59 protein-coding genes and 1 pseudogene are annotated in these 54091 nt (G+C 70.4%); 27 read left to right on the forward strand and 33 right to left on the reverse strand.

Features of this window, described 5'->3' with window-relative positions:
• Positions 1-684, reverse strand: a 684-nt coding sequence (locus B9G49_RS04065; protein WP_143414682.1) for an ABC transporter ATP-binding protein, incomplete at its 3' end; no start/stop codon positions are given.
• Positions 681-2090, reverse strand: coding sequence for a CARDB domain-containing protein (locus B9G49_RS04070; RefSeq protein ID WP_179231122.1), 1410 nt, complete (start codon positions 2088-2090; stop codon positions 681-683). The genes B9G49_RS04065 and B9G49_RS04070, both read right to left, overlap by 4 nt.
• A gap of 227 nt (positions 2091-2317) precedes the next feature.
• On the opposite strand from B9G49_RS04070, the gene psmA reads away from it, so the two are divergent.
• Both psmA and B9G49_RS04080 read left to right on the forward strand, forming a co-directional pair.
• Positions 2318-3094 (forward strand): archaeal proteasome endopeptidase complex subunit alpha, encoded by a 777-nt coding sequence (gene psmA, locus B9G49_RS04075; RefSeq protein ID WP_176450675.1) that lies wholly within the window; start codon positions 2318-2320, stop codon positions 3092-3094.
• Positions 3095-3260: 166 nt separating this feature from the next.
• Complete coding sequence (locus B9G49_RS04080; protein WP_049930620.1) at positions 3261-3659, forward strand: helix-turn-helix domain-containing protein; 399 nt, start codon at positions 3261-3263, stop codon at positions 3657-3659.
• Positions 3660-3741: 82 nt separating this feature from the next.
• Here the strand turns inward: B9G49_RS04080 and B9G49_RS04085 are convergent, their stop codons facing one another.
• From B9G49_RS04085 to B9G49_RS04095, 3 genes are all read right to left on the reverse strand, one after another.
• Positions 3742-3945: a hypothetical protein gene (locus tag B9G49_RS04085; RefSeq protein ID WP_049930618.1), complete on the reverse strand. Its 204-nt coding sequence runs from the start codon at positions 3943-3945 to the stop codon at positions 3742-3744.
• Between the two features lie 219 nt (positions 3946-4164).
• Positions 4165-4548, reverse strand: coding sequence for a DsrE family protein (locus B9G49_RS04090; protein ID WP_049930616.1), 384 nt, complete (start codon positions 4546-4548; stop codon positions 4165-4167).
• 2 nt (positions 4549-4550) lie between these two features.
• The gene (locus tag B9G49_RS04095) at positions 4551-4796 is read right to left on the reverse strand and encodes a sulfurtransferase TusA family protein (protein ID WP_086215512.1); all 246 of its coding nucleotides are present in this window, start codon (positions 4794-4796) and stop codon (positions 4551-4553) included.
• 158 nt (positions 4797-4954) lie between these two features.
• Between B9G49_RS04095 and B9G49_RS04100 the strand changes: the two genes are divergently transcribed.
• The 3 genes from B9G49_RS04100 (at position 4955) to B9G49_RS04110 (ending at position 7155) form a co-directional block, all read left to right on the forward strand.
• Positions 4955-5212, forward strand: coding sequence for a hypothetical protein (locus B9G49_RS04100; RefSeq protein WP_176450674.1), 258 nt, complete (start codon positions 4955-4957; stop codon positions 5210-5212).
• A gap of 133 nt (positions 5213-5345) precedes the next feature.
• A complete protein-coding gene (locus B9G49_RS04105) occupies positions 5346-6191 on the forward strand; it encodes a universal stress protein (RefSeq protein ID WP_086215514.1) in 846 nt (281 codons plus the stop codon).
• A gap of 43 nt (positions 6192-6234) precedes the next feature.
• Positions 6235-7155, forward strand: a complete 921-nt coding sequence (locus B9G49_RS04110; protein ID WP_086215515.1) for an acetamidase/formamidase family protein — start codon at positions 6235-6237, stop codon at positions 7153-7155.
• A 96-nt stretch (positions 7156-7251) separates the two neighbouring features.
• Here the strand turns inward: B9G49_RS04110 and B9G49_RS04115 are convergent, their stop codons facing one another.
• On the reverse strand, positions 7252-9180 hold the full coding sequence (locus B9G49_RS04115; protein WP_086215516.1) for an ATP-binding protein: 1929 nt from the start codon (positions 9178-9180) through the stop codon (positions 7252-7254).
• A gap of 126 nt (positions 9181-9306) precedes the next feature.
• On the opposite strand from B9G49_RS04115, the gene B9G49_RS04120 reads away from it, so the two are divergent.
• The gene (locus B9G49_RS04120) at positions 9307-9669 is read left to right on the forward strand and encodes a DUF5518 domain-containing protein (protein WP_049930606.1); all 363 of its coding nucleotides are present in this window, start codon (positions 9307-9309) and stop codon (positions 9667-9669) included.
• Positions 9670-10086: 417 nt separating this feature from the next.
• On the opposite strand, the gene B9G49_RS04125 is transcribed toward B9G49_RS04120, so the two are convergent.
• Positions 10087-11778, reverse strand: a complete 1692-nt coding sequence (locus B9G49_RS04125) for a tryptophan--tRNA ligase (protein WP_086215517.1) — start codon at positions 11776-11778, stop codon at positions 10087-10089.
• A 125-nt stretch (positions 11779-11903) separates the two neighbouring features.
• Positions 11904-12701, reverse strand: coding sequence for a TOBE domain-containing protein (locus B9G49_RS04130; protein WP_086215518.1), 798 nt, complete (start codon positions 12699-12701; stop codon positions 11904-11906).
• A 116-nt stretch (positions 12702-12817) separates the two neighbouring features.
• Here B9G49_RS04130 and B9G49_RS04135 point away from each other — a divergent pair, with 116 nt between their 5' ends.
• Genes B9G49_RS04135 through B9G49_RS04145 form a run of 3 tightly spaced genes read left to right on the forward strand, consistent with a single transcriptional unit; the run spans position 12818 to position 15336 of the window.
• Positions 12818-13789 carry a substrate-binding domain-containing protein gene (locus tag B9G49_RS04135; protein WP_086215551.1) on the forward strand — a complete coding sequence of 324 codons (972 nt, stop codon included), beginning with the start codon at positions 12818-12820 and terminating at the stop codon, positions 13787-13789.
• Positions 13790-13791: 2 nt separating this feature from the next.
• Positions 13792-14538: an ABC transporter permease gene (locus B9G49_RS04140; protein WP_086215519.1), complete on the forward strand. Its 747-nt coding sequence runs from the start codon at positions 13792-13794 to the stop codon at positions 14536-14538.
• A 45-nt stretch (positions 14539-14583) separates the two neighbouring features.
• The gene (locus B9G49_RS04145; protein ID WP_086215520.1) at positions 14584-15336 is read left to right on the forward strand and encodes an amino acid ABC transporter ATP-binding protein; all 753 of its coding nucleotides are present in this window, start codon (positions 14584-14586) and stop codon (positions 15334-15336) included.
• Positions 15337-15738: 402 nt separating this feature from the next.
• On the opposite strand, the gene B9G49_RS04150 is transcribed toward B9G49_RS04145, so the two are convergent.
• Together B9G49_RS04150 and map are read right to left on the reverse strand one after the other, a co-directional pair.
• Positions 15739-16290, reverse strand: a complete 552-nt coding sequence (locus B9G49_RS04150; protein WP_086215521.1) for an HIT domain-containing protein — start codon at positions 16288-16290, stop codon at positions 15739-15741.
• On the reverse strand, positions 16290-17198 hold the full coding sequence (map, locus tag B9G49_RS04155; RefSeq protein ID WP_086215522.1) for a type II methionyl aminopeptidase: 909 nt from the start codon (positions 17196-17198) through the stop codon (positions 16290-16292). The genes B9G49_RS04150 and map overlap by 1 nt, the downstream gene beginning before the upstream one ends.
• Positions 17199-17484: 286 nt before the next feature.
• Between map and B9G49_RS04160 the strand changes: the two genes are divergently transcribed.
• Positions 17485-17796, forward strand: a complete 312-nt coding sequence (locus tag B9G49_RS04160) for a CGCGG family rSAM-modified RiPP protein (RefSeq protein WP_086215523.1) — start codon at positions 17485-17487, stop codon at positions 17794-17796.
• 24 nt (positions 17797-17820) lie between these two features.
• On the opposite strand, the gene B9G49_RS04165 is transcribed toward B9G49_RS04160, so the two are convergent.
• Positions 17821-19896 carry a histidine kinase N-terminal 7TM domain-containing protein gene (locus B9G49_RS04165; RefSeq protein ID WP_086215524.1) on the reverse strand — a complete coding sequence of 692 codons (2076 nt, stop codon included), beginning with the start codon at positions 19894-19896 and terminating at the stop codon, positions 17821-17823.
• Between the two features lie 74 nt (positions 19897-19970).
• Here B9G49_RS04165 and B9G49_RS04170 point away from each other — a divergent pair, with 74 nt between their 5' ends.
• On the forward strand, positions 19971-20438 hold the full coding sequence (locus B9G49_RS04170) for a peroxiredoxin (RefSeq protein WP_049930591.1): 468 nt from the start codon (positions 19971-19973) through the stop codon (positions 20436-20438).
• A 31-nt stretch (positions 20439-20469) separates the two neighbouring features.
• Here the strand turns inward: B9G49_RS04170 and B9G49_RS04175 are convergent, their stop codons facing one another.
• From B9G49_RS04175 to B9G49_RS04185, 3 genes are all read right to left on the reverse strand, one after another.
• On the reverse strand, positions 20470-21384 hold the full coding sequence (locus tag B9G49_RS04175) for a DMT family transporter (RefSeq protein WP_049930589.1): 915 nt from the start codon (positions 21382-21384) through the stop codon (positions 20470-20472).
• A 132-nt stretch (positions 21385-21516) separates the two neighbouring features.
• Positions 21517-22563: a geranylfarnesyl diphosphate synthase gene (idsA3, locus tag B9G49_RS04180; RefSeq protein WP_086215525.1), complete on the reverse strand. Its 1047-nt coding sequence runs from the start codon at positions 22561-22563 to the stop codon at positions 21517-21519.
• Complete coding sequence (locus B9G49_RS04185) at positions 22560-23912, reverse strand: ribonuclease J (protein ID WP_049930694.1); 1353 nt, start codon at positions 23910-23912, stop codon at positions 22560-22562. The genes idsA3 and B9G49_RS04185 overlap by 4 nt, the downstream gene beginning before the upstream one ends.
• A gap of 256 nt (positions 23913-24168) precedes the next feature.
• Here B9G49_RS04185 and B9G49_RS04190 point away from each other — a divergent pair, with 256 nt between their 5' ends.
• From B9G49_RS04190 to B9G49_RS04220, 7 genes are all read left to right on the forward strand, one after another.
• The gene (locus B9G49_RS04190) at positions 24169-24822 is read left to right on the forward strand and encodes a hypothetical protein (RefSeq protein ID WP_086215526.1); all 654 of its coding nucleotides are present in this window, start codon (positions 24169-24171) and stop codon (positions 24820-24822) included.
• Entirely contained in the window at positions 24819-26147 is a 1329-nt protein-coding gene (locus B9G49_RS04195; RefSeq protein WP_086215527.1) for a hypothetical protein, read from the forward strand. The genes B9G49_RS04190 and B9G49_RS04195 overlap by 4 nt, the downstream gene beginning before the upstream one ends.
• 101 nt (positions 26148-26248) lie before the next feature.
• Positions 26249-26491: an LSM domain-containing protein gene (locus tag B9G49_RS04200; RefSeq protein ID WP_049930582.1), complete on the forward strand. Its 243-nt coding sequence runs from the start codon at positions 26249-26251 to the stop codon at positions 26489-26491.
• On the forward strand, positions 26488-26664 hold the full coding sequence (locus tag B9G49_RS04205) for a 50S ribosomal protein L37e (protein WP_006112801.1): 177 nt from the start codon (positions 26488-26490) through the stop codon (positions 26662-26664). The genes B9G49_RS04200 and B9G49_RS04205 overlap by 4 nt, the downstream gene beginning before the upstream one ends.
• Positions 26665-26818: 154 nt before the next feature.
• A complete protein-coding gene (locus tag B9G49_RS04210; protein WP_086215528.1) occupies positions 26819-27856 on the forward strand; it encodes an MsnO8 family LLM class oxidoreductase in 1038 nt (345 codons plus the stop codon).
• 155 nt (positions 27857-28011) lie between these two features.
• Positions 28012-28635: a hypothetical protein gene (locus B9G49_RS04215; RefSeq protein ID WP_086215529.1), complete on the forward strand. Its 624-nt coding sequence runs from the start codon at positions 28012-28014 to the stop codon at positions 28633-28635.
• Positions 28636-28773: 138 nt separating this feature from the next.
• Positions 28774-30183: a carotenoid oxygenase family protein gene (locus tag B9G49_RS04220; protein ID WP_086215530.1), complete on the forward strand. Its 1410-nt coding sequence runs from the start codon at positions 28774-28776 to the stop codon at positions 30181-30183.
• A 39-nt stretch (positions 30184-30222) separates the two neighbouring features.
• Here B9G49_RS04220 and B9G49_RS04225 read toward each other — a convergent pair whose 3' ends face one another.
• From B9G49_RS04225 to B9G49_RS04250, 6 genes are all read right to left on the reverse strand, one after another.
• Complete coding sequence (locus B9G49_RS04225) at positions 30223-30942, reverse strand: SDR family NAD(P)-dependent oxidoreductase (RefSeq protein ID WP_086215531.1); 720 nt, start codon at positions 30940-30942, stop codon at positions 30223-30225.
• A gap of 109 nt (positions 30943-31051) precedes the next feature.
• On the reverse strand, positions 31052-31525 hold the full coding sequence (locus B9G49_RS04230) for a hypothetical protein (protein WP_086215532.1): 474 nt from the start codon (positions 31523-31525) through the stop codon (positions 31052-31054).
• A gap of 114 nt (positions 31526-31639) precedes the next feature.
• Positions 31640-32755 carry a deoxyhypusine synthase gene (locus B9G49_RS04235; RefSeq protein ID WP_086215533.1) on the reverse strand — a complete coding sequence of 372 codons (1116 nt, stop codon included), beginning with the start codon at positions 32753-32755 and terminating at the stop codon, positions 31640-31642.
• 39 nt (positions 32756-32794) lie between these two features.
• Entirely contained in the window at positions 32795-33079 is a 285-nt protein-coding gene (locus B9G49_RS04240) for a ubiquitin-like small modifier protein 1 (RefSeq protein ID WP_049930569.1), read from the reverse strand.
• Positions 33080-33101: 22 nt separating this feature from the next.
• Positions 33102-34445, reverse strand: a complete 1344-nt coding sequence (locus tag B9G49_RS04245; protein ID WP_086215534.1) for a potassium transporter TrkA — start codon at positions 34443-34445, stop codon at positions 33102-33104.
• Positions 34442-35707 (reverse strand): potassium channel family protein, encoded by a 1266-nt coding sequence (locus B9G49_RS04250; protein WP_086215535.1) that lies wholly within the window; start codon positions 35705-35707, stop codon positions 34442-34444. Before B9G49_RS04250 ends, B9G49_RS04245 begins: the two co-directional genes overlap by 4 nt.
• A 121-nt stretch (positions 35708-35828) precedes the next feature.
• On the opposite strand from B9G49_RS04250, the gene B9G49_RS04255 reads away from it, so the two are divergent.
• Positions 35829-37004: an NAD-binding protein gene (locus B9G49_RS04255; protein WP_049930564.1), complete on the forward strand. Its 1176-nt coding sequence runs from the start codon at positions 35829-35831 to the stop codon at positions 37002-37004.
• A 27-nt stretch (positions 37005-37031) separates the two neighbouring features.
• Here B9G49_RS04255 and B9G49_RS04260 read toward each other — a convergent pair whose 3' ends face one another.
• The 6 genes from B9G49_RS04260 to sdhC all read right to left on the reverse strand — a co-directional run bounded on the left by B9G49_RS04260 (position 37032) and on the right by sdhC (position 41913).
• A complete protein-coding gene (locus tag B9G49_RS04260) occupies positions 37032-37667 on the reverse strand; it encodes a uracil-DNA glycosylase family protein (RefSeq protein WP_049930561.1) in 636 nt (211 codons plus the stop codon).
• Positions 37668-37778: 111 nt separating this feature from the next.
• Positions 37779-38006 (reverse strand): helix-turn-helix domain-containing protein, encoded by a 228-nt coding sequence (locus B9G49_RS04265; protein ID WP_086215536.1) that lies wholly within the window; start codon positions 38004-38006, stop codon positions 37779-37781.
• A gap of 327 nt (positions 38007-38333) precedes the next feature.
• A complete protein-coding gene (locus B9G49_RS04270; RefSeq protein WP_086215537.1) occupies positions 38334-40163 on the reverse strand; it encodes an FAD-binding protein in 1830 nt (609 codons plus the stop codon).
• Between the two features lie 53 nt (positions 40164-40216).
• Positions 40217-41107: a succinate dehydrogenase/fumarate reductase iron-sulfur subunit gene (locus B9G49_RS04275; RefSeq protein ID WP_086215538.1), complete on the reverse strand. Its 891-nt coding sequence runs from the start codon at positions 41105-41107 to the stop codon at positions 40217-40219.
• A 7-nt stretch (positions 41108-41114) separates the two neighbouring features.
• A complete protein-coding gene (locus B9G49_RS04280) occupies positions 41115-41486 on the reverse strand; it encodes a succinate dehydrogenase hydrophobic membrane anchor subunit (RefSeq protein ID WP_049930555.1) in 372 nt (123 codons plus the stop codon).
• A gap of 1 nt (position 41487) precedes the next feature.
• Positions 41488-41913 carry a succinate dehydrogenase, cytochrome b556 subunit gene (gene sdhC / locus B9G49_RS04285; protein ID WP_049930554.1) on the reverse strand — a complete coding sequence of 142 codons (426 nt, stop codon included), beginning with the start codon at positions 41911-41913 and terminating at the stop codon, positions 41488-41490.
• Between the two features lie 244 nt (positions 41914-42157).
• On the opposite strand from sdhC, the gene B9G49_RS04290 reads away from it, so the two are divergent.
• The 5 genes from B9G49_RS04290 to B9G49_RS04310 all read left to right on the forward strand — a co-directional run bounded on the left by B9G49_RS04290 (position 42158) and on the right by B9G49_RS04310 (position 45668).
• On the forward strand, positions 42158-42352 hold the full coding sequence (locus B9G49_RS04290; protein ID WP_004596869.1) for a cold-shock protein: 195 nt from the start codon (positions 42158-42160) through the stop codon (positions 42350-42352).
• A 171-nt stretch (positions 42353-42523) separates the two neighbouring features.
• On the forward strand, positions 42524-43246 hold the full coding sequence (locus B9G49_RS04295) for a TetR/AcrR family transcriptional regulator (RefSeq protein ID WP_086215539.1): 723 nt from the start codon (positions 42524-42526) through the stop codon (positions 43244-43246).
• Positions 43243-44616 carry an MFS transporter gene (locus B9G49_RS04300; RefSeq protein WP_086215540.1) on the forward strand — a complete coding sequence of 458 codons (1374 nt, stop codon included), beginning with the start codon at positions 43243-43245 and terminating at the stop codon, positions 44614-44616. Before B9G49_RS04295 ends, B9G49_RS04300 begins: the two co-directional genes overlap by 4 nt.
• A 132-nt stretch (positions 44617-44748) precedes the next feature.
• Positions 44749-45225 carry a 50S ribosomal protein L11 gene (locus tag B9G49_RS04305; protein ID WP_049930549.1) on the forward strand — a complete coding sequence of 159 codons (477 nt, stop codon included), beginning with the start codon at positions 44749-44751 and terminating at the stop codon, positions 45223-45225.
• A gap of 155 nt (positions 45226-45380) precedes the next feature.
• A complete protein-coding gene (locus B9G49_RS04310; RefSeq protein ID WP_049930547.1) occupies positions 45381-45668 on the forward strand; it encodes a hypothetical protein in 288 nt (95 codons plus the stop codon).
• 27 nt (positions 45669-45695) lie between these two features.
• Here the strand turns inward: B9G49_RS04310 and B9G49_RS04315 are convergent, their stop codons facing one another.
• Together B9G49_RS04315 and B9G49_RS04320 are read right to left on the reverse strand one after the other, a co-directional pair.
• The gene (locus B9G49_RS04315) at positions 45696-46148 is read right to left on the reverse strand and encodes a universal stress protein (RefSeq protein WP_049930546.1); all 453 of its coding nucleotides are present in this window, start codon (positions 46146-46148) and stop codon (positions 45696-45698) included.
• A gap of 138 nt (positions 46149-46286) precedes the next feature.
• Positions 46287-48188, reverse strand: a complete 1902-nt coding sequence (locus B9G49_RS04320) for an ATP-binding protein (RefSeq protein ID WP_086215541.1) — start codon at positions 48186-48188, stop codon at positions 46287-46289.
• Between the two features lie 104 nt (positions 48189-48292).
• Between B9G49_RS04320 and B9G49_RS04325 the strand changes: the two genes are divergently transcribed.
• From B9G49_RS04325 to B9G49_RS04335, 3 genes are all read left to right on the forward strand, one after another.
• The gene (locus tag B9G49_RS04325; RefSeq protein ID WP_086215542.1) at positions 48293-48628 is read left to right on the forward strand and encodes a hypothetical protein; all 336 of its coding nucleotides are present in this window, start codon (positions 48293-48295) and stop codon (positions 48626-48628) included.
• A 43-nt stretch (positions 48629-48671) separates the two neighbouring features.
• Positions 48672-49379: a DUF2270 domain-containing protein gene (locus B9G49_RS04330; protein ID WP_049930541.1), complete on the forward strand. Its 708-nt coding sequence runs from the start codon at positions 48672-48674 to the stop codon at positions 49377-49379.
• Between the two features lie 80 nt (positions 49380-49459).
• Positions 49460-50851 (forward strand): M28 family peptidase, encoded by a 1392-nt coding sequence (locus tag B9G49_RS04335; RefSeq protein WP_086215543.1) that lies wholly within the window; start codon positions 49460-49462, stop codon positions 50849-50851.
• Positions 50852-50914: 63 nt separating this feature from the next.
• Here B9G49_RS04335 and B9G49_RS16660 read toward each other — a convergent pair whose 3' ends face one another.
• The 5 genes and pseudogenes from B9G49_RS16660 to B9G49_RS04355 all read right to left on the reverse strand — a co-directional run bounded on the left by B9G49_RS16660 (position 50915) and on the right by B9G49_RS04355 (position 54062).
• Positions 50915-51715: an alkaline phosphatase family protein gene (locus B9G49_RS16660; protein WP_198943810.1), complete on the reverse strand. Its 801-nt coding sequence runs from the start codon at positions 51713-51715 to the stop codon at positions 50915-50917.
• Positions 51716-51800: 85 nt separating this feature from the next.
• Positions 51801-52148, reverse strand: a pseudogene (locus B9G49_RS17320) (alkaline phosphatase family protein); the annotation flags it as partial.
• Between the two features lie 182 nt (positions 52149-52330).
• The gene (locus B9G49_RS04345) at positions 52331-52522 is read right to left on the reverse strand and encodes a hypothetical protein (RefSeq protein ID WP_049930539.1); all 192 of its coding nucleotides are present in this window, start codon (positions 52520-52522) and stop codon (positions 52331-52333) included.
• A 67-nt stretch (positions 52523-52589) separates the two neighbouring features.
• Complete coding sequence (locus B9G49_RS04350) at positions 52590-53330, reverse strand: helix-turn-helix domain-containing protein (RefSeq protein WP_086215544.1); 741 nt, start codon at positions 53328-53330, stop codon at positions 52590-52592.
• Between the two features lie 159 nt (positions 53331-53489).
• Positions 53490-54062, reverse strand: a complete 573-nt coding sequence (locus B9G49_RS04355; protein ID WP_086215545.1) for a peroxidase-related enzyme — start codon at positions 54060-54062, stop codon at positions 53490-53492.
• Positions 54063-54091 lie beyond the last annotated feature (29 nt).

A 54091-nucleotide genomic window follows, 5' to 3' on the forward strand; every position in this document is an offset into this window, starting at 1 on the left:
CCCCTCGCCGGTGGGCTGGTCGGATCCGTGGAGGTCAGCTCGACAGGTGTCGGGTCGGGGGGTCCCCTGTGGCGCGTCCCCGGGCAGGACCGGGGGCTGGTGTGTCAGCGACCGGGCGATCGCGACGCGCTGTTGCTGCCCGCCGGAGAGCTCGTTCGGTTCGTGGTCGAGCCGGTCGCCGAGCCCGAACCGCGCGAGCAGGTTCGCGGCCCGGTCGCTCGCGTCGCCGGGGTCGAACGCCGTCGGCATCGCGACGTTCTCGACGGCGGTGAGCGTCGGCAGCAGGTGGAAGTCCTGGAACACGAACCCGATCGACTCCTTGCGCGCCCGCGTTCGCTCCGCGACAGAGAGGCTCGTCACGTCGGTGTCGCCGAGCAGCCGTCGGCCGGAAGTGGGGTCGTCAAGGAGCCCGAGGACGTTCAGCAGCGTCGACTTGCCGGAGCCGCTCGGCCCGACTACCGCGACGAACTCGCCGGGCCGGGCCGCGAAGTCGACGTCGTCGAGCGCGACCACCGGCTCGCCGCCCCCGCTCGGATACCGCTTGACGACCCCGCGGAGCGCGACGGCGTAGTCGTCGTCAGCGAGATTGCTGTCGCCGCTCGTCTCCCAGTCGGCCGCAGCGCCGTTCGTCGCCCGACCGGCCGCAAGATCCTCCGCCTCGTCGGTCGTGCGGTTCCGGCTCACGGCGCCGACCCGTCGCGTCGTCGCCCGGTCGGTCCCCCGATTCGTCCGGTCCTGACCGCGACGCCGACCGCCCCGGCGAGGCCGACGAGCGCGAGGCCGCTCGCGACCGTCCCCACGGTCCCCAGCCCGCCGGCGCCGAGTCGGCCGAGGGTGCCGCCGCCGTCGCGATCGTCGGTAGCCGGCTCCGGCGCGGCCACCGAGAACGTCTCCGTGTACCGCACGCCGCGCTCGGTGTACGTGACGCGGATCGGGATCTCCTCGGCGACCGTGACGTTCGCCGCGGTCGTCACGTCGAAGCCGACGAAGTCGCTGGCGCCGAGCGTCCCGACGAAGTACTCACCGCCCGCGGGGGTCGGCGCGACGCCGGGCGCGTCGCCGACCGAGACGACCGCACCGGTCATCTCGCCGCTCCCCGCGTTGCCGAGGTTGGCGTCGACGACGACGCCGTCAGCGGTCTCGCGCACGGTCGCGTCGGTCACGGTCGGCGTCGCCTCGCGGACGGGGTACGTCACCGTCGACTCCGCGCTCCGGTCGGCGCCGCGATCGTTCCGCCGGTCCGTGTCGGCGCGGAAGGCGGCGGTGACCGTCACGTCCGAGCGCCGGTCGAGCGGTCCGAGATCGACGATCACGCGTCGCTCCTCGCCGGGCGCCACGCCCTCGACGACGAACGGGCCGACGTCGACCGTCTCCGCGCCGTCACCGTCGACCGCGGCCCCGACGGCGCGGAGGCTGATCCGGTCGGCGGCCGTCGTACCGGTGTTGACCACGGTCACCTCGACGGGCGAATCGACGGCCGGCGGCGACGCCTCGCCCTGACCGCCGTCGCCGGTATCGAGCCCGCCGCCCCCGCCGAAGACGCCCTGGATGCCGCCGATGCCGAGGTCGCCGGTGGCGCTCTCGCTCTCGTCGTCGCTCCGGAGGTCCTCGGGGTCGAGCGCGCGGGTGCGGAGGTCGAGCGCGACCTCGGTCGGGCGCACCTCGAACACGACGTCGCGGCTGACAGTCACGAACTCGCCGCTCGTCGACTGGTTCGCGACGACCTCGACGGTGAGCCGCTTCTCGCCCGGTTCCCTGAACGTCGTCCACAGCGTCGCGTCCAGCGAGTCGCCCGCCGAGAGCGCCCCGACGCCCGAGGCGCTGTCGAGCACGTCGCCGTCCGCGTCCCGGACGCGGACCGTCGTGAGGTTCGCCGCCGCGTCGCTGCCGCCGGAGTTCGAGACCGTGACGTTCAGGGTCGCGCGCTCGTCGACGGTCGGAGCGCCCGGAGACACGCCGACCTCGGTGAGGGTGATCCGCGCGTCCGGTACCGCCGCCGCGCCGCCGACCGCGAACCCGCCGACGACGACGGACAGCACCGTTAACGCGGCCAGCAGCGCGGCTGTAGTTCGTGTGGGCGTCAATGTCACTATGACTACGCGACCTGCGTGGTTATATCCGTCGGCGACGGAAGCTGACGGCTCCTACCGGCGCTTCGTCGGCGAACTCGACTCCGCCGCTAGGCGGCGAACGCGGCCGGCGGGGACCCGCGGTTTCGACGGCCACCGAGACGTACCGGTTACGGATGCTTTTTCAACGGGCCAACGTAAGTGAGGGTAATGACCGAACGCGACACCGCGCGAGCGGGTGATCGGCGATGATGGGCGGCAACGACCAGCAGGCGTACGACCGCGGCACGTCGCTGTTCTCGCCGGACGGCCGGATATATCAGGTCGAGTACGCCCGCGAGGCGGTCTCGCGCGGCGCGCCGAGCGTCGGCGTCCGGACGACCGACGGCGTCGTCTTCGTCGCGATGTCCCGCCCCTCCTCGTCGCTGATGGAGGCCGAGAGCATCGAGAAGCTCCACAAGCTCGACGACCACGTCGGCACCGCGAGCGCCGGCCACGTCGCCGACGCCCGGCAGCTGATCGACCTCGCGCGCCGCCAGTCGCAGGGGAACCGCCTCCGCTACGGCGAGCCCGTCGGCGTCGAGACGCTGACGAAGTTCATTACCGACCACATCCAAGAGAACACCCAGCGCGGTGGCACGCGCCCGTACGGTGCCGCCCTCCTCATCGGCGGCATCGACGACGGCGAGCCGCGCCTGTTCGCCGCCGACCCCTCGGGTACGCCCAACGAGTGGAAGGCGACCGTCATCGGCGGCGGCCGGCAGGACATTCAGGGACACCTCGAAGACGAGTGGAGCGACGACCTCTCGCTCGAGGACGGCATCGAACTCGCGGTCGCGGCCCTGGCCGCCCACGACGACGAGTTCGAGGCGTCCGACCTCGCGGTCGCGACCGTGACCGAGGCCGACGGCTTCCGGACGGTCCCGACCGACGAGGTCGAGGCCGCCGTCGAGGCCGCCGGGCTCGCGGCGGACGAGGAGGACGCGGAGGAGACGGACGACGACGCGTCCGACGGCGACGAGTAGCGACCGCGTGCGGGAGCCGGGACCGAACCGCTCCGCCGCGCCTCCTCGCGGCGGGAGCGACCGGCGCGGGCAGCGCCGGGAGGAGCGGGAGTCCGGGCTCGGAAGCACGCGATTGTACGACACACACAACACTTTTTGCGGCGGAAACCGTCAGTTACCACGTAAAATGTCCGATTCGATGTCCGAACAGCTCCAACGAGACATGGAGTGCGAGGGGTTACTCGAGTGCTTCCACGGTCTGAAACAGTTGGACAAGGACTGCTACCGAGCGATGGTCTCGGCCGAAGAGGCGCTCACGATCGACGAGGTCGCCGAACGCGTCGACCGCGAGCGCTCGACCGCCTACCGCGCGGTCCAGCGCCTCCTGAACGCCGGCTTCATCCAGAAGGAACAGATTAACTACGACCACGGCGGCTACTACCACGTGTACAGCCCCACGGATCCGTCCCAGATCGCCGACGACATGCAGCGGATGCTCAACGACTGGTACGCGAAGATGGGCCAGCTCATCGGCGAGTTCGAGGAGAAGTACGACGAACCCGAGCGCGCCGCCGTCGAGAGCTGAGCGGAGCACCGAGACCCCTCACGAGGCGGACTCGACGCGAGGGCGGTGGGCGTCGCAGAGTTTCGCGCGCTACTTTCGGTCGCTATTCCGCGTAGATGAGGGTCCGCCGGCACTCGGGGCACACGTACGGGACCGGCGTGAGGATCTCGTCGGCGCTGAGGCCGCCGAGAAACCCGTCGCTCGACCCGTCGGAGACAACGGAGAGCGTCCCGAGAGCGTCGGTTCCCTGTAGCTCCATCTCCTCTAGCGGCTCCTCGCAGTCCGGACAGGTCTTTTCAGAGGGCATGTGTGTGATTTTTCCAGTACTCTCCAAAGTAGTTGTGATCCGTACGCTCCCGATTGAGGACAGATCCGTTCTCACGTCGAGTCGGACACGTCTCGCGGTGGCAAGCTTCGGACGGCGCGGGAGTTCGGACGGTGGGAGAGTTGTTTCGGACGGCGATACGTCTCAGGGGCACACGTACAGCGGCGGGAAGGGTGGAGCGGACCGACGCGACGCCGGCGCTCAGAACGTGAACACGTGGTCGGCCTCCTCGGCGGCCTCGAGGAAGGTGACCGCGCCGGCGAACTGCGTCGTCAGGTCGTCGTCGATGGCCTCCTGCTCCCACTGGAGCATGTCCAGCGTGGTCGTACACGCGACCGAGGTGACCGCCTCCCCGCCGTCGGCGATCAGCTGGTCGAGCATGTCGTAGGGGTTCGGCATCCCCTCGTCGAGCAGCGGCTGGACCGACGAGAGGTCTTTCTCGCCCTCCAGCAGGTGCGTCAGTCCGTCGAAGGTGAAGTAAAGGAACACGTCGGTGTCCATCGTCAGCGCGACGTGGCCGAGGTTGGTCGCCATCGCGAGGCTCTTCGGGTCGTCGCTGGAGACGATGATTCCGATCTCGTCCATGCTCATTCTTCCTTGCGGACGTAGTGCGTGTACACGTCGTCGCCCTCCTCCTGTTCAAGGAGCGTGACGCCGTCGGTGCCCGTCGCCCACCCGTCGATGTCGCTCACGCTTCCGGGATCGGTCGCGACGACCTCCAGCACCTCACCGGGGGCGAGGTCGTCGATCGCGCCCTTCGTCTTCACGATAGGCATCGGGCAGCTCAGTCCTTTCACGTCCAGCGTCTCCGCGATATTGAGTTCGGTGCTCATGGGTTAGTAGCTTGTGCGCAAAAGACAATACTACACACATATGTTTTAATATTGCGTATCTGTTTCAATACAGTCCCGTCCGAGGGAATCCGACGCCGGGGCGATCGGCCCAGTAGCCGATAGCGGCACTTACGGTGGTCGAGACCGAAGAGAGGGCCATGTCGACGACCGTTCGCGTCCGCTGTACCGACTGTGCGTACGACGAGGCGTTCGACTCGCTCCGGCGGGCGCGGACCGCGCTCGACGACCACGAGCGCGCGACGGGGCACGCCGTCGACTGGCAGATCGGCGGACTCACGGCAGGCGTCGAGCGAGCGGGCGACGACGCCGGCGTCTGCGGCCGGGACGAGTGTGCGAACGCGGACTCGCCGCTCCTCGATCACGGACCGTCGGCGGCGGCCGACCCGGACGCCTGAGGCGGGTTGCTCCCCCGGCAGCGACCGACCCCGAACCGGAGTGTGCCGTCACCGACCGACCGCTGTGCCGTCTTTGAAAACTCTTTTATTGTACAACAAAAACAATATTACTCATCAGCACGAACAGTCGCGTATGAGGATCGTATTCGCGACAGACCTCTCGGACGCGAACGAGGCGGCGATCGAGTCTCGGACCTGTCTGGAGTGTCTCGACAACATCGGTGTCAGCGAGGTTCACCTGTTGACGGTCGTCCCGGACAACGTCTCCAGCGGGCTGCCGGGGATGGACGCCGCCAGCGACGCCCGAGAGGCGCTCGCGCCGCAGCGGAGCGTGTTCGAGCGCGCGGGGTTCGACGTGGAGACGCACGTCGCCCGCGGGACGCCGCATCGACGGATCAACGGCTTGGCCGAGCGGCTCGACGCGGACATGATCGTCGTCGGGTCACGCGGACAGGCGCCGCTCCAGAATCGGCTCATCGGCGGCACCGTGCGCAACGTCGCGCGGACGGCCGTCAGGCCGCTGCTCGTCGAGCGGATCGAGGAGACGCCGGACGGACACGCGGTCAAGAAGGAACACCTGTTCCAGGACGTGCTGTACGCCACCGACTTCTCCGAGAACGCGGCGCGCGCCTACGACTACTTCCCGGCGCTGACGGGCGCGACCGAGCGGGCGTACCTGCTCCACGTGGGCGGCGGAGACGCGGAGTCGACGGCGACCGCCGAAGAGCGGCTGGACGAGCTTGCGAGTGACCTCGGCGACCGGACCGGGTTCCACGTCGAGACCAACGTCAGGTCCGGCAACCCCGTCGACGAGATCACGGCCGAAGAGGAGCGCATGGGCGCGACGACGACGCTCATCGGCGCGCGCGGGACGAGCCGACTCCGGCGGCTCCTCCTCGGGAGCACCGCGGAGTCGATCGTCGCGCGCGGGACGAACAACGTCCTGCTCGTCCCGCCCGAGGCGGCGGCGCCGCGCTGACGCCGGCCGGGCTTTTTGTTACCGGGGCGCCCAGGTGGACGTAATGACGCGAGAGACAGTCTCACACCGCGACGGCCACGTCTACGAGTTCGGTCCGGAGATGGACCCCGTCTACGAGGCCGCCGACGGCGAGTCGCTGACGGTCGAGACGATCGACAGTCTGAACGGCGAGATTCAGCGCGACGACGACCTCCTCGACGCGATCCCGGAAGAGGTCAACGCCGCGACGGGACCGATCGCGGTAGCCGGCGCGAGCCCCGGCGACGTCCTCGCGGTGGAGATCGAGGCCGTGCGCGTCGCCGAAGACCGCGGCCGTGTGCTCACCGCACCCGGGTTCGGACTGCTTCAGGACGACCCCGAGATCGACCACCCAGCGACGCGGATCACCGAGGTCGACGCCGACGAGTCGGAGGCCGGGGCGGTCGAGTTCGAGGGGATCGACGTACCGATCGAACCCGTGATCGGAACGATCGGGGTCGCCACCGGCGGCGGGACGGTCTCGACGCTCACGCCCGACGACCACGGCGGTAACCTCGACACGACCGACGTGACCGGGGGGACGACCGTCTACTTCCCGGTGTTTCAGGAGGGCGCCATGTTGGCGCTGGGCGACGCGAAAGCGGCGATGGCGGACGGGGAGATGTGCGGGACCGGCGCGGAGATCGCGGTCGAGGTCGACGCGACGCTCTCCGTGGTCGAGGATCCGGCCGTGCCGCTCGACCGTCCGCTCCTCGACACCGGCGACGCGGTGAAGACGCTCGCGAGCGCCGAGACGCTGGAGGGGGCGGTCGAGCTGGCGAACGCCGACATGCTCGACCTGCTGGCGCACCACCACGGCTTCTCGCGCACCGAGGCGTATCTCTTCTCCAGCCTCGTCGGGGGCTTGGAGATCAGTCAGGTGGTCGACCCGCAGGTGACGGCACGGAACGCGGTGCCGAGCGAGTACCTCTCGGTCCCGTTCTGACCGGGCTACCGAGCGGAGAGTTACCTCGAGAGCCGGCCGCGGGGTTCGCCGACCGCAGCGCTCCGGTCTCAGCGCTCTGGCCCCGGCACTCCGGCCTCAGCGCTCCGATCGCTCGGCGAACCGACGCGCGGCGTCGCTCAGGCCGGCGTCGGTCGGCGCCGAAGGCTCCTCGCCCCCGTCGGCCGCGTCGGTGTCCGTGTTCTCCTCGGCCTCGTCGTCTCCGGCGGGCGCCCGGTCACCGACCTCGGCCGGAGCGGCGTCCGGCGGGTAGTCCAGTTCGGCGGACGGGACGAAGACGCGCTCAACGGCGCGAACGATCTCGTCGACCTGCGCCTCGTCGAGGCGGTCGGCGTACGCCTCCCGGACGAGGTCCGGGACCGCGTAGGCGTAGCTGCCCCGACCGGCGTGGCGGATGAGTCCCGCCCGCCGGATCGGGCGGTGACGGCTGTACGCGTGGCCGGAGTCGCCGTCGCCCCCGGCGTCGATGTGGGCCGCGACCGGGTCGCTCGCGCCCTCGCGTCGATAGTGGCGGAGCATCCCGCGCGAGAGCTCCGGGAGGGACTCGATCCGCGAGCGGAGCTCATCGATGACCGCTTCGCGGGTACCGAGCTCGATCGCCTCGTCGAACCGGAGCGCGCTCTCGGCCACGTCGTCGCGGGTGACCGGGTCGACGTCATCCGGGGGGTTCGGTTCGTCCGCAGAATCGGCGGCCGTCGCGTCGACATCCGCGGCGTCAGCGGTCGCGGCGTCACCGGTCGCGGCGTCGGCGTCGACCTCGGCGCCGCCGTCGGCGGCCGATGGGCCCGGTCCGGGCGCGGCGTCGGTCTCCGCTTCCGCGTCCGCGTCGCTCTCCTCGGTCGCGGCGACCGCCTCGTCGTACGACTTGAGGACGGACTGGCCCTCGTCGCCGTCGTCCGTCCCTCCGAGTCGCTCGTCGCCGGCCGGAGGTCGACCGCCGCCCCGGTACGGGGCCTCCGCCTTACCGAGGAGCGCCTGCGCGAACTGGTCGGCCATGTCGCTCAGGTCGCGGGCCTCCTCCAGCTCGCGTTCGAGGTCGGCGATCCGCCGGTCCTTCTTTTGTAACTCCTGCTTGAGGTCGGCGATCTCGGACTCGCGGCGCTCCTTCTCGTCGGAGATCGACTGGAGCTCGCCGACGAGGTCGCTGGAGACGGACTTCAGTTCGGGGCGCTCGAAGTCGTCGAGCCCGGGGGTCGCGCCCGCGTCGAACGTCTCCTTGCGGTGGAACTGGATCCGGCGGATCGACTCGTCCCAGTCGGTCATCAGGAACGCCTCGCCGTCGCCGAGGTCCTCGACCGCGCTGGCGTACTTCGAGCCGAGGATGCGCCCGACCACCTTCGTGTCGTTGTCCCAGGTGAGCCGGTGCCAGCAGAGCCAGTCGCACTGGGTGATGAAGTCCTTCTTGACGTCGGCCGGGCGCTGGCTGATGCCGACGATGCCGAGCCCGTGCTTCCGGCCGCGCTTCCCCACCTTGATCAGCATCTTCCCCGTCTCGTCCATGCCGCCGCCCTCGGGGATGTACTCGTGGCACTCCTCGATGACGAGCAGGAAGGGCTTCTTCATGCGCTTCTCCTTCGCGAACAGCTGCTTGACGACCTCCAGGAGGAGCTCGTTGGCCGTGTCCTCTTCGAGGTAGCCGGAGACGTCCAAGATGATCGGGACGTTCTGCTCTAAGGCGAGGGTCGCGAGCTTCTCGGCGTGCTCGGGGGAGACGACGATGTCGCACTCGTCGTCGGCGCCGGCGTGAAGAATTTCATATTCTTCCTTTAAACCGTAATATTCACCGTCTGTGTCCACGATCATGACAGGAAATCCGTTAGATAGCAGATTTTCTATCACGACACTTGCGGTGTTGCTCTTCCCGGACCCGCTCTTCCCCGTGATGAAGGACCGGCCGGTGAGCACGTCGACGACCGGGAGTTCGACCGGCGAGCCGGGTTCCGCCGTCGCGTCGCCGCCGATCCCCTCGCTGACGTCCGCGACGTGGATCGCCTCCTCCTCGCTCATACCCGTGAGAGGTGGCGCCCGCCTCATAAACTATCGGCTCGCTCGCCGTCCGGTCGTGCCGAGCGCGGGCCGGCCCGGCCGCCGCGCTTCGCAAAACGTATGCCGCCGCCGGGAGTTCGACCGCGCATGGACACAGAGAACACCCTCCTCAACGCGGTCGTCGGCGCTATCGCGTCGACGGTGCTCTCGTTTACCGGCATCTCACCGCTCCTCGGCGGCGCGGTGGCCGGGTATTTAAATGGAGACGACGGCCTCCGGGTCGGCGCGCTCTCCGGCGCGATCGCCGCGATCCCGATCGTCGGACTGCTGTTGCTCGTGCTGGTTTTCCTCCCGTTCTTGGGGTTCTTCGGGTTCCCGCTCGAAGTCGGCCTCGCGGCCGGCGGAGTCGTCTTCGTCGCCGCCCTCATCGTGTTGGGCGGCGTCGCCTACTCCGTGGTTCTGAGCGCGCTCGGCGGACTGCTGGGCGTGTACGTGAAGAACGAGCTGTAAGGCGGTCGCTGTTAGTTATAGAAATCGATTGCGGATCGGCGGCGAACGCCTCCAAAGCCCCAGTCGCTCGGTCATAAACAGCTACCCGTGAATTGGCGGCGAACGCCTCCAAAGCCCCAGTCGCGAGGACTCGCGCGGCTCGCTGTGCTCCTCACTCGGTCGCTCACTCCGTTCTCCCTCATTGCGGTGCTTACGTCGCCGTGCTTCGTCCTCGCGACTGCCCCGTTGAGTCCCGCCCAGCACAGCACCTCACGCCTCCCCAGCCTCGTCGCTGGCACCCTCCGCTTCGCTCCGGGAGCCAGCGACTCCCTCGCGCGTGCTGCTCGGCCGCAAGGCGGCCTCGCAGGCACGCGCCACCGCACCGTTCGTTTATAAAACAGCTCGTGAGAGTTGCCCTGCGGCCTCAATAGAGACGCCTCAGTGCTCGCCGCCGGTGCCGCGCCGGTCGGAGCCGAGGTCGATGTCGAGGTCGTCGAGGAGTTCCTCGGCCTCCGCGCGCTTCTCCTGGTGGTCCTCGAGGAACTCGCGCATGAGCTCCGCGGCCTGCTCCTTACAGCCGCCGCAGAGGCGCTCGCCGTTGACGCACTCGGAGTACACCTCCTTGGTGAGTTCGTCGTCGTCGCCCGCGAGCAGGTAGGCGTACAGCTCGTAGACCGGGCACTCGTCGGCCTCGCCGCCCAGCTCGCGCTGCTCCTCGGCGGTGTCGCGGCCCCCGGTCGTCGCCGCCTTCACCTTGTCGTAGCCGTCCTCGGGGTCGTCGAGCAGCGAGATGTGGCTCGCCGGGATCGACGAAGACATCTTGCCGCCGGTGAGCCCGGTCATGAAGCGGTGGTAGATCGAGGAGGGCTGCCGGAAGCCGAACCCGTCGTGGTCGATCTCGACCTCGCGCGCGATGGACTCGGCCTCGTCGCGGGTCAGGTCGAACGCGTCGACGTGGCCCTCGAACACGCGTTTTTCCCCTTCCACGGCCTCGATCAGCGCCTCGAACGCCTCGTCGGTGGCGTTGCGGTCGAAGAACCGCACGCGGGGGCGGAGCGGCTCCTTCCCACCGGCGCGGAGCTTGTCGAGTGCGCTCGCCTTCGCGGCCGCGAGGTCGACGCTCTCGCGGTCGCTCTTCGGCGGCTCGTAGTCAGCGAGCCACTCGGCGGCGTCCTCGCAGCGCACGTCGGTCTCGGCGGCGTCGTCCGCGTCTCCGGCGGCGTCGTTCTCTTGGTCGCGGGCCGCGAGCGCGTCGTAGGCGGCTCGCACGAGCCGGCGCTCGTCGTCGTCGAGCTCGAAGGAGGCGAACGCCTCTGTCACCTTGAAGTAGCGCACGCGGGTCGCGAGGTCGCGGGTGAGCCGGACGTGCGGGTCCTGATCGGGACCGACCGGGATCACCGTGGGCTTCGGCTCGTCGACGAGCTGCGGGTAGAGGATGTCCGCGGTCTGGGTGATCACGCTCTGCATGTGCGAGATGTTTGTCTCCCCGTCGAAGCCGTAGATCGCCTCGAACTCCGAGAAGTTCGCCTTCGAGCCGAGCTCGAAGCCGAGGTCCTGGACCTCGCGGTTGTCGGACTGGCGGTAGATCTCGCCGTCCTCGGCGTCGAAGCCGAGCGCGAGGAGGCTCAGGAGGTAGTTCCGCGCGTGCTCGTCGATCTCGTCCCACGACATCCCGCGCGCGGAATGCGCTTCGAGGTCGGCGATGAGCCCGAACGCGTCGCCGCCCATCTCTTGGTGCCAGATGATCTCGTCGAACACGAGCTTGTGACCGATGTGCGGGTCCCCCGTGGGCATGAACCCGGAGAGCGCCGCGAACGGCTCGTCGTTCGCCATCGCCTCCGCGACCGCGTCGTACTCACGGTGCCCGAAGATGACGCCGCGGCGCATCAGGTAGTGCGGGTCCGGCACGTCGTCGTCGACCTCGTCGAACGCCTCGATGCCGAACTCCGCGAAGAGGTCCGCGTAGTCCCCGACCGACGCCGACCCCCACGGGTCGAGCGCGACGTCCTCGGTCGGCTCGTCCGCGTCGGTCCCGCCGTCGGTCCGGGGGGGCGTCGACGGCCCGCGGTCGGCGTCGAACTCGCGCCCGTCACCGCCCGGCGTCGTCCCTTCGGGGGTGTCCTCGTCCATACCACCTCTCCCGTCGGTCGACGCAAAAACCGTTCGCTTGCGCGGGAGCGCTTGGCACGGCCCGCCTGTCCGGAACGCCGGTCCGCCCCCCGGTTCACAACGCTGGTCTACTCCGGTCGGCCGAGTCACTCGACCTGCGCAACGAGTCGCGTCGCGGTCGCCTTCCACCGGAGCGACACCGGGTCGCCGGGCGCGAGGCCGAGCCGGTCGATGCTCTCGGCGGTGATCAGCGCCGCGACCTCGACGGCGGCGTCGTCTGTCCCTCCCCGGTCGACCGGTTCGACGACGATCCGAACCGTCGACACCGTCTCGCCCGAGCCGATGCGCGAGACGCGGCCGGCCAGGCGGTTCCGGGCGCTCGTCGCGTCCGGGTCGACCGCGTTGGCCGCGTCGTTGACGGTGACCGCGTCCGCGCCGATCCGGACTTGAACCGCGTCGCCGACGGCGACCGCGCCGCCGTCGGCCCCGTCGTCTGCGCCTTCGTCGTCCACGGTGCCGCCGTGGAGTCCGGAGAGCTCTCCGACCGGCGTGTCGACGACGGCGAGTTCGCCGTCGACGGCGGCCACGGTCCCGTCGAGGACCGTCTCGGGCACCGACGCGGTCGCCGCGAGGACGGCCTGAAGGCGGTCGTAGCGGTCGAGGAGGCCCCGAGCCGACGCGGCGAGCCGGCTCCCGCCGCCGCCCTCGCCGCCCCGACGGCGCTCGACGAGCGTGCCGTAAGCGTCCTCCAGCGTCTCGATCCGGGTGAGAGCGCGGGCGCGGGAGCGGCCGAGCTCCGAGGCCGCGCCCGCGACCGATCCCGCCGCGTCGACCGCGCGCAACAGGGCCGCGTCGCGGCCGTCGAACTCGACGCCGTCCTCGATCAGCGCGGCCCGTCCGCGCCCCGCGGCCGGGGCGGGACCGGAGTCGGTCGGCTCTCGCATGCTCGGGGGATGCGTCCGGGACGTGTTGGGGGTTTCGACGCGCCCTCGGGCCGCTCCGGGCCGACGTTCCCCACCGTGACGCAACTTATATGTCGTGTCGCCCCGCCGTTGTATCTATACTGATACAACGACGGAAGTTCCTGGCCGCGGTCGGCGCCGGAGCGATCGTGGGTACGGCCGGCTGTTCGTCGACGAACGACGGCGGCAGCGGCGACGGGACCGGGGGCAACGGCACCGACGGCGGAAACAGCGCTGAGAGCGTCGGCGTCGCCGGCGAGACGCTGACGCTCACGACGACGACGAGCACCTACGACACGGGGCTCCTCGACGCGATCCACCCGGACTTCGAGGAGATGTACGGCGTCACGGTCGACGCCGTCGCGCAGGGGACGGGCGCCGCGCTGGAGACCGCGCGCAACGGCGACTCGGACATCGTGATGGTCCACGCCCGCGGCCTCGAAGACGAGTTCATGCGCAACGGGTACGGGATCAACCGCCGCGACCTGATGTTCAACGACTTCGTGATCGTCGGCCCCGAGAGCGACCCGGCGGGAATCGGGGGGACGGGCTCAGCGACCGAGGCGCTGACGACCATCGCGGAGGCGGAGGCGACGTTCGTCTCTCGCGGCGACAACTCCGGGACCCACACGAAGGAGCTGAACCTCTGGGACGCGGCGGGCACGGATCCCGGCGGAGACTGGTATCAGGAGACCGGCACCGGGATGGGCGAGGCGCTGAACATCGCAAACCAGCAGGGCGCGTACACGCTCTCGGACCGCGGAACCTACATCTCGCAGCGCTCGGAGATCGACCTGACGATCCTCGTTCAGGGGCCGATCGAGGGCGGGCCGGAGATCCTCGCGAACCCGTACGGCGTCATGGCGGTCAACCCCGGCGTCCACGAGAACGCCAACTACGACCTCGCGATGGCGTACATCGGCTGGATCACCAGTCCCGGCGTCCAGGAGGCCATCGCAGAGTACCAGGTGAACGGCGAACAGCTGTTCTTCCCCGAGGCCGTCTCGGAGGACCCCGACTTCCAACAGTACGTTCCGGAAGGCTGGAGTAGCGACGACTCGGACGCGTAAGCGTGCCGCTCGAACCGGTCGCACAGCTGGCCCCCGCCCTCCTCGACTCGGGCGCGAGCCCCGCGGCGTCCCTGCTCGGCGCCTCGTTCAGGGAGGGGTACGTCGGGAGTATCGTCGCGGTCTCGCTGTACGTGAGCCTCACCGCCGTGGCGCTGAGCACGCTCGTCAGCGTGCCGGCGGCCGTCGCGATCGGCCTCGCGGAGTTCCCGGGGAAGGGGTTCGTGAAGTCGGTCGTCAACACCGGGATGGGGTTCCCGAGCGTGGTGGTCGGGCTGGTAGTGCTGTTCGCGGTCTCCAACCAGGGGCCGCTGGGGTCGCTAGAGCTCATCTTCACCCGCGAGGCGATGATCATGTCGCAGTTCGTCCTCGCGACGCCGCCGATCACGGCGATCAGCCTCGCGGCAGTGAGCGGCGTCGACGACGGCGTCCGGGACGCCGCTCGCGTCCTCGGCGGGACGCGGATCGACGTGGCGCTGGTCGTGATCAAGGAGGCCAAGTACGGGATCGCGACCGCGGTGCTGGCCGGGTTCGGTCGCGCGGTGAGCGAGGTCGGCTCCGTGCTGATCGTCGGCGGGAACATCACGAGCGCCGACGGCATCTCGAAGACGCGCACGCTCACCACCGCGATCCAGCTCGAAGCGCGGCAGGGGCGGTACGAGACCGCCATGGTGCTCGGCGCGGTGCTGGTCGCGCTCGTGTTGACCGTCAACGCGATCGTGGTCCGCTTCGGCGATCGGGGGGTGGCCTGATGCGGCGGGAGGTGTCCGGCTGATGCGGCGGGGGGTGTCCGGCTGATGCTCCGCGCGACGGGCGTGTCGCGGTCGTACGGCGACGAGAGGGTGTTCCGCGACCTCACGATCGACGTCGACGCGGGCGAGGTCGTCGCCGTCATCGGTCCCTCCGGCGTCGGCAAGACCACGCTGCTGCGGACGCTCGCGCTGTCGCTGGAGCCGGACGAGGGGACGGTGACGCTCGACGGGACCGACGCGTGGGCGGTCGACGAGTCGGCGCGGCTCGCGCTGCGCCGCCGCGTCGGGATGGTGTTCCAAGAGGCGAGCCTCTTCGGGGGATCGGTCGCCCGAAACGTCGAGTACGGGCTCCGGGTCCGCCGCTCGTGGAGCGAGCGGATCGCCTCGCTCTTCCGGCTGTCCGGCGCCGCCGACGCGGTCCACGAGTCGCTGGAGGTCGTCGGACTCGCAGACAAGACGGACCAGCCCGCCGACTCGCTCTCCGGCGGCGAGGCCCAGCGGGTGTCGTTCGCCCGCGCGCTGGCGTACGACCCCGACGCCCTCTTGCTCGACGAACCAACCTCCGACCTCGACCCACGGAACACGGCCGTCATCGAGGAGGCGATCGGTGAGGCGAAAGCGCGGGGGATCGGCGTGGTCGTGGCGACCCACGACATGTATCAGGCCGAGCGGGTCGCGGACCGCGTCGCGGTGCTGCTCGACGACGGGATCACGGAGATCGGTCCGACCGAGGAGATCTTCGACGACCCCGCCGACGAGCGCACCCGGAAGTTCATCTCGGGCGAACTGGTGTACTAATTTGCGTCGAGGGGAGGCGGGAGATCGGTCGAATACAGCGATCCGGTTCGGGTGATCGACGACGCTGCGGTGAGTACCTCCAAAGCCCCGGTCGCGAGGAGACGGTACGCCCGTTGTGCTCCTCGCTCGCTCCGCTCGCTGCGGTGCTTACATCGCCTCCCGCCTCCTCGCGACTGCCCCGTTGAGTCCCACCCCGCACAGCGACCGCACCTCACGCCTCCCCAGCCTCGTCGCTGACACCCGTCGCTTCGCTCCGGGAGCCAGCGACTCCGGCGAGAATCGAAGATTCTCCGGCAGCCGGCGTTTCGCGCCGGCGACCTCGCGCGGGCGATTCGCGCCATACGGGCGCTCATCGGCACGCGCCGCCACGCCGTTTGTTTATGAGTGATCGACACCGCCGAGTTAGACGCCGAAGTCAAGTTCGACCGCCTCGCCCGCCTCGGCGTCTCCCGGATCGACGACCGCGTCGTCGGCCGCGAAGCCCGCGTGGAGGTGGTCGTAGGTGCGGTCTATCGCCTCCACGATCACCTTCGTGGCGCCGGTGACGGGCATGAAGTTCGTGTCGCCGCTCCAGCGCGGGACGACGTGGGTGTGGAGGTGGTCGATCGACCCCCCCGCGGCGTCGCCGCCGAGGTTCTGGCCCGTGTTGACGCCGTCGGGGTTCACGTCGCGGCGCAGCGCGGCGAGCGTCGCCGCCTTCAGCTTCGCGTGATCGAGGAGTGTCGCGTCGTCGAGGCCGGTCGGATCCTCGACGTGTGCGTCCGGGATCACCATCGCGTGACCGGGGTTGTACGGCGCGTTGTTCAGGAGGACGTAGTTGCGCTCGCTGCGGGCGACGACGCGCGCCTCGCGGGCGTCCTCGCGCTCGGGCAGGACGCAGAACGGGCAGCCGTCGATCGGGTCGGCGTCGCGCTCGACCCATTCGATCCGCCACGGCGCGAAGATCCGGTCCATCAGTCGTCGAAGCCGTGGATGCCCGCGGTCGTCACCTCGACGCCGTCCTCGGTGACGAGCAGCGTGTGCTCCGCCTGGCTCACGATGGCGTCGTCGTCCTCCTTCAGGACGGGGTACCCCTTGATCGCGTTCGCCTGCTTCAGGCGACGAAGCGCCATCCCCGCCCGGTCCGTCTCCAGCCAGCGCGCCGCGAACGGGAGGTCGTCGAACGCCTCGATCTCTTCGAGCGCCTGCCGCGCCCGCCGGTCGCGCACGCTCGCGGAGCCCTGCTGCTCGAAGATCTGTTCGTCGGTCCCCTCGCCGACCTTTCCGCGGCCGTCGGTGGCGAACGGCTCGATGGCGACCGCCTGCCCCGGCTCCAGCTCGACCGACCGGTCGACGCCGCGGTTCGGTACCGTGGGCCCGGTGTGGGCGTCGTAGCGCTGGACGCCGTGCCCGGAGAGGTTGAGGACGGGCGTGTAGCCGTAGCCGCGGATCACGTCCTCGATCGCCTGCCCGACGACGCCGACCTCGACGCCCGGCCCGGCCTCGTCGAGCGCGGCCTCCAGCGCCATCTCGGCGGCCTCGACGAGTTCGGGCGTCCCGCTGTGGTCGACCGTCACCGCGGCGTCGGCGATGTAGCCGTCGACGTGGACGCCGACGTCGAGACACACCATCTCCTCGCCGAACTCGGTCTCGTCGTCCCGACCCGGCGTCGCGTGCGACGCCTCGGGGTCGACGCTGATGTTGACCGGGAACGCGAGGCCGGCCCCCTGCTCGCGGACGAAGTCCTCCGTCCACTCGGCGACTTCGAGGTGGGTCCGGCCCGGCTCGACCATCTCGCGGGCCTCGTTCATCGCCTCGACCAGCACCGCGCCGGCCTCGCGGTAGCTTTCGACCGCGTCCTCGTCCAGAGGTCCGTGACTCATGGCTCCGGCTTCGGCGAGGGCGCGCAAAGAGGTTGCGGAGGGCGGTCGACTACGCCCCGTTCGTGACCTCGACGTACCACGCGTCGCCGGTCGGGGTCGTCGTCTATCTCGCGAGCGTCCAAGGGCTCGTCCGCGTCGCCGAACGGGTCGCGACTGATGAGTCTGTCGTCGGGTCCCGCGGGAGTGTCTCCTGTCCCCAAGACGTTCGCGCGCCGGTCGTCGGTCGACGCTCCGCGCGAACATGTTCGCTCGAAGACGTAGGGGAACTGACGGCGTCGGATCGGACATGTCGAGTACACCCTCAGGCCACGATCACGACGCGGACCCGGTGACCGACCACGTCCACGAGAATTCGTGGTCCGCGAACCTCGAAGGCCCCGAACACGCGGACGACCGGGATCTGCTCGTCCGACAGGCGATCGAAGCGGTCGAGCACACGGCCGCGGGCAACCACGTCAACCTCGTCACCCACGGCGACCACGGCCACCCGGAGACGTACCTCGTCGACGCGCTCGAATCGGAGCTCGGCGGCGACCTCGACTGGGAGTACATCGAGCAGTGCGGCTGCGGGGGTCACGTCGTCCGCGTCCGCGTCTGAGCCGACACCGGAAGGTCGGCGGATCTACTCGCACTCTTCGGCCGCTCGCGGGAGCCACATCCGGACTACCGTGCCGGTCGGCTCACGGGTGTCGATCTCGAGGTCGCCGCCGGACTCCGTGACGATCCAGTGGACGAGCCAGAGGCCGAGCCCGCTCGCGTGTTCGAGCGCCGTCTCCCGCGCCTCCGAGAACACCGTCCGCTCGACCGGCGGGATGCCGGGGCCGTCGTCGGCCACGTCGAGCCGGAACCGGTCGCCGTCGGCGACGACCGTCGCCTCGACGTGCGGATCATCGTCGTCGTTGTGGACGACAGCGTTCTCCAGCACGTTCCGGACCGCGGACTCCAGCAGTTCGTCCGCGGCGACGACGGCGGAGTCGGGCACCGTCACCGTCACCGTCGCCCGCGGGAACGACGAGCCCAGCGACTCGCAGAGGCGGTCGACGAGTTCGGCGAGGTCGATCTCGGTCTTGTCGGCGTCGCTGTGCAGCGCGACATCGATCTCGCGCGCCTGGTCGCTGAGGTGCGTCAGCGTCTGTACCTTCCGGTCGATGACGTCGAGGTACGGGTCGCCCTCCTCGTCGACGTGGTCGCGGAGCAGGTCGGCGTACCCGCCGATGACGTTGGTGTCGTTCTTCAGGTCGTGGCGCAGCACGCGGTTCAGAACCTGGAGCCGCTGTTCGTACCGCCGGGCCTCCGTCACGTCGGTTGCGGTGATGACGACCTCGCGCGCGTCCTCGAACAGCCGCTCGATCACCGTCTCGAACCGGCGCCAACTGCCGTCGCCCCGGGCGATCCGGTGCGTGATCGACTGGGGTTCGGCGCCCTCGAAGGCGCGCTCGAACGCCTGCTGCGCCTCGCGTCGGTCCTCCGGGTGGACCAGATCGATCACAGGACGCCCCTCGATCGCCGCGGGAGCGTGACCGAGCAGGCGCTCAATCGAGGGGCTCACGTACCTGATCAGGCCGTCCTCGCCGCAGACCGCGATCACGTTCGGCGACTTCTCGATGAGGGCGCGGTAGCGCCGCTGGAGCGTTTCCCGCTCGGTGACGTCGCGGAACAGCAGGACCGTCCCGCCGCGGGTCGTCCCCGGGCCGGTGATGTCGTGGACGTCAACCGTCAGGAACCGCGGCGCGGCGTCGTCGCCGCCGACGGTCACGCGGAACTCGTCGTCGGACGACGCTTCCCCCTCGTCGGACCCCGCCTCCGTCACCGCGTCGACGACCGGCGGGGCGTCGGCGAACACCTCGTCGGCGCGGGCGCCGAGTTCGGCGTCGGGAAACAGCGCCTGAGCCGGGTCGTTGCGATCGATCACCCGGCCGTCGGCGTCGCAGACGACCACGCCGTCGGAGAGATTCGCGAACACCGCGTCGCGGGCGATCGGCGACACGTCGAGCAGCCGGTACCGGAACACGACCCACGCCAGCAGCGCCGAGGTCCCGCTGAAGGCGATCGGCGTGAAGTCGACCACGCCGTCCGCCGGACCGACGAGCCCGAAGATGCCGGCCGCGCCGAGCGCCGGCGGCGCGACGCCGGCGGCGAAGAGGAGGGCGGCCTGCCGGCGGAACACGCCGTCACGGGAGACCGCGGCGTAGCCGAGCACGCCGAAGGAGAACAGGTTGACCGCGTAGGTGTACCCGACGAATCCGAGCAGGGCGGGCGTCGGCGCGTGGCCGAGGAGGCGGTACCCGCCGGCGTCGACGAGCGAGGGGTCGGCGTAGAACAGCGGGTCGGCGCCGACCGTCAAGACGGCAACGGCGGTCGCGGCCGGGACGACCCAGAAGAGCGCGAACCGGCGGCGACCGAGCCACTCGGTCCGGTCGACGTACGAGAGGACGAAGGCGGGCCACGCGACCGCCAGCCCCGCGGTCCCGAGCCAGACGAAGCGGTTGAAAAGCAGCGTGGGACCGAGCGCGGTCGCCGATAGCTGCGCCGCGTACGCCAGCGACCAGACGCCGGCGCTGCCGGCGACGCCGACGAAACTCCACAGGAGCGCCCGGCCGCCGCGAGAACGGTTCGCGGCCGCGTACGCGGCGAATCCGAACGACGCGACGGCCGCGACGAGCAGCGGAACCGTGTACGGCGTCGGTTGCCACGCCATCGATACCGGTAGGATGCGAGTAGTCGGTAAAAAGGGACCGAATCCTCTAACCAGTTCGAGCGGCGTCGATCCGTATGCTCGAACCCGGCGACGACGCGCCCGCGATCACGCTCACCGACCACCGCGGCGAGACGGCCACCGTCGACCCGACCGCGGCCGGCCACACGGTGGTGTACTTCTACCCGCGCGCCGACACCCCCGGCTGTACCGCCGAGGCGTGCGGCTTCCGCGACGAGTGGGACGCGTTCGAGGACGCCGACATCGCCGTCGTCGGGATCAGCGACGACCCGGTTGAGGACCTCGAACCCTTCGCCGAGGAGTACGACCTCCCCTTCACGCTCCTCTCGGACCCGGACGGCGCGGTGTCGAGCGCGTACGACTCCTACGGCGAGAAGTCGATGTTCGGGAACACCTTCGACGGCGTGTTCCGGAACACGTACGTCATCGACGACGAGGGAACCGTCGTCTTGGCGTACGAGGGGGTCTCCCCCGAGGACCACGCCGTCGAGATACTCGACGACATCCGCGCGCTCGACGGCTGATCGGGGCGGTCGACGCCGTCGAGGGCGACCGCTATCCCGACGGGCTGATCCCGGCGACCGCGTCGGCGATCTCGCGGCGCTTCAGCAGGCCGAAGCCGAGGACGATGACCGCGAAGCCGGCGACGGTGAACGCCGTTACCGGCTCGGCGAGCAGCAGGGCGCCCGCGACGGTGGCGACGACCGGCACGACGTACGAGACGAGGTTGATCTCGAAGGGGCCGAGCCGGTCGAGCAGCGTGAAGTAGATGGTGTACGCCACCGCCGACGAGCAGAGCCCGAGGAACGCCAGCGCGAGGAGCGCGCGCGGCGCCGCGGCGGGGAGGCGCTGGCTCTCGCCGATCCCGAGGCTCAGTGCGTGGATGGCCAGCGCGCCGAACCCCATCGCCCACCCGGTGAGCGCGACGCTGGAGAACGACGTCTCGACGGTCCGGAGCCCGACGCTGCCGACCGCGACGGCGACGACGCCGATCGCGATCAGCCCGACGCCGACCGCGACGCCCCCGCCGAGGCTCGCGGGGTCCGGCTGTGCGACGAGGCCGACGCCGAGGAACGCGAGGACGACCCCGACCGCGCCGCGCGCGTCGAGGTCCGCCCCGCCGATCCACAGGGCGGCGACCGCCGCGGTCGCGATGGGGACGAGGCTGTAGGTGATCGAGGCGATACCGCTCGTGGTGTACTGCTGGCCGACGAACAGCAGCGCGTTGTTCGCGGCCACGGAGAGTCCGCCGCTGAACCCGATCGCGGCGAGGTCGCCGCGCGTCCGCGGAAACGGACCGTCCTGCGTGACGAACACGTACGACAGCAGCGCCAGCGCGGCCACGTCGAACCGGTAGGCGGCGTACAACACCGGCGGATAGTAGTCGAGGCCGACCTCGATGGCGACGAACGATCCGCCCCACAGCAGGGCGAGGGTGAAGAACAGGAGGGCGTCTCGGTACCGTGACACGGTCGACCGAACGCGGGCCGCGGGTAAAGCGGTGTCCGTCGCGGCCCGGACCGCCGGTGCCGGCTCGTCCGGCCGTGACGCCGTGTCTGGAAGTTCCGACCCGTCCGGCGGGTCAGTCGCGCCGCGGCCCGCTCAGTAGCCGCGGACGATGAGGTAGTCCGCGAGGTCTTCGAGCAGGCTCCGAGAGCCGCTCTCGGGGAGCACTCCGAGGTGGTCCTTCGACCGCGCGGTGAGGTCCTCGGCGGTCTCACGGGCGTACTCGATCGAGCCGACCTCTTCGAGGGCCGCGACCGCGTCGTCGATGGCCGCCTCGGTCACTTCCGCGGGCGTGTCGGCGTCGACGAGCCCGTCGACGTCGACTCCCTGTTGTCGGGCGTGGAGCGTGATGAGCGTCTCCTTCCCCTCCACGAGGTCGGAGCCGCGCTGCTTCCCGAGCTCCTCCGAGGGGACGGTGAGGTCGAGCACGTCGTCTTGGATCTGGAACGCGCGCCCGGAGTCGATCCCGTACTGATACAGGGCGTCGACGACCGCCTCGTCGGCGCCGAGTAGGAGGGCGGGCGTCGCGGCCGAGGCGCCGTACAGCACCGCGGTCTTCAGCTCGACCATGTCCAAGTACTCGTCGGGGAGGATGTCGTCGCGGCTCTCGAAGGCGACGTCGAGGGCCTGCCCCTCGCAGATCTCGGTACAGGTCGACGCGAGCATCCGCATCGCTTCGAGCCCGTGTTGCGGGTCCGCGCCCGTCTCGGTCATGAACTCGAACGCTTTCGAGTAGAGGGTGTCGCCCGCGAGGATCGCCGTCGAGACGTCGTACGCCTCGTGGACTGCCGGGACGCCCCGCCGGAGATCGTCCTCGTCCATGATGTCGTCGTGGATCAGCGTGAACGACTGGATCACCTCGATGGCGACCGCGGCCCGCATCACGTCGACCTCGTCGCCGTCGAGCGACGGGAACGCGCGGAAGTCGGCGCCCATCGGCTCGGTGCCGGTGACCGCCTCAGCGGCCAGGGTTGTCACCGTCGGGCGGAGCCGCTTGCCGCCGGCCTCGAGGATGTATCGGGTGGCCTCGTACAGTCGCTCAGGCTCCTGAACCGGCAGCTCCTCGTCGATAGCGGCGTTGACGAGCTCACGCCGCTCGCGGATGGCGTCGAGCACCCGCGCCTCCTTCGTCTCGCTCGTCATTCGACGAGCTGGATCGTGGACCCGTTCTGCGTGACGTGGACGTCGCGTCCGAGCTTGTACCCCTGCGTCTTCGCGAGGTCGACGTACGGCGAGCGACCCTTGAGCGTCTGGTGGCCGGGGATGAGATGCTGCGGCTGGAGCGCCTGTAGCATCTCGTAGTGGCCCTCCTCGCGGAGGTGGCCGGAGACGTGGATGTCGTCGTAGAGGCGGGCGCCCTGCATCCGGAGCAGCTGTTCGGACTGGTAGCGCTGCCCCTCGTTGGTGGGTTCCGGGATGACGCTCGCGCTGAAGACGACCTTGTCGCCGTCGTCGATCTCGTAGGGGGTCTCGCCGCGGCCCATGCGGGTGAGCATCGCGCGCGGCTCGCCCTGGTGGCCCGTCACGATGGGGAGGAAATTGCCCTTCCCCTCCTTCATGATCCGCTTGAACGCGCGGTCGACCGACTTCCGGTGACCGTACATGCCGACGTCGCCCTGGAAGTCGACGAAGTCGAGCCGCTCGGCCGTACCGGAGTACTTCTCCATCGAGCGCCCGAGCAGGACCGGCTGGCGGCCGATCTCGCGGGCGTACTCGACGAGGGTCTTCACGCGGGCGATGTGCGAGGAGAACGTGGTGGCGATGATGCCGCCCGTGTAGTCCTCCATCGATTTCAGCGTGTCCTCGACGTGTTTCTTCGCGTACGACTCGGAGGGGGTCCGGCCCTTGCTCCCGGCGTTCGTACAGTCCTCGATGTACGCGAGGACGCCCTCGTCCTGCCGGCCGATCTCGCGGAACCGGTCCATGTCGACCGGGTCGCCGATGACGGGGTCGTGGTCCAGGCGCTTGTCGAGGCCGTAGACCACCGCGCCCTCGGGCGTGTGGAGGACCGGGTTGATCGCGTCGATGATCGAGTGGGTGACGTTGACGAACTCTAGTTCGACCTGCTCGGAGTCGCCGATCGCCATCGACGCGCCGGGCTTCATCTTCACGAGGTCGTTGTCCACCTGGAACTTGCCCTCGTCTTCGATCTGCTGGCGCACCAGTTCGATCGTGTACGGCGCGGAGACGATCGGCGCGTCGTAGCGGTGGGCGAGCTTCGGGATCCCCGCGATGTGGTCGAGGTGCCCGTGGGTGGGGACGATCGCCTTGACGTCGCCTTCGAGTTCGCTCATCACCCGATCGTCCGGGATGGCGCCCATGTCGATCAGGTCGAGGCTGTGCATGCTCTCGGTCTCCACGTTGTCGTGGATGAGGACCTTACTGAGGTTCAGGCCCATGTCGAAGATGACGATGTCCTCGCCCGCCCGGACCGCCGTCATCTGTCGACCGACCTCTTCGTAACCGCCGAGTGTCGCAATTTCGATTTCCATGGTGTTGTCGTGTTTGACGCCGTGGTCGGCGCCGGTCACTGAAACCCCGCAAGGAGCCGTCGGCGCTACGTCCTACCGCGCGTCGTTGAAGGCCCCGCTACGGCCGAGTCACCGCGACTCACCGTGTCCCGCGGGAGTGTGGTACATCGGCGTACTCCCGCGCACGTTAAAAACTCCCGGGTTCGGCCCCGCGGCGGGGATTCGCGCCCGAACTGGCCCCACAAAGGGTTTCACGCTCTCGATCGAATCCCCGGCGATGGCAGACGTACCCCGCCGCCGAGCCCTCCTCGCGGCCGCATCAGGGATCGCCGCGCTGGCCGGCTGCGCCGGTAGCGACTCCGCGTCGAACAGCTACCCCGTCCGGGGCGATCAACCGATAGACGGGTACGAACTCGAACGAGCGCGCGACGAGAGCGGCGAGCCGATCCTCACCGGCGGTGAAGAGACGCCGTCGAGCGAAACCGACGAGCGCGGGCGACGGCGGCCTCGCGCCCGGCGCGTATTGGTCTCGGGCGACGGCCTCGACGCACTCGACTTCGCCGAGACCGCGGCCGCCGACCGCCTGCGGTCGTTCCTCGACGGGACGGACTTCGAGTCGGCGTCGGCCTACCTTCTCTCGATGCCGGTGACGGCCTGTCGCGATGTCCGGCTTCGGTCTGTCGCCGTCGAGCCGTCGGAGCTCGCCGACGGCGACCTCCACCCCCGAGCCGACTTCTGCCGGGCGTACCGCCCGGCCGACGTCGAGTGCGATCCGGAGGCCGTCCACACCGTCGGCTTCGCGATCCGACTCCCCGTGGCGGCGGAGCGGTCGAGCGGGAGCGGAATGGGGATGCGTGGCTCCTGTCGACAGGGAGATCCGCCTGCCGTGTTCAACTCCTCGGCACCCGGCGCGGGAGGTGATGGCGAGTGAGCCGCGAGTCGACGGGTCGCGGGTCCGGTTCGCACGGCGGCTCAAGCTCTCGCCGCCGGTTCCTCGCAGGGGTCGGAGCGGCGGTCGGGACGGCTGCGGTCGCCGGCTGCTCCGGACTCCCGTTCGGCGGCGGCGAGGAGCGCCGCGGCTCGCCCGTATCGCTCCCGTCCGGCGCCGTGGGGACCGTCGACTGGCCGGCGTCGCCGTTTCCGGCGACCGTACCGGAGTCGCTCGCGGACGCCCACGAGGCGCGGACCCGGAGCCTACTCGACGACGTGCCGGCCGAGCCGGGGATAGCCAACGCTGCGGTGGCGACGGAGATCGGTTCCGACCGCGAGCGGGCGCTGGAGCGGGCGGACGCCGGAGTGACAGCCGAGTGGCCGGTGGACGTCCTCTCGGCGTGGCGTCGTCGTCGGGAGGACGCCGCGGCGGTGCGCGGCGCGTACCGCGCGGCCACCGGCGTCGACGACGGCGCGGACCTGGCCGCTCGGCGGAGCGCGGTCCGGGACGCTCGGGGCGCGCTCGCCGCCGAGGTGGAGTACCGAGCCGAGTCGCCGGTCGCGGCGGCGCTGGCGTACGAGCCGGTCGAATCGCTGCTCGCGGAGTGCGAGCGGCACGTCCGGCCGGAGCTGACGTACCCCGCCGACCCGGTCGCCGAGCCGTTCCGAGCCGGTGAGGCGACGGCTCGGGTCGAGCGCGCGCGGGCGACCGCGGACGACGCCGAGAGCCTCCGGAACGCGCACCTCGACGGGCGCGACGGACTGGTCCCGCGGTGGGCGTCGCTGGTCGCGGCCGCCGACGAGCTGCGGGGCTCCGTGAGTCGGACACGCTCGACCGTGCGGGAGCGCGCCGGCGGCGACGACCCGCTCGGCGGCGAGGACCTGAGCGGGACGGTCGCACAGGAGCTTGTGGCCACGGGCGAGCTCCGGACCGACTCGGCCGTCGAGGACGTCGAGCGGGCGGTCGACGCCGGCGACTGCGCCACGGCCGTCGTCGAGTCCGGCGTTGCGTTGGCCGAGCTCGACGCGTTTCGGGCGGCCGTCGGCGAGATCCGCGACGGCGAACACCGGGAGGCCCCCTCGGAGTCGTCCGTGCGGTCGGCCGCGGAGCGGGCGCGGACGGCGGTCGGCGAGGCCGTCGCCGGCGACGATCCGCTGGCGACGCGGCTCGTCCGCCCCGGGCTGGACGGCTTCGAGTACGTCGCCGACCGCGTCGAGGAGGGGTACAGCTCGGCCCGGCGGACGCAGGCGACCCTTGAGTACGTCGCCCTGTACGGCGCGGCGGTCCCGGCGGCGAGCGAGTTCCTCCGCGAGCGGCTGGACTGACGGACTGCGGCGGGCGCGAGCGCGAAGTTCGTGTCAAACCGACCGGCCTCCGGGGCTCCGTCCCGGTATTTTTATTACCGCGACGGGCGGCGATACGGACAATGAGTGGACGACCCCTCGACGTGCTCGAAGCGTCGCTCGAGGAGCCCGTGACGGTACACCTGAAGGACGGCACGACGTACTACGGCGTCCTCGGCGGCTACGACCAGCACATGAACGTCGTCATCGAGCCGGAGGCTGACGTGGACGGCCGCGTCGACGAAGACCTCGACGGCGAGTTCGCGGTCGCGATCGAAGACACAACGATTATACGCGGCGATAACGTCGTCACAATCAAAGCATGACCGGCGCAGGTACGCCCTCCCAAGGGAAAAAGAACAAGACGGTTCACGTGAAGTGTCGACGCTGCGGCGAGAAGTCCTACCACGTCAAGAAGGAGCGCTGCTCCTCGTGCGGCTTCGGCGAGTCCGCCTCCCGGCGCGACTACGCCTGGCAGTCGAAGACCGGCGACAACTGAACTGCGGTTCTTCTCTTCGCTTCGTCTTCACCGTCGACTAGCCGCGGCGTTTCGCTCGGCTGGTCCTCCCGGCCCCGCGGTCGGCGCGGTTTCGATCCCCCGACCGCTCCGCCGCCGAGCCAACCGTTAACCGGATCAGTCGCCGAACGCGGGTATGGACCTTTCAGTCGTCGACCTCTCGCCGGTCCCCCGGGGCGGCACCGCGGCGGACGCGTTCGCGAACACGGTCGACGCCGCGCGCCACGCCGAGCGACTGGGCTACGAGCGGTTCTGGGTCGCCGAACACCACGGGATGGGCGACCGCCTCGCCGGCACCACGCCCGAGGTGCTGCTCGGCCGGCTCGCGGGCGCGACCGGCTCGATCCGGATCGGAAGCGGGGCCGTCCTCTTGAACCACTACAGCCCGTTCAAGGTGGCCGAGTCGTTCGGCGTCCTCGACGGGCTGGCGCCCGGTCGCGTCGACCTCGGGATGGGCCGCGCGAACGGCTCGCCCGCCTCCGACCGCGCGCTCGGCACCGACCGCCGCGTCGAGAACCCGAACGAGGACCACCGCGAGCGGATCACCGCGGTGGTGAACCACCTCCGCGACGCCTATCCGGACGAACACCCGTACGCCGACCTGTCGGTGCCCGGGTCGGCCGAGGGGCCGGCCGTCCCGTGGGTGCTGGGGTCGAGTCCGGCGAGCGGGGAGATCGCCGGCGAGCTGGGCCTGCGCTACTGCTTCGCCGGCTTCATCCGGCCCGGGTTCGCCGAGCGCGCGTTCGCGGCGTACCGCGAGGCGTTCGACCCCGACGCCGGCCCCGGCGGCCTCGACGAGCCGCAAGGGATGGTCGCGGTCAACGCGGTGGCGGCCGAGACGGACGCGGCCGCGGCCCGTCGGCGCGCGCCCGCAGAGGCGACGTTCCGGCGTATGAAACGCGGTGAGCTCGGCGACGAGACGCCGACCGAGGAGGAGGCGATCGACGAGCTAGGCGGCGCGCCGGACCCGACGCCGGCGACGCTGGACGACGACGAGTGGCCGCGGTCGATCTCCGGGAGCCTGGAGACGATGTCGGGCCTGCTGGAGCAGTTGGCCGACCGCGTCGGCGTCGACGAGGTGATGATCCAGCACACGGTGCCGGACCGCGAGGCCGCGCTCGACTCGCACGCGCTCCTCGCCGAAGCGATGGACCTAGATCCACGCGCCGACTGACGCGCAGACGGCTGGCGAGCGGACGACTGACGCGCCGACGGCGAGCCGTAGCGACCGTGGCGACGACCGACCGTCGAAGTGACGGGAGGTGACGGACGGCCCGCCTCGGTTCCGGTACGGACAGGCGTTTAGTCGTGTGCCTAATAGTCGCACACATGTCCGACGACGAGCCGACGGGGCGACCCTCGCTCGAGGCGGTGACCGAATGGGACGGCGGCGTCAGTTGGGTCGCGCATCCCGAGGAAGACGCGATGCGCGGGAGTCACGCGCTCGCGACCGAGGGCGGGGTCTGGGTCGTCGACCCGCTCGACGCCGACGGGCTCGACGACCGGCTGAGCGACCTCGGCGAGGTCGCCGGCGTGGTCGTGACCCACGACCGACACACGCGGGACGCCGAAGCGATCGCGGCGCGCCACGGCGTCGCCGTGTCTGTCCCGGAGTGGATGGACCTGACGCGAGAGAAACTCGATGGCAAGCCGGAGCCGTTCGACGCGGATCTCCCCGGTACGAACTACGAGGTCCACCGCCTCATCGACACGGACGAGTGGGAGGAGGCGGTCCTCGTCGACGAGTCCGGTGGGACCCTCGTCGTCATGGAGACGCTTGGCACCCTCCCGGGGTTCTGTGAGGGCGACAACGACGTCGGCGTCCATCCGGCGCTCGACGAGGCGCCGGAGGGCCTCGCCGACTACCGCCCGGAGCGAATCCTGGTCGGGCACGGCGAGAGCGTCTCCGAGGGAGGCGCGACGAAACTGGCGGCGGCGCTCGACGCCGACTGAACCGGCCCTCATGACGAGTTCCGGTGGTGCCCCTGCGAGTTCCGGAGCCGGGATGCGTGGTTGCTCGGGGTCGTTCCGCCCGTTCCGCCTCGAGGGACGGGTCAATTGATTACCGTACGGTCCGTATCAGCGGTCCGTATGGGGCAGGGCTACGGAGTCGGGTTCCGATCGCTCACGACGGAAGTGACGGACCACCGTCCCCCGGTTGAGGGCGACATCCCGTCGTGGCTGTCGGGGACGCTCATTCGGAACGGTCCGGGGCTGTTCGATGTCGGCGGTGAGCGACTCGGGCACTGGTTCGACGGACTCGCGATGCTTCGGCGATACGCGTTCGAGGACGGGGCGCTGTCGTACTCGAATCGCTTCCTCCGTACGGACGCCTACGCGGACGCGATGGACGGCTCCGTCTCCGGGCAGTTCGGGACCGACCGGACGGGCGTGGGGAAAATCGCGTCGTGGCTGCGGGCGCTCGGCCCGCCGGAGATCACGGACAACGCGAACGTTCACGTCGCCCGCCTCGACGGCGAGCACGTCGCGCTCACCGAGGCGCCGCGTCGGATCGCGTTCGACCCCGCGACGCTCGAGACCCGAGGCGCATTCGGCTTCGACGACGACCTCGGCGAACACGTCACCGCCGCGCACCTCGTGCGCGACCCCGAGACCGACGCGTGGTTCGGCTTCGTGACCGAGTTCGGTCGAACGCCCGAGTATCACGTCTACCGGCTCGCCCCGGACCGTCGCGCCAGGGAACGGGCCGCGTCGATCGCGGCGGACGGCCCGGGGTACATCCACGACTGTAGCATCACGACCGATCACGTCGTCCTCGTTGAGACGCCGCTCGTGATGCCGATCCGCCGCGCGCTGAGCCCGTTCTCCGAGGGCATCCTCGACGTCCTCGATTGGCAGCCGGAGCGCGGCACGCGCGTCCTCGTCGTCGATCGCGAGACCGGCGACCTCGTCGCAGATCCCGCGCTCCCGCCAGTCTTCGCCTTCCACCACGCCAACGCGTACGCGACGGGCGACGAGGTGGTCGTAGACCTCGTCGAGTTTCCCGACCCCGGTATCGTCGACGCGATGCGCCTCGACGCGCTCGACGGTGACCCCTCGGACGTCGACGTCCCCGACGGGCGCCCAGTCCGGTATCGGGTCGACCTGCGGTCCAACGAAGTCGATCGGTCGACGCTCCACCAGGTCGGCGTGGAGCTCCCCCGAGTCGCCCCCGACGTCGTCGGCCGCGAGTACCGGTACGCGTACGCGCAGGCGACGGACCGCGAGGGCGCGAACGGACTGGTAAAGCTCGACGTCGAGACCGGTCGGACGCGCGAGTGGTGGGAGGACGGCGTCTTCGTGGAGGAGCCGATCCCCGTGCGGCGGCCGGGCGCGACCGCCGAGGACGACGGCGTCGTCGTCGCGCCGGCGCTCGACAGCCGCGCGGAGGAGACCCGCCTGCTCGTCTTCGACGCCGGGACGCTCGCACTCCTCGCCGACGCGTCGCTCCCCCACGCGGAGCCGTTCGGCTTCCACGGCCGGTTCTTCCGTGACAGTTGAGCGTCACCGCACCGTCCGTTGTCCGCTGTACCGACCCCGTTATATGAACTCGGAGTTCCGCGGCCCGTTCGTGACGTGGACCTCGAACGGCTGCGTGCCGACGTCGTCCCGTTCGACGAGGTGCCAGTACGTTTCCGCCATCTCGTCGGGGTCGAGGAACGTGTCGCCGTCCCGGTCCGGGGACCGTTCGCGAACCCCCGGCGAGTCGATCTGCCCGTCGATGACGACGTGAGCGACGTGAACGCCATCCGGGCCGAACTCCTGCGCGATATCCATCGCCATCCCGCGGGCCGCGAACTTCGCGGCCGTGAACCCGATCGCGCCGCCGAGGCTCCGCACCGACGAGGTGGCGCCGGTGAAGACGACCGTCCCGCCGCCCGTCTCGAGCATGTCGTCGACCGCCTCCTGCGAGCAGGCGAACGCGCCGCGGCCGTTCACCGCCCACGCCTCCTCGAACTCCTCGACGCTCGTGTCCATGAGTCCCGTCCAGGAGGCGGCGCTCGCGTGGTTCACGAGAACGTCGACCGGTCCGAACGCCTCTCGGACCGTCTCGAACCCGTCCCGGATCTGCTCGACCGCCGTGAGGTCGGTCGGAACGGCGAGCCCCTCGCCCGGGTCCGGCAGGTCCGCGGCGAGGTCTTCGAGATAGTCCGCCGACCGGGCGAAGAGCGCCACCCGACACCCCTCGGCGGCGAACTTTCTGGCGAGCGACTCGCCGAGTCCCGGACCGACGCCCGCGATGACCGCTGTTCGCGTCATACGTCGCGTACTCGGGCCTCCCGTGTAAATTGTGGCGACGGCGTGGGGTAGCTGTCCCCGCGTGCGATGCCGACATCGGCGGGGCGGACCGGTCAATGCGCACCGAACGTCAGCCGGACGTGCCGGCGCCGCTTCCGGCGGGCGCCCTCGACGGCCGGCGGTGAACCGGGGGTAAGACATCGTCCTCGTCGATCTCGTCCCAGTCGAAGGCGGGGACGAGGACGTCGAACTCGGGAGCGACGTCGACGGGGTCGATAGCGGTGACCGCCCCCTGGTCGGGGGCGACTCGATGCGGTTCGGCGACGTGGAGCGTCGGCGGCGACGCGAGGCCGAGTCCCTGCGGTGGCTCGTACGCGAGTCCGTCCCTGGCCGTGAGGTAGATCTCGCGACGACCGTAATCGAGGACGACCACTCGCTCCTCGCCGTCGGCTCGCCGCACGACCGCGTACAGCGTCTCGCGGGACCACGGACCGACCGGGTCGAGGTCCGCCGCGCGGGTGACGTGGACGTTGTGCCGCGAGCGCGGATCGAGGACGTCGTCGGGCCCCCCGAGCAGTTCCGGCCGGCCGCCGATCGAGCCCATACGCGCACGTATCGGTGTCTTCACGCATATATCTCTCCCCGTATCGCGTGCGGCGTCCGGCCTCGCTCGTGGCCGAGATCGCCTGCGCGCTCGCCGGCGACCGGCGACGCGACCCTACTCCACGCGGTCGCGGGCGGCGGCGACGAGCATCGGGAGCATCACGGTCGCGTCGCCGTAGACGGAGGCGTTGCGCGCGTCCTTCTCCAGCTTCCCCCACGAGCGCGCCTCCTCGAGCGTCGCGCCGGAGAGCCCCCCGGTCGCCTCGGGGTCCATCGTGATCTGGACGGCGTAGTCGTACGCCCGCGGCGTGACGAGCATCGTCTGGAGCGTGAAGTTCTTCGGCACGCCGCCGCCGACGAGCAGGCAGCCGGCGTCGTCGGCCTCGAACGCGAGGTCGGTCAGCTCGGTCATGTCCGCGAGCGCGTCGAGCGTGAAGTCCGCGGTCTGGGCGTACATCCACGCCTGAATCCCCAGCACGGAGTCCTGGACCGCCGGGCAGTAGATCGGGACGTCGGACTCGTAGGCGGCGGCCGCGACGCCCGGCCCCTCGGGGACGTCGTCGCGGTCGTTGACTTCGGCGTTGGCGCGGCCGAGCTCGCGCGTGAGGTCGGCGATGGAGACCGCGTCGGTCCCGTCAGCGTCGGGGTCGGCCTCCAGCGCGGGGAACACCTCCTCGCGGAGGTGCCCCTCGAACTCGGCGAAGTGCTCCTGCGGGAGGTAGACGTTGTAGATGCGGTCGACCCCCTCGTCGCGGAGCCCCTCGTCGTGTTCGCGGAGGCTCTTCTCCGGGTCGTGGGTGCGCCCGTGGTGGTGCTTCCCGCCGATGGCCTCGATGGCGTCGTGGGTGAGGTTGGCCCCGGTCGTCACCAGCGCGTCGACGTAGCCGTCACGGATGAGGTCGGCGACGACCCGGCGCATCCCGGCGGGCACCATCGCGCCGGCGAGCGAGAGGAACACGGTACAGTCGTCGTTCGCGAACATGTCGGCGAGCACGTCGCCCGCCTCGTTGACGGACGCCGCCCCGATCCCCGCGTCGCCGTAGCCGTCGACGAGTTCGCTCACCGTCATCCCCGCCGTCGCGCGCGTGTGGCCGACCGGGTCCTCGTGGAACTCCTCGCGGTTCGGCTCGCCGCCGGTGCCGTCACCGTCGGCGTGATCGCCTTCACCGCCGTGATCCTCGCCACCGGCGTCCGCGGCGTCGTCTCGGGGGTCCCCGTCGCTGTCGGTCATGGCTCCGACTGGGGTCGGCGCGCGTTTGAAACGACCGATCTATCGGTCGGCGGCCCCACCGCTCACCGGCGGGAACAGCGCCAGTTCGTCGCCCGCCTCCAGCGTCGCGTCGAGCCCGTCGTCGTGGCGGACGCTCCGCCCGTTCCGGAGGACGTTGATGTGGTCTGCGACGCTCCCGTCCTCGATGACGCGGTCCCGGAGGTCGGGGTGCGCGTCCAACAGCGCGTCGAGCGCGTCGCCGACCGTGTCGCCCGGCTCCGCGTCGACGGTCACCGCGCGGTCGCCCGCGATCTCCGCGAGGTCGGCGAACAGCTTCCACTCCATAGCGGATCCCCGCGCGGGCGGCTCAAGAGCGTTGCGTCCCGTCGGAGTCGACAGCGGCGTCGCCGTCGTCTTCGACCCCCGCCGCGTCGCCGTCCCCGGTCGCGGCGGACTGGGCGGCGCCTGCGGCCTCCGCGGCCGACGCCGCCGTCTGGGCGCTCCCCGCGGTCGACGCGGCCGCCTCGAACGACCGGATCGCGTCCGGACGCCCGACGAGGTACGCCAGGTCGCCAGCGCCGAACGCGTAGTCGTGCGGCGGGATCGGCTGGACGGACCCCGCCGCCGGTCGGACCGCGGCGACGACGGCGCCGACCTCGCCGACGGTGCTCCCGTCGAGGTCGCTCCCGGCCGCGACCGTGACCGAGGCCATCGTCTCGTCCGCGCTCCGCAGCAGCGAGGCGAACTCGCGATCCGCCCGCGGCTCGGCGGGGAGCGTCACGAGCCGATAGCCGCCTTGGTCGGTCAGGCGTTCGGCGTCCGACTCGTCGAGCGCGACGGTGACCGCGTCGCCGGCGACGCCCCGCAGTTCGCCGGTCGCGACGCGCTCCGGCTCCGGGTCGTCGCGCCACAGCTGGACCGTGTCCCCGGCGGTGGCGTTGTTCGGCGGGTCGGCCGCCACCGCCACCGCCGCCGACTCCGGCGCGAGCGTCGGGCCGAGCCCGGCGGCGCGGGAGCCGACCGCGAAGTACTCGACCGACCCGTCCGCGTCGAGGTCGACGTCGACGTAGCCGACGCCGTACTCGTCTTTGAGCCGGGTGACGAGCCGTTCGCGGAGCGACTCCGGAGAGAGCTTCCGGGGGAAGAGCAGCGTCTTCTCGGCGATCTCGTCCTTCTTCTCCGGGGAGACGGGGTCGTACGTCTCCATGTCACCGATCTCGTCGGCCGGTGGGAGCGTCACCGCCGTGAACCGCCCGACAGCGCGCACGACCCCGCTGAGTTCGCCGTCGAGCTGCTTGGCGCCGGAGAGCGCGAACACGTCGACCGCGAGCCTGTCGCCCGCGTATCGGCCGACGGGCGCCATCACCACTGCGACGCCGAGCGAGACGAGGTTGAAGAACACGCTCTCGGGCGCCAACAGGGTCGGATTGTCGCCGATCGCGACCGACCCCAGCGAGGTCGTGTTGAGATACAGCGCGACGACCGCGACGCCCAGCAGCCCGGTCACCCCCTCGGGGATCGCCGTTCGGAAGTACCAGCGGTATGAGAGCGCCGCGCCCCCGGTCAGGAGGGCGGCGACGACCGCGAACGTGACGAGCGTGACGGCCGCCTGTCGCGGCCGCGCGAATCCGACCTCGACGGCGGCGAGGGGGACATCAGCGGCGGCGAGGGAGACGCCGACGGCCGCGACCGCACCGAGCGCGGGGCTCACGCGGCCACCTCCGCGAACCGGTCGAGCGCGTCGCGGCTCCCCACGACGAACAGGTCGTCGCCCGCCGACAGCGGCTGCGTCCCGTCGGGCGCGACGCGCCACGAGCCGTGACGGGCCGCGAGGACGGCAACGTCGTAGGCTTCGCGGACCTCGGCCTCGCCGATGGTGTGCCCGTCCAACGGTCCGCCGGCGGCGACGGTGACCTTGCGGAACCGCTTCCCCGCCCGCCGGAGCAGGGCCGTGAGCTCGTACTCGCGGCGGGTGCCTCGCGACAGTACCAGCACGCGCCCGCGGTCGGCGCGGAGGAGATCCGTCGCCTCGGAGCGGTCGACGGCGAGCGTCACCCGCCCCTCACCCCCGGTCGTCGTGGGCGCGGTCGCCGCCGGGGGCGAGGGAACGTCCGTCTCTCCGCCGTCGGTTCGGAAGTCCTCCGAATCCGCGTCGTCGCCCGCGGGGGGAACCACAGTCGACGCCGCCCCGGCGCCCGGCTCCGGCTTCCCGCTCGACTGCGCGGCGATGACGGCGCCCTCGACGTCGATATCCGGCGTTATCACGCGAACGACGTCGCCGCGGGCGATCCCGGTCGGCACGAGCGCCGACACCGACACCGCGCGCTTCCCGGCGGGCACCCGCTTCGAGAGCGCGCCGGTCGGCGGGGCGGCCGACACCGTCGCGCGCGCCTGTTCGTCGATCCGGACCGACACGTCGGCCAGGTCGAACTCGGTGCGGAGCCGCTCCGCGAACCGGTCTTCCAGCTCCGCGAGCGGGAGGTCGGCCGGAAACGTCCAGTCGCCGTCGAGGATCGCGGCGCGCGTGTCCGCCGGCAGCGGCGGGTACCCCTCGATGTCGGTCACCTCGCCGGCGACCTCGACGGAGACGCGCCCGCGGCCGCCGACGAGCTCGATCACGTCCGTCGAGAGCGTGCGGTCGCGGAGCTGCTTGAGCGAGATCCGCTTGGGGGCGCTGGCGCCGAGGCGGTCCCCCTGCGCGTGGGCGTACAGCGAGATCATCAACACCACGACGATCGCCGTGAGGATCGCTGGCGCGCGCTCCGACGACCGAATCGTCTCGTCGTTGAGCGCGAGCAGGCCGCCGTTGACGCCGGCGATCGCGAGCGACAGCACGACCACTCCGAGCCCGGGGATCGTCACGTCGGTGACGTACTTGAACACGAACCCGAGGGTCCCGGCCACCAGCGCGGGAACGATCCCGGTGATCACGCCGAGGTAGACGCCGAAGACGATCTCGACGGGCAGCGACATACGGCGTCCAATCCGCGGCGCGGTTAAACCAGTACCGGCGCGAGCGACGCGCGGAGCGCCCGTCGGATCGATTCCGCGGCGGCCTCGCGGGGTTTAAGTTCGGTCTCGGCGACCCGGGAACATGGAGCTGACCCGGGACTGGGTGACCGTTCGGGCGTCGATCCTCCTGACGTTCGCGGTCGCGGTGCTGTCGATCCTCGCCGGGCTGGCCCAGATCGGGGGGCTCGGCGTCGACGGGCCGCTCGCCCCGTACGTGCTCCCGGTCGTCCGCCAGACGGTCGGGTTCACCGGGACGATAACCGGCTTCGCGATGTTCGGGAGCGGGTTCGCGCTCCGGAACGGCTACCGGATCGGGTGGTACACCACGGCCGTGTTGCTGCCGCTGACGGCACTTCAGGGGCTGATGCAGGCCTCCGTCCTGTCGTTCCCGCTCGTGGCGCTGTCGCTCCTCTCCGTGCCGACGCTCGTGGTCAACCGGGGCCGGTTCGACCGGGACTTCAGGCCCTCCCCGACGCAGTTGGCCGCGGGCGCGGCGCTCGTGGGGGCGGTCGCGTACGGGACGCTCGGGTCGTACGCCCTCAGAGACCAGTTCGAGGGCATCGAGACGATCGTCGACGCCTTCTACTTCACCGTCGTCACCGCCTCGACGGTGGGGTACGGCGACGTCCACCCCGCGACCGGTCCCGCCTCCGACATCGCGCAGCTGTTCGCGCTCTCCTCGCTCGTGGTGAACGTCGCCGCCTTCGCGGTGGCGCTCGGGGTCCTCCTCACGCCCGCCATCGAGGCGCAGCTCTCCAAGGCGCTCGGAAAGATGACCGACAGACAGATCGACCTCCTCGACGACCACGTCCTCGTGCTCGGCTACGGGGACCTGACGGAACCGATACTCGAAGAGCTCGACGCCCGCGACGGCGTCGAGTACGCCGTGGTGACGCCGGACGAGGCCGCCGCGAGGCGGCTCGCTGACCGCGACATCCCGGTGTACACCGCGGATCCCAGCGACGTAGACCCGCTCGAACACGTGAACCTCGACGGGGCCCGGGCGGTCGTCGCCGCCACCGAAGACGACGCGCACGACGCGCTGGCCATCCTCACCGCCCGCCAGCTCAATCCCGACGTGCGCATCGTCGCGGCGGTGACGCAGCGGGAGAACGTCGACAAGCTCCGGCGCGCCGGCGCCGACCAGGTGATCTCGCCGACGACGCTCGGCGGGCACATCATCGTCGACTGCGCGTTCGGCGCGGACAGCAAGGACGCGACGGAGGGAATCATCGAGGACATCGACCTCGACGACTGAGCGACGCTCAAGAGAGGCCGCGACCGCTCAGCGGCTCTGTCGGCCCTTCGTCTGCCGGTAGTCCCGGCTCAGGACGTTCTCGCGCATGTGGTCGCAGAAGGCGTCCGCCTCGGCGTCGCTCATCTCGCTCGGCTCTTTCATCGGCACGAGCTCGAACCCGCGTCCGCGAATCGTCGTCGCGTGTTCCGCGTCGACGTCGAACGAGTCGGGCCGGCGAGTCGTGTACTCGACCGCCAGCTCGCGGAGCGGTCGGTCGCCGACCGGCACGATGATCTGGGGGTTTATCATCCGGATCTCCGCGTTGAGGAAGGGCTCGCAGGTGTCGACCTCCCGGTCCGTCGGCTCGCGGTCGGGGTGGCGACACCGCGTGAGGTTCGTGAAGAAGAGGTTTTGTACGTCCGGTTCCGCGGCGTCCGGCGCCGACCGGACGAACCCGAGGTCGGCGAAGATCGACTGGACGCGTTCGCCGCCGCCCGCGCCGGTGAAGGGGACGCCGTTGCGCTCGGCGGCCTCCGTGGGGCCGGTCCCGACGACGAGGAACTCCGCGCCGACGTCGCCGTAGCCGTGAACGACGCGGTCGCGAGCGCCGCACAGCTCGGCGCAGTTCTCGCAGTCGGCGTCCATCGCGAACGGGTTCTCGAAATCCGTCTGATTCGCGTCCACGGTTGCTCTGTGGGCTCCGCGTCCCTAAACGCTCCGCCGGGGAGGGCCGTACGAGAACGAGGCGGTGCGGAACGAGCGTGAAAAGCAGCGTGCGGCGGTGGCGCGGCCCGTTCAGTTCGGGACGTACCGGTCGCCGTCGCAGTCGACGAGTCCCTCGCTGCGGAGGGTCTTCAGGATGCTGTACAGGGAGAGCTTCTTCATCCCGAGCGACTCGCCCATCTCGGACACCGTGGCGTCGCCGTTCGTGGTCAGGTACAGGTACACGAGCTTGGCGCGGGGCGACTGGAGCTCCCGGGGCAGCGCGGGGGCCGCCGCGGACGCGGTCTCCGTCTCGATCATCTTGTCCGATATGACGGGTTCGACGATAATAAACCCCCTATTCAACGTTTGTCGAAACAGCGTGAATCGGTCTGAGAACGGCCCTGAAGCCATTTTTCTCTCAAATCGGACCGATAACGTCGATCGACGAACGGCGAATCGACGCGTATCGACGCTCGGTTTCGACCGTCGACGGATAAGGAACCGTGAACGATCCGGATCGATCGGGCGAAACGATCCGGGGCCGCCGCCGGACAGATCGGGGGCCGCGACCGGACCGGGCGAACTCCGGCCCAAGAGGTCGGAGCCGCGACGCGCCGCCGCGGGCGACCGAGCGTCCCGGGCGGTTCAGTACGACCGGCTCTTCGGCTCGTACGTCTTGTTCTCGCCCTCGAGGACGACCGGCTTGTACCACAGTTCCGGCTCGCCGTCGTTCCACGAGACGAGCGTGTGCTTCAGCCAGTCCTCGTCTTTGCGCTCCTGGTGCTCCTTGCGCCAGTGGGCGCCTCGGAACTCCTCGCGAGCGAGCGCGCCCATCGTCAGCGCCTCCGCGAGGTCCAAGATGTTCCGCGTCTCGATCGTGTGGATGAGGTCGGTGTTGAACGTCCGGGACGGGTCCGACACCGCGACGTCCTTGTACGCCTCGCGGGCCTCGCGGAGGTCGGCTAACGTCTCCTCAAGCCGGCCTTCCTCGCGGAACACGTTGACGTTGTCCGTCATCGTTTCCTGAACGGCGGAGCGGATCTCGGCGTGGTTGCGGCCCTTCCGCGAGAGCAGTTCGTCGACGCGCTCCTGCGCTCGGTCGACGGCGCCGCCGAGGACGCTCTCGGCGTCGGTCGCCACGGCGCCGCCGTCGGCCGCGGCCGTCCCCGAACCGCTCGTCTCGCCGACCTCGACACCGAACTCGTAGTCGGCGGGCTGCCAGTCGCCCGAGCGGCCGGTCTCGATCTCGGCCTCACCCATCTCCTCGCCGGCGGCGTGGCGGCCGGCGCGCTTGCCGAAGACGATGAGCTCCGGCAGCGCGTTACCGCCGAGGCGGTTCGCCCCGTGGACGGAGGCGCAGGCGCACTCGCCGGCGGCGTACAGCCCGTCGATGACGGTCTCGCCGAACTCGTTCGTCTCGATGCCGCCCATCGCGTAGTGCTGGCCGGGCTTGACCGGCATCGGCTCCGTGAGCCCGTCGGCGCCCTCGAAGTCCTCCGCGAGGTGGAGGATGTTCTCCAGGCGGTCGAGGATGCGCTCCTCGCCGAGGTGGCGCATGTCGAGGTGAACGTACTCGTCCTCGATGCCGCGCCCCTCGTTGACCTCGGTCAGCTCGGCGCGGGAGACGACGTCGCGGGAGGCGAGCTCGCCGTCGTTGTTCGCGTAGCCGTGTTCGAACATGAACCGCTCGCCCTCGCTGTTGTAGAGGATTCCCCCCTCGCCGCGGACGCCCTCGGAGATGAGGACGCCGGTCGACGGCAGCGTCGTCGGGTGGAACTGGATGAACTCCATGTCCTCCATCGGGACGCCGGCTCGGTACGCCATCGCGACGCCGTCGCCGGTGTTCGCCACCGCGTTAGTGGTGTGGTCGAACACCTGCCCCATCCCGCCGGTCGCGAGGATGACGCCGTTCTCGGCGCGGAAGCCGCTTATCTCGCCGCTCTGGATGTCGTACGCGACGACACCGTGGCAGGTCCGCTCCGCGGGATCGTCCTCGTCGGTGACGGCCAGGTCCATCACGTGCCACTCGTCGTACACCGTGATCCCGCGTTTGACCACCTGCTCGTACATCGTGTGGAGCATCTGGTGGCCGGTCTCGGCGCCCGCGTACGTCGTACGCGGGAAGGACAGGCCGCCGAACGGTCGCTGCGAGACGCGCCCGTCGTCCTCGCGGGAGAACGGCATCCCCCAGTGTTCGAGGCGGATGACCTCCTCGGGGCTCTCCTGACAGAGCGCCTCGACCGCGGGCGCGTCGCCGAGGTAGTCGGACCCCTTCATCGTGTCGTACGCGTGGTCCTGCCAGGAGTCGGCGTCGCGCAGCGCCGCGTTGATCCCGCCCTCTGCCGCGCCCGTGTGCGACCGGACGGGATGGAGCTTCGACACCATCGCCACGTCCGCGCCCGCTTCCTGTGCCGCGATCGCCGCCCGGAGTCCCGCCCCGCCGGCCCCGACGACGACGACATCGTGTTCGTACATTGTTGGTATGTAATTTCGTAAGTTCCGAAGTCCCTTGATACTGTCTGTCGGGATTACCAGAACTTCAGATTGTTTTTGACCGCCTCGCGCTTCAGCTCCTGGATGTGCTCGGTGAGGGGGATGTCCTTCGGGCACACCTCCGTACAGGAGAACTGCGTCTGACACCGCCAGACGCCGTGCTCCTGCTCGATGATCTCTAAGCGCTTCTGTTTCATCTCCTCGCCCTCGCGCTCGTCCATCGCGAACCGGTACGCCTTGTTGATCGCGGCCGGCCCGAGGTACTCGTTGTCCCCCGCGGCGACGTTACACGAGGACATACACGCGCCACACCAGATACAGCGCGTGGACATCTTGATCTTCTCGCGGTTCTCCCGGTCCTGGCGCTGCTCTTCGAGCTCGCCGTCCGGGTACTCGTCCGTCTGGAAGTACGGCTCGACGGCCTCCATCTGCTCGTAGAAGTGCTCCATGTCGACGACGAGGTCCTTCGTCACCTCGGCGTGGGGGAGCGGCTCGACGCGGACCGGCTCCTCGAGGTCCGATATCTGCGTCTTACAGGCAAGCTTCTGGCCGCCGTTGACGAACATCGCGTCGGAGCCGCACACCGCCTGCCGGCAGGAGTGGCGGAACGTGAGCGAGGAGTCGTACGTGTCTCGCGCGTACATCAGCGCGTCGAGGACGGTCATCCCCTTCGTGAACGGGACGTGGAAGGTGTCGAACCGCGGCTCCTGTTTCCCCTCGACCTGCGGGTCGTAGCGGAACACCTTCAGCTCGACCGTGCTCTCGTCGGCGGCCGCCTTTTTCGCTTCCTCCTCCTGTCGCTGCTGGCGGCGCTCGGCCGCGCGGCGCCGCTTCTCGGCGCGGCGCTCCTCGCCCTTCGAGGCCGGCTCCGTCTCGGTTTCGGCCTCGGTCGATTCCTCGGTCTGCTTCGGAATTTGCGTGCTCATTGTCGGTTCAGTAGAGTCCGATGCCCGCCCACGCGTTCGCGGTGCGGATTCCCTGCGCGATCAGCACGACGCTCGCGGCGACGAGCGTCCACTTGATCACTGTGCGTTTCGTGCCGGTGAGCCCCTGGTTGACCAGCGCGTTGTAGACGCCGTTGACCCCGTGGAACGTCGCTGTCACGAGGAAGAGGATCATCAGCGAGTAGTAGCTCAGCTGCTCCATCCGGCCGGAGCTGGCGAGGAACGACACCTCGTCGGCGTGGTGGACGAAGTGGAGCAGGAAGAAGTGGAACGCCAACACGACCAGCAGGAACACCGCCGTGATCCGCTGGAGCAGCCACATCCGGCCGCCCGACTGGAACGAGGAGTAGCGCTCGGCCATCTCAGAACGCCCCCGCGATGAACGTCGGCACGGACGCGACGGTGATCGCTCCGGTGAGGACTAGCGACGCGTAGAAGCTCTTGTCCTGTGCGTCCAACCCGATGCCGAGGTCGGTGAGGAGGAGCCGGGTGCCGTTGAGCATGTGGAAGACGGCGACCGCCAGCAGGCCGACCTCCAGGATGCGGACGAGCAGCAGCCCCTCCAGCGAGACGATCGTCTGCGTGTACACGTCGTTGCCCGCGGCGATCGCGGCTTCGCTGGCGCCGGCCGCCGGAATCCCCGTACTCAACACGGCGATGTGCGTGAACAGGTACCCGATGAGCACCCATCCGGTGAACTTGTGGAAGATCCACGCCCACATCCCCGCCTCGAACTCCCGCCAACGGCCGAAGTCCTCGATGAGGCCTCGATTGTACGACTGACTCATACCTAACGGTTCTGAACCGGGGTCGTATAGTAGTTACTAACACGGCGGGGCTCGCTCCCGGATCTCGGCGAGCGACGAACGCCCGCGAAACGGACGCAACGACCCGAAATGGCGGATTTTTGAACGCTCCGCGAGAGCCGGCTCGCGGCGGCGCGACGCGGTCGGACCGGCCCGTGAGACCGGGTTTCAGGGACCGCACCGTCACGGAAGCCTTTTATGTTCCACTCCCGCTTCTTCGGTCGCAATGGCGAAAGGCGAAGTCGATTTCTTCAACGACACTGGCGGCTACGGTTTCATTTCGACTGACGACGCGGACGAGGACGTGTTCTTCCACATGGAGGACGTCGGCGGTCCGGACCTCGAAGAGGGTCAGGAAGTCGAGTTCGACATCGAGGAGGCGGACAAGGGTCCGCGCGCGTCGAACGTCACCCGTCTGTAAGTCGGCGACGACACCCGAGGCGAATCGGCTTTTCGACCGCTTTCACCTTCGAGCGGCCGCTCCGGATCGCGGGCCACCGCGGGCGGTAGGCCCGGTCGGCGCCGACGGCGAGACGCCCGATCCGACCCCGACCGATAGGGATTTACCGCTCGTTGACTGACTGGTCAGTCAATGAGCGACGCGCCGAGCGCGGCGGAGGAGATCATGGACGGGGTGTACAGCGCCCTCCGCGCTCACGGGTACGCCGACCTGACGATGCAGGACATCGCCGACGAGTGTTCGAAGAGCAAGTCGCTGCTCCACTACCACTACGACACGAAGGAGGACCTGCTCGTCGCCTTCCTCGACTACGTCGTCACCGACTCGGAGGAGCGGATCGCGGCCCGCGCCGACGACCCGCCCGTCGAGCGGCTGGTCCAGTTCGTCGGGTGGTTCGTCTTCGCGCCCGACGAGGCCGACCGCGAGGCGTTCCACATCGCCCTGTTGGAGCTGCGCACGCAGGGACCGTTCAACGAGCGGATCCGCGAGCAGCTGGCGCGCAGCGACCGGCTGCTGCGGGGCACCGTCGCCGACATCCTCGGGGACGGGATCGATGTCGGCGTCTTCCGCGACGTCGACGCGGAGGAGACGGCGGCGCTGCTCGTGGCCACCCTCGACGGCGCCCGGACCAGACAGATCACCCTCGCCGGCGCCGGGCGCGACGACGACGCGGCCGGCTACACCCGCGAGGTCGCAGAGGCGACGCTCCGGCGGATCGTCGGCCCGCTGCTCGCGGAGGGCGTGGAACTGCCGCCGCTCGACGAGTCGGTCGACGCGCTCCGGGGCGACGCCGACCCTGACGAATCGGTCGACGACGACGGAGCGGCCGGCAGGTCCACGGACCCCGGCGAATGAGCCGCTTCGGGTTCGAGCGACCGCCGCCGGTGCTGCTCGCGGTGATCGCGAGCACGTTCTTCGTCGGCTTCGGCGGCGGCGTCGTCTTCCCGATCCTCCCGAACCTCGGCGCAGTCCTCGGTATCTCCGCGTTCATGGTCGGCGCGATCCTCTCCGCGAACCGGTGGGTTCGACTCATCGCGAACGCGCCCGCCGGCGCCCTCGTCGACCGGTACGGGACCCGGACGCCGTTCGTCGCCGGGCTGTTCGTCGAGGGGGTCGCCACGCTCGGCTACGTCGTCGCGCTCGCGATGCCCCCCGCGGAGGCGCTCCGTCCACTCGCGGCCTCGCTCCCCGCGTTCGCCGTCGGCCCGTTGGTCGTCGGTCCCGAGCAGTGGTTCGCCCCGATCGGCGTCGCCGTCGCGCCCGAGACGTGGTTCCTGCTCGCGCGGGTCCTCTGGGGGCTCGGCTCCGCGGCGGTGTTCGCGACGGCGTACACCATCGCGGCCGACCTCTCCGACAGCGGTTCGCGGGGGACGAACATGGGGATCGTCCGCGGCGGGATCACGGTGGGGTTCCCGGCCGGCCTCGTCCTCGGCGGCGTCGTCTCCGCGCTCGCGGGCAACGTCGCCGCCTTCGCCGTCGCCGCCGCCTTCGCGCTCACCGCGAGCGCGGTCGCCTACCGGTACGTCCCGGAGACGCACGTCACCGGCGACCGCTCCGACGACTCGATCAGGCCGTGGGAGATCGACACCGCCGTCCCGGCGCTGACGGTCGGGCTGGTCAACTTCGGACTGATGTTCGCGTACATCGGCGCGCTGTTCTCCACGCTCGTCTTGTTCCTCGGCGCGAACGACATCTCGCTGTTCGGTCTCGCCCCGCAGGGCACCTCCGGGCTGTTCATGGCCGGAACGGTCCTCTCGGCGGCGTTCTTCATGCTCGTCGGCGGACGCGTCTCCGACACCCGCGACTCCCGCACGCCGATCCTCCTGACCTTCCTCGTCGTCTCGTTCGTCGGGTTCCTGCTGCTCGCGCGGGCCGGCTCGGTCCTCTCCTTGGGTCTCGCCTGCGTTTTCATCGGCGCGGGACAGGGCGGGACGAGCGGCCCGATGATGGCGCTGCTCGCTGACCTCACCCCCGACGAGCGCATGGGGCGCGCCTCGGGAACGAACAACGTCCTCGGCGACGTGGGGGGCGGGCTCGGCCCCATGGTGTCGCTCCCCCTCATCGAGGCGGTCGGCTTCACGCCGATCTACGCCGCCTGCGCCGCCCTCCCGCTGCTGGCCGGCGTCGTCCTCCTCTTCGGAGTCCGACGGGAGACCGGGACGTTCCTGCCGGGGCAGGCCGCGGGCGAGGCCGGCGGGAACGACCCCGTCGCGACGGACGCGTAGCCGCGCTCGTCGCCGCTCGACCGGCGGGACGGGAACCCCTTCCGGCGGGGCGTCGGGACGCCGTATGCGAACCGCTATCGCCCCCTGCCCGAAAGAACAACCGTTAAAAGTCGGCGTCGGGTTCGTACGGACATGGCTGGAACTATCGAAGCGCTCGTCCCCGGCGGGCAGGCCAACCCCGGCCCGCCGCTCGGTCCCGAGCTCGGACCGACGCCGGTGGACGTTCAGGACGTCGTCGAGGAGATCAACGACGAGACCGCTGCCTTCGACGGCATGGAGGTGCCCGTCACCGTCGAGTACGACGACGACGGCTCCTTCACCATCGAGGTCGGCGTGCCGCCCACGGCGGAGCTCATCAAGGACGAGGCCGGCTTCGACACCGGCTCCGGCGAGCCGCAGGAGAACTTCGTCGCCGACATGTCGATCGAACAGGTGAAGAAGGTCGCCGAGCAGAAGTCGAGCGACCTGCTCGCGTACGACACGAAGGCCGCCGCCAAGGAGGTCGGCGGCACCTGCGCCTCCCTCGGCGTCACCATCGAGGGCGAGGACGCCAGGACGTTCGACGACCGCGTCGACGCCGGCGAGTACGACGACGTCCTCGACGAGTAACGCTTTTTTCCGGCTCTCCGCTTTCCGGCGCCGCTTTCGATTCCGACCCGTTACACCGCGGTCCGCGTCATCGGGGTGCGTGCCCTCCGCACCGTCCGGGTTCGGGCCGTCCGCGGAGGCGGCCACTTATGAGCGGACCGGACCGACACGTCGGTATGCCGGATCTCAACCCGATCGCGAAGCGGATCCACAACGTCCAGCCCCGACCGGTTCGGCTCGAACTCGACTCCGGCGAGACCGGCGTCTTCGAGTTCTCGTCGACGGAGTTCTTCCAGCGGGAGTTCCGCGGCGAGGGCGTCCGAACCGACGGCGACGCCGACGCCGAGTTCCGCCTGATCAGCTCCGAGGACTACGAGGACATCCTGCTCGGCCGCTCCGGACCCGACGAGGAGGGGTGGTCGATGGTCGGCGAGGTGGTCGCGGCCGAGCGCGCCGAGGGGTAGCCGGACCGCCTCGTCAGCGGAGCGCGCTCAGCGGACGACCGTGACGGGCACCTCGGCGCGGCGCACCACGCCCTCAGCGACGCTGCCGAGGAGGACCCGCGAGAGGCCGGTCCGGCCCCGGCTCGCCAGCACGAGGTGGTCGAACGGCTCGCCGTCCTCGCCGTCTTCGCCGACCGGCTTCTCGCCGCCCGCGACGCCGAGGATCGTCTTCGTCGGGCGGCCGACCTCCAGCCGCGTCTCGACATCCCGGTCGACTATCTCCGACACTTCGGCGAGGACCCGTTCGCCGCGCTGCTTGGCGCTCTCGTACCACTGGTCGGACGCGCCCGGGAACCCGCCGTCGGCGCCCGTCGCCGAGTCGGCGGGGTTGATCACGTGAAGGGCCGTGAGGTCGGCGTCCGGCCACTCGTCGGCCGCGAACCGCAGCGCCTCGGCCGCCTCTTCCGACCCGTCCACCGCGACGAGGATGCGCTTGCTCATACGCGGCGGTTCGACTGCTCCGGACAAAAAGGGCGGCGATGAGTTCGAGTCGGCGACAATTCACCGCGAGGCCGTAGGCCGGGACCGGGCGGCGGGGCAGTCGGTCGCGGAGCGCTCGCCGGCCGCGCGGCGCTCGTCTCAGTCGTGCCGCGTCACGCACTCCGAGAGGCCGATCAGCTCGACGGGCTCGGAGTTGTCCGGCGAGTAGACGACCATCTGCCCCTTCTCCATGTACGGCACCTTGCCGGCGAGGTTCGACGGGATGTTGACGCTGGAGATCGCGTCCTCGTCGCCGAGGTTCAAGACGATCTTCGTGTTCACCTGCTTGAACACCGACTCGGCCACGTCCTGGGGGTCCTGCGTGATCAGGAACAGGCCCAGCCGCTCCTTTCGGCCCTGCTTCGCGGCCTCCGTGAACTTCTGGACCACCTTCTGGGCCTGGACGTTGTCGGCGTCGGCGAGGAAGTTGTGCGCCTCGTCCATCCCGACGAGGAGCGGCGTCTCCTTGATCCGGTCGCTCTCCGGGTCGTTCGAGAGCTTGTCGTCGACGAGTAGCCCCGCGACCGCGAGGACGACGATCTCCTTCTGCCGGGAGGTCGGCAGGTGGTAGGTTGGGACGACCGAGAGCCCGCCGGGGCGCACGAGGGTGTGGTCCAGCTCCGTGATCGGCTTCGCGTCCTGATCGAAGATCCCGCTCGGGACCCCGCGGACCCGCCGTTTGACCGCGTCGAACGTCGCCTCGTGGATCCGACCGCTCTCGTGGAGCTCCTCTTTGAGCGCCGGGTCGTCGAGGTACGAGAGGAACTCGCTGTAGGTGCCCGCGTCGCCGTAGTTGTCGAAGAACCGGTTGATGAGGGTCAACAGCGCGGGGTACTGGTTGTCGTTGAGCCCGGAGCCGGCGACCAGCCACGGCATGTCCTTCGCCAGCGAGAAGGGGATCGTGAACTCGACGCGCTCGGCGCGGTGCCCCTCGCCGGGGTACGTCGCGTTCGCGACGCGGGGCACGAGGGCGACGGTGTCGTCGTGGCCCCCGTGGGCGATCCCCTCGCGTTCCAGCCGGCGCGCGAACGCGTCGTCGAGGTCGGGGTTGTCGTCGTGCATCTGCGCGTACTCGTCCTGCGGGTCGAACTGGACGACTGCCATTCGCGATTCGCGGCCGTCGCCCATCGGGTAGGTTCGGTCGGAGTCGAGGTACTGGCGGAGGACGTTCTTCGAGGCGTGGGTCTTCCCGGAACCGGTGCCGCCGGCGACGAGCGTGTGCCGGAACGCGAGCGGGTCGCCGTCGCCGTAGTCGTCCTTGACGCGGTAGTCGACCGTCGGGGGCTCCGCCGCGGTGCGGACCTTCTCGCCCCCGACGGAGAGGTGGCCGAGGAAGACGCCGTCGTCGGGGATCTTCAGCCCCGTCTTGATCTCGGCGTCGTCGTCGGCCTCCTCGACGACCGCGCCCGGCTTCGGCACGCGGTCCGTCATCCGGCGTTTCATCCCCTCGCCCTCGCCGTAGACGACGGACATCGGCTCCAGGTCGGCGACGAACTTGTAGTCGCGCTCGGCGAACTCGTCGCGGCGCATCTGCCGGCGGGCGTGGATCTCGGTCGCGTCGTCGGACTGGAACTCCTGCGCGTACTCCAGTCCCGTGATCCGACAGAACAGCCGCTCGCCGTCCGGGTACGGGATCAGGAGGTACTTTCCGAGCCGCACCGACTCGCGGTTGCCGGTCGTGACGAACGCCTTCAGCGACGTCTCGTCTTCCTCCTCGGCCACGCGGAGCCCCTGAGAGACCGACACGACGCCGAGCCCCGCGTCGCTGCCGGCCGGCGTCGCGTCGTAGGCGGCGAACGCCTCGTCTTCCGCGTCGCCGCGCGCGTCAGCGGTCCCGGCTTCGGTCGCCGAATCACCCCCCGCATCGGCCGCACTCCCGCCGTCGGCCGCCGAGGCAACCCCGCCGTCGGCCGTGGAGTCGCCTCCGCCGTCGGCCTCGCTCGGCGCGCCGCCGTCGCCGTCACCGTCTCCGGTGAACTCGGTGAAATCCTCCAGCGTCATGGCGTATCCACCGACCGCCGGGCCGAAAGCGTTTGCCCTCCCGCCGGGACGCACGGGAACCCCTCCCGCGGCGCGCTTATCCCGCTCGACCCCGTACCCGTGCCATGATACTCGTTCGCGGCAGCGGAGGCGGGACGGACCTCACCGGTACGGTGTTCGAGCGCGGCGAAGAGCCGCCGGCGTACAAGGGCGCGCCCGACGAGGACGCGCCGTACGTGTGGGTGTGCGACTCCTTCTACGAGGTCGAGAGCGGCGGCTCCCCGCTCGTCGTCGACGGCGAGGAGATCCGCGTCGCCTTCGAGGAGCCGATGCCCCGCGGGTTCGACACGCGCGACCAGGCGGTCGAGGCGGCCCGCGACCACGTCCGGACGCAGTTCGCGCGGATCGGCGTCGACCCCGACGAGGTCGACGTCGAGGTGACCGCGGCGGACCCCGCCTGAGTCTCGCCTCGCTTTTACCTGCCCCGCCTCGGTACGGGTCGGTATGTCCGAACCGTCGGAGGACTTCGACCCCGAGTCTCGGGAGGAGCGCGAGGTCGCCGCCGAGGCCGCCGGCGACCGGTCCGATTTCCTCTCGCTGATGGGCCACGCATACCGCGGCGAGCTCGGACGGACGAGCTCGTGGCGGACCCGCATCGACCGCACGACCAACTGGGCGGTCGTGGTGACCGCGTCTCTGCTCACGTGGACCTTCTCGAGCGCGTCGCGGCCGCACTACGTGCTGCTCATCGGGCTCGTCATGCTCAGCGTCTTCCTCGGCATCGAGACGCGTCGGTACCGCACCTTCGACGTGTGGCGGTCCCGCGTCCGGCTGCTGGAGGAGAACGTGTTCGCGAACGCCCTCGATCCGGAGGGCGTCGAGCAGTCGAACTGGCGGGCGCTGCTGAGCGAGGACCTCCGCGAGCCGACGATCAAGATGCCGGCCGTCGAGGCGGTCTCGCGGCGTCTCCGACGGGTGTACGCGCCGCTCGTCTCCGTCCTCGTCGCCGCGTGGGTCGTGCGGCTCACGGTGTTCACCGCCGCCGGAAACGGCGTCGTCGCGACGGCGTCGGTTGGGCCGATCCCTGGCGCGCTCGTGCTCGCGCTCGTCGGCGGGTTCTACGTCGTCGTGATCGCGCTGACGGTTCGGCGGGCGCCGAGACGAGCTAAAGGAGAGATGCAGGCCGCCGAGGACGCCGAGGAGTGGAAGTGAACCGGTACGGCCTCGCGAAGCCAGACGAGGCGATCCGCGACTCCCGCAACCCCTTTTCGCTCGGGGCACTACCGAACCGTATGACCGAGCTACCGGACCGCGTCGTGGGCGACGCGCGGACGAGCGACTTCGGGTGGAGCCTCCTCACGGACCTGACCGACATCGGGAACCGGATGGCGGGATCGACCGGGGAGCGGCGCGGCGCGGAGCGCGTCGTCGAGGCGTTCGAGGCGGCCGGCCTGCGGAACGCCGGGCTCGACGAGTTCGAGATCCCCGGCTGGTGGCGCGGCGACTCCTCGCTGTCGGTGTCGGGCGCGGTGGAGCGGCACCACGGGAACTCCCACGAGGTGATCGCGCTGCCCGGGACCCCGAGCGGCGAGGTGACGGCCCCCCTCGTCGACGTCGGCGACGGCACCGACGAGGAGTTCGCGGCCGCGGGCGAGGCGCTGGACGGCGCGGTCGCGATGGCCTCCTCTCGCACGCCGGAGAGCCACGACCGGTGGATCCACCGGATGGAGAAGTACGTCGCGGCGGCGGAACGCGGCGCGGTCGGGTTCGTCTTCCGGAACCACATCGAGGGGGCGCTCCCGCCCACCGGCGAGATCGGGTACCACAACCGACCGGGGCCGATCCCCGCCGTCGGCGTCTCGAAGGAGGTCGGCGACCGGCTCTCGCGGCTCGCCGAGACGGCCGCGGACGGCGACGGCGGAAGCGGCCGCGGCTCGGGAGCCGACCGCCCGACCGTCTCGCTCGACGTCGACTGCCGCAACGAGCCGACGACCTCGGTGAACGCGGTCGCGGAGGTCGGCCCGGACACCGAGGAGGCGGTGTACCTCACCGCCCACGTCGACGCCCACGACGTGAGCGACGGCGCCAACGACAACGGCGCGGGGTCGGCGCTCGTCGCGGAGGTCGGTCGCCTGCTCGCGACGGTCGAGGGCGACCTCGACACGCGGGTGCGCCTCGTCACCTTCGGCTCGGAGGAGATCGGGCTGTGGGGGGCATACCACTCGGCGGAGACGACCCCGAAGGAGGATATCGCCTGCGTGGTGAACCTCGACGGCGCGTGTAGCTCGCGGAACCTCCGCGTGGGGACGAACGGGTTCGACGGGATGCGCGAGCCGTTCGAGGCGGTCGCGGACGCGTTCGATGCCCCCCTGACGACCGGCGAGACGATCTCGCCCCACGGCGACCAGTGGGCGTTCGTTCAGGAGGGAATCCCGGCCGTGATGGCGTCGACGACGAGCGACCAGTCAGGGCGCGGCTGGGGCCACACTCACGCCGACACCCTCGACAAGCTCGACTCCCGCGACCTCCGCGAGGTGGCGACGCTCGTGACCGCGGCCGTCTACCGGTTCGCGACGGGTGACGTGGCGGCGGACCACCGATCGCGGGAGTCGATCCGCGACGCCATCGACGAGGGGTACGTCGAGGAGCTGAAGACGGGCGGGCGGTGGCCCTACGACGGGTAAGCCCGGGAGGTCGACGAAAGACACCCGGCAGAGGCCGGCGTCGAGTCCGGACCGCGCGCCGCGTCAGTCGAGCGCCGAGGCGCGGGCCGCCGCGAACGGGACCAGCATCTCCGCCGGGTTGAGCCCGCCGTGCATCCCGACGTACGACAGTTTCTCCGGCTCAACGTCGCCGAACCACACTCCCGAGTCGCGGTGCGTGACGATCAGGTCGCCGCAGCGCCGTCGGAACCGGTCTGAGACCGGGCGGTCGCCGAAGAGGTCGCGGTCGATCGCCTCCCGCCGGGTGAACGTCCGCGCGTCGTGGTCCGAGAGCGCTCGCCGCGCGTCCGGGACCGTTCCCGGTCGCAGGTGGAGGTGAACGTTGCGGGGGCTGCCGGACATCTTGACCGGCGTGCCGTCGGCATGCCGTCGGAGGTTCCCCGTCACCGCCTCGTTCGCCGAGAGGTCGAGATTGGCGTCGGGGTCCGTGTTCACGTGGCCGTGGTCGGCCGTCACGAGCAGCAGCGTCCGCTCCGCGGTCCGCCGATCGACCCGCCGCAGAGCGGCGGTGACCTGCTCGCAGACGGTCGCCACCGTCTCGCCGTACGCCCGGCCGTCGGTGCCTTCGGCGTGGGAGACGTGGCCGACGTGCGGCACGTACGCGTAGACGTATCCGGGGTCGCCGCTCGCCACGACCGCCGCCGACAGGCGCTCGCCGAACGAACCGAGGCCGTCGTAGACGTGCTGGGTCACGTCCTCGCCGCCGGCGTCGAACGGCTGGAGGCGGTGACAGTCGACCCCCGCGTCGCGCATCCGAGCGTAGAGCGACTCGCATCCGACGACCGACCCCTTGGGGACTCGCTCCGCCGCCGCGCCCGATTTCACATCCCCCCCCGAGCGGCAGGAAGGCCGTGTCCAACCGGGGGTCGTAGATGTTCCACCCGACGCACCCGTGTTCGCACGGGAGTCGCCCCGTCTCGAGCGTGGTGATCGCCGCCGCGGTCTCGGACGGGTAGACCGAGGTGAGCGGGGTCACCGTTCCCGCCTCGGTGAGCCGGTCGAGGAGGCCACACCGTGGACGGTGGCGCTTCCAGCCGTCGAGGCCGAACCCGTCGACGAGGAGGAGGACGACCGTGTCCACGTCCGTCTCGACGCCGTCGAACACGTCGCTCGGGAGGGCGCGGCGGCCGCCGGCGTCGAGCACCGATCGGACGGTGTCCGGGACGTTCCCGAAGCAGTAGTCCTCGTACGCCGGGAAGAGGTAGCCGTCGCGCTGCTGACGGTCTCGAAGGACCCGCTCGATATCGTCTCGAAACACGGTAGCGGTCGTAGAGAGGTCCCGACCCCCTCCGGGCGGATCGTTTCTTAACCTGTCGTGAGCGTCTCGTCGGTCCTCGGCGAGCGCCTCTCGGCGTGGCCGCGAGGGGGCCGGCGGGGCGGGGCGCCGGCCCCGAGTCCGGCGCGGCGGCTCGCGGACGGCTCGTCAGGCCGCCGCTCGGCTCACTCCTCGTCGGAACCGTCGCAGACGCCGAGCGGGAGCGACTCGGGGGCGTCGCCGTCCGCGTCGAGGCCGGCGTACGCGTCGTCGATGAGCCGGGCTAACTGCGTCTCGGGGCTCACGCCGCGGGCGGCGGCGAGGGCCGCGAGCCGCTCGTACTGCTCGTCCGGCACGGTCACCGTTCCCTCGTCCATACGCGGCGCTCCGTCCCGAAGCTACAAAAGCGTTGGTCCGGCCCCGCTCGCGGGCGATCAGTCCGGCTCACGGCGAGTCGGTCCGGTCTCCCCCGTACGCGGCGTCGACCGGCTCGCCCTCCGCGAAGCGATCGAACAGCGCGTTCATCACCGACGACTCGGCGCGAGAGAGGTGCTCCCAGACGGTCGTCGAGCCGAGGCCGAGTTCGGCGGCGACCTCCTCGACGCCCACGCCGCCGCCGTGGTCGTAGTAGCCCGCGGCGATCGCGGTGGCGAGGACCTCGCGCTGCCTGTCGGTGAGCCCGTCGAGGAGGCCGGACGCGGGGAGCTGCGGCGAGCGCTCGATGGACGCGAGCTCCACGTTCCGCGCCAGTTCCACCTCGTTCCCGCCGCGTTCGAGCTCGCGCATCACCGCCGAGAGGTCGTCGTCGTCCTCCAGGTACGCCGTCCAGCGCTCGACGCCGCCGGAGATGGTCGTCCCCGTCCGGTAGTGGATCCCCAGCCGCGAGAACCGCTCGCCGATCCCGTCCCAGTCGGCGGCCGAGACGTCGATCGTCAGTGCGACGTAGGCGTGGGCGCCCTCGATCGGCGCGAGCGGCTCGGCCGACACGATCAGGTCGAACTCGCGGAAGTCCTCGACGAACGCCGCGATCTCCGCCGCCGGACCGGTGAGCTCGGCGATCCGCTTGCGCTCGGACCCGCTGCCGGTCATCGAAGAGACGGACCGGTACCGCACCTCCGGGTGGCGCGCGCTCACCTCGCACTCCGGCTCCCCCGCGTGGTGGATCCGGAACGTCACTTCCCGCATGGCCGATTCGAGGTCGCCGAGGTTCAAACGGGTTCCGGACCGGTCGCGAGCCGTCCTCGTCGGTGGCGGTGCGTCGTCGGTGGCGGCGCGTCGTCGGTGGCGGCGCGTCGGCGGTGGCGGCGCATCGGCGGTGGCGGCGCGTCGGCGGCGCGGGCGCGGTCAGTCGCTGCGCCCCATCGCGTAGAACTCGTCGTTCGGACGCATGTCCGCGACGGTCGCCATGCGGTTGGAGAGGTTGAAGAAAGCCGCCACGGAGGCGATGTCCCACACTTCCTCCGGGGAGAAGCCGGCGTCTCGGAGCCGCTGTACGTCCTCGTCAGTCACGGCCTCGGGCGACTCGGTGAGCGTGACGGCGAAGTCGAGCATCGCCATGTGGTGGTCGGAGACGTCGGCCTGCCTGTGGTTCGTGGCGAGCTGGTCGGCGAGCTTCGGCGCGCCCGCGTAGATCCGACAGAGCGCGCCGTGGCCAACCACGCAGTAGAGGCAGTCGTTCGCGCCCGACACCGCGACGACGATCATCTCGACCTCCTCCCGAGCCAGCGGCGTGTCGGACACGAGCGCGTCGTGGTACGCGAAGAACGCCCGAAAGTGGCTGGGCTTGTACGCGAACGCCGAGAACACGTTCGGCGTGAATCCGGTGTCTTCCGTCTCCTCGTCGATGCGGTCGCGGAGGTCCTCGGGGAGATCCTCGTAGTCGGGCACGGGGAACCGTCGCATCGCGTCCTCGTTCATACCCCCAAGCGCGCGCCGTGACCACAAAG

This window comes from Halorubrum sp. SD683, assembly GCF_002135045.1.
Lineage (GTDB): Archaea > Halobacteriota > Halobacteria > Halobacteriales > Haloferacaceae > Halorubrum > Halorubrum ezzemoulense.

Coding starts and splice junctions, on each gene's coding strand:
- psmA (WP_176450675.1), top strand. CDS start 2,318: ATGATGGGCGGCAACGACCAGCAGGCGTACGACCGCGGCACGTCGCTG.
- B9G49_RS04080 (WP_049930620.1), top strand. CDS start 3,261: ATGTCCGATTCGATGTCCGAACAGCTCCAACGAGACATGGAGTGCGAG.
- B9G49_RS04085 (WP_049930618.1), bottom strand. CDS start 3,945: ATGCCCTCTGAAAAGACCTGTCCGGACTGCGAGGAGCCGCTAGAGGAG.
- B9G49_RS04090 (WP_049930616.1), bottom strand. CDS start 4,548: ATGGACGAGATCGGAATCATCGTCTCCAGCGACGACCCGAAGAGCCTC.
- B9G49_RS04095 (WP_086215512.1), bottom strand. CDS start 4,796: ATGAGCACCGAACTCAATATCGCGGAGACGCTGGACGTGAAAGGACTG.
- B9G49_RS04100 (WP_176450674.1), top strand. CDS start 4,955: ATGTCGACGACCGTTCGCGTCCGCTGTACCGACTGTGCGTACGACGAG.
- B9G49_RS04105 (WP_086215514.1), top strand. CDS start 5,346: ATGAGGATCGTATTCGCGACAGACCTCTCGGACGCGAACGAGGCGGCG.
- B9G49_RS04110 (WP_086215515.1), top strand. CDS start 6,235: ATGACGCGAGAGACAGTCTCACACCGCGACGGCCACGTCTACGAGTTC.
- B9G49_RS04115 (WP_086215516.1), bottom strand. CDS start 9,180: ATGAGCGAGGAGGAGGCGATCCACGTCGCGGACGTCAGCGAGGGGATC.
- B9G49_RS04120 (WP_049930606.1), top strand. CDS start 9,307: ATGGACACAGAGAACACCCTCCTCAACGCGGTCGTCGGCGCTATCGCG.
- B9G49_RS04125 (WP_086215517.1), bottom strand. CDS start 11,778: ATGGACGAGGACACCCCCGAAGGGACGACGCCGGGCGGTGACGGGCGC.
- B9G49_RS04130 (WP_086215518.1), bottom strand. CDS start 12,701: ATGCGAGAGCCGACCGACTCCGGTCCCGCCCCGGCCGCGGGGCGCGGA.
- B9G49_RS04145 (WP_086215520.1), top strand. CDS start 14,584: ATGCTCCGCGCGACGGGCGTGTCGCGGTCGTACGGCGACGAGAGGGTG.
- B9G49_RS04150 (WP_086215521.1), bottom strand. CDS start 16,290: ATGGACCGGATCTTCGCGCCGTGGCGGATCGAATGGGTCGAGCGCGAC.
- map (WP_086215522.1), bottom strand. CDS start 17,198: ATGAGTCACGGACCTCTGGACGAGGACGCGGTCGAAAGCTACCGCGAG.
- B9G49_RS04160 (WP_086215523.1), top strand. CDS start 17,485: ATGTCGAGTACACCCTCAGGCCACGATCACGACGCGGACCCGGTGACC.
- B9G49_RS04165 (WP_086215524.1), bottom strand. CDS start 19,896: ATGGCGTGGCAACCGACGCCGTACACGGTTCCGCTGCTCGTCGCGGCC.
- B9G49_RS04170 (WP_049930591.1), top strand. CDS start 19,971: ATGCTCGAACCCGGCGACGACGCGCCCGCGATCACGCTCACCGACCAC.
- idsA3 (WP_086215525.1), bottom strand. CDS start 22,563: ATGACGAGCGAGACGAAGGAGGCGCGGGTGCTCGACGCCATCCGCGAG.
- B9G49_RS04185 (WP_049930694.1), bottom strand. CDS start 23,912: ATGGAAATCGAAATTGCGACACTCGGCGGTTACGAAGAGGTCGGTCGA.
- B9G49_RS04190 (WP_086215526.1), top strand. CDS start 24,169: ATGGCAGACGTACCCCGCCGCCGAGCCCTCCTCGCGGCCGCATCAGGG.
- B9G49_RS04200 (WP_049930582.1), top strand. CDS start 26,249: ATGAGTGGACGACCCCTCGACGTGCTCGAAGCGTCGCTCGAGGAGCCC.
- B9G49_RS04205 (WP_006112801.1), top strand. CDS start 26,488: ATGACCGGCGCAGGTACGCCCTCCCAAGGGAAAAAGAACAAGACGGTT.
- B9G49_RS04210 (WP_086215528.1), top strand. CDS start 26,819: ATGGACCTTTCAGTCGTCGACCTCTCGCCGGTCCCCCGGGGCGGCACC.
- B9G49_RS04215 (WP_086215529.1), top strand. CDS start 28,012: ATGTCCGACGACGAGCCGACGGGGCGACCCTCGCTCGAGGCGGTGACC.
- B9G49_RS04220 (WP_086215530.1), top strand. CDS start 28,774: ATGGGGCAGGGCTACGGAGTCGGGTTCCGATCGCTCACGACGGAAGTG.
- B9G49_RS04225 (WP_086215531.1), bottom strand. CDS start 30,942: ATGACGCGAACAGCGGTCATCGCGGGCGTCGGTCCGGGACTCGGCGAG.
- B9G49_RS04230 (WP_086215532.1), bottom strand. CDS start 31,525: ATGGGCTCGATCGGCGGCCGGCCGGAACTGCTCGGGGGGCCCGACGAC.
- B9G49_RS04235 (WP_086215533.1), bottom strand. CDS start 32,755: ATGACCGACAGCGACGGGGACCCCCGAGACGACGCCGCGGACGCCGGT.
- B9G49_RS04240 (WP_049930569.1), bottom strand. CDS start 33,079: ATGGAGTGGAAGCTGTTCGCCGACCTCGCGGAGATCGCGGGCGACCGC.
- B9G49_RS04250 (WP_086215535.1), bottom strand. CDS start 35,707: ATGTCGCTGCCCGTCGAGATCGTCTTCGGCGTCTACCTCGGCGTGATC.
- B9G49_RS04255 (WP_049930564.1), top strand. CDS start 35,829: ATGGAGCTGACCCGGGACTGGGTGACCGTTCGGGCGTCGATCCTCCTG.
- B9G49_RS04265 (WP_086215536.1), bottom strand. CDS start 38,006: ATGATCGAGACGGAGACCGCGTCCGCGGCGGCCCCCGCGCTGCCCCGG.
- B9G49_RS04270 (WP_086215537.1), bottom strand. CDS start 40,163: ATGTACGAACACGATGTCGTCGTCGTCGGGGCCGGCGGGGCGGGACTC.
- B9G49_RS04275 (WP_086215538.1), bottom strand. CDS start 41,107: ATGAGCACGCAAATTCCGAAGCAGACCGAGGAATCGACCGAGGCCGAA.
- B9G49_RS04280 (WP_049930555.1), bottom strand. CDS start 41,486: ATGGCCGAGCGCTACTCCTCGTTCCAGTCGGGCGGCCGGATGTGGCTG.
- sdhC (WP_049930554.1), bottom strand. CDS start 41,913: ATGAGTCAGTCGTACAATCGAGGCCTCATCGAGGACTTCGGCCGTTGG.
- B9G49_RS04290 (WP_004596869.1), top strand. CDS start 42,158: ATGGCGAAAGGCGAAGTCGATTTCTTCAACGACACTGGCGGCTACGGT.
- B9G49_RS04295 (WP_086215539.1), top strand. CDS start 42,524: ATGAGCGACGCGCCGAGCGCGGCGGAGGAGATCATGGACGGGGTGTAC.
- B9G49_RS04300 (WP_086215540.1), top strand. CDS start 43,243: ATGAGCCGCTTCGGGTTCGAGCGACCGCCGCCGGTGCTGCTCGCGGTG.
- B9G49_RS04305 (WP_049930549.1), top strand. CDS start 44,749: ATGGCTGGAACTATCGAAGCGCTCGTCCCCGGCGGGCAGGCCAACCCC.
- B9G49_RS04310 (WP_049930547.1), top strand. CDS start 45,381: ATGCCGGATCTCAACCCGATCGCGAAGCGGATCCACAACGTCCAGCCC.
- B9G49_RS04315 (WP_049930546.1), bottom strand. CDS start 46,148: ATGAGCAAGCGCATCCTCGTCGCGGTGGACGGGTCGGAAGAGGCGGCC.
- B9G49_RS04320 (WP_086215541.1), bottom strand. CDS start 48,188: ATGACGCTGGAGGATTTCACCGAGTTCACCGGAGACGGTGACGGCGAC.
- B9G49_RS04325 (WP_086215542.1), top strand. CDS start 48,293: ATGATACTCGTTCGCGGCAGCGGAGGCGGGACGGACCTCACCGGTACG.
- B9G49_RS04330 (WP_049930541.1), top strand. CDS start 48,672: ATGTCCGAACCGTCGGAGGACTTCGACCCCGAGTCTCGGGAGGAGCGC.
- B9G49_RS04335 (WP_086215543.1), top strand. CDS start 49,460: ATGACCGAGCTACCGGACCGCGTCGTGGGCGACGCGCGGACGAGCGAC.
- B9G49_RS04345 (WP_049930539.1), bottom strand. CDS start 52,522: ATGGACGAGGGAACGGTGACCGTGCCGGACGAGCAGTACGAGCGGCTC.
- B9G49_RS04350 (WP_086215544.1), bottom strand. CDS start 53,330: ATGCGGGAAGTGACGTTCCGGATCCACCACGCGGGGGAGCCGGAGTGC.
- B9G49_RS04355 (WP_086215545.1), bottom strand. CDS start 54,062: ATGAACGAGGACGCGATGCGACGGTTCCCCGTGCCCGACTACGAGGAT.